Below are 54,943 nucleotides of genomic sequence, written 5' to 3'. Positions count from 1 at the left end.
CGCCAAAACAGGTCGCCAGCGTCACCAGCACCAGCTGCAGCTGATTCAACCCGCTGACCGCTTCCGACAACAGGCCGCCGGTGGTCAGGATCGCCACGGTGGCGGAACCCTGCGAAGCGCGCAGCGCCAGCGAAATGATAAACGCGGCGGGCACCAGCGGCAGGCCGATGGCCGTCAGCACTTCGGCCAGTGCCTTGCCGACGCCGGATTCCACCAGCACCTTGCCGAACACGCCGCCCGCGCCGGTCACCAGGATCACCACCGCGGCGGTCGGCAGCGCGGCGCCCATTACGTCACCGGTGTGTTGCAGGCTCCAGCCGCGGCGCAGCGCCAGGAAGTAGAAGGCCAGCAGCAGGGCTATCATCAGCGCCACCGCCGGCGACCCCAGCAGCGACAGCGCATCGCGCAGCGCCGAGCCTGCCGGCAACAGCGTGGCGGAGACGGTGCCGAGCATGATGATGGCGATCGGGATGACGATCAGCGCCGCCACCAGGCCAGCGCCGGGCGGGTTGATGCGATCGCTGAGCGGCGCTCGCCCTTCCGGCCGCGGCTCCGGCGCCGCCAGCTGCAGCTGTTCCAGCACCTCTATCGATAACGGATAGGTTTTGCGGTTGAGGTAGTTGGCGGCGAAATAGCCGATCGCGCCGACCGGAATACAGATCGCGAGGCCGATGATGGTCAGCCAACCGATGTCGGCGTTGAGCAGGCCGGCGGCGGCGACCGGGCCGGGGTGCGGCGGCAGCGCGACATGTACCGTCAACATCACGCCGGCCATCGGCAGGCCGAACTTCAGCGGCGACACTTTGGCGACCTTGGCGAAGCCGTAAATAATCGGCGCCAGAATGATAAAGCCGACATCGAAGAATACCGGAATGCCGAGGATAAATGCGGCGAGGGTCAGCGCGGCGACGGTATGTTTCGGCCCCAGCCCCTGGCTGAAACGTTGCGCCAGCGACTCGGCGCCGCCCGAGTGTTCGATCATGCGCCCGAGCATCGCCCCCAGACCGATGATGATGGTTACCGAGCCGAGCACGCCGCCCATCCCGGCGGTCATCACTTTCATCACTTCACCGGTCGGAATGCCGCTGGCCAACGCCACCAGCAGACTGACCACCAACAGCGCGACAAAGGGTTGCACCTTCGCCTTAATCACCATCAATAACAGCAGCACCACGCCGAGTACGGCAATCAGCAACAGCAGAGAGGTAGACATGAAAAAAGCCTTTCGTTGGGTAAGCGTTGGGCACCGCGATCGCCGCGTGGCGATACGGGTGCGTTTCATTGTTATAAAATCGTTTTCCTGGTGTCGGCGTGCGACGTTAGCGGTAAGGCTTCAGCCAGCCGAGCCCGGCGGCGGTGTCGCCGCGCGGCCGGTATTCGCAACCTATCCAGCCCAGATAGCCGAGCGCATCCAGCCTGTCGAACAGCCATGGGTAATTTAGTTCGCCCTCGTCCGGTTCGTGACGATCCGGCACTGAGGCTATCTGGATATGCGCGTAGCGCCCGGCCAGCGTCTCCAGCAGCCCGCTGATATTGCCGTCCACTAACTGCGCGTGGAAAAAGTCGAACTGAATGAACACGTTCGGTCTCTCGATCGCCGTCACCACCTCCGCCGCCTGATGTTGACTGGCGAACAGGTAGTCGGGCTTGACCGGTGGGCTGAGCGCTTCGATCAGCACCTTGACGCCGTGCGGGGCGAAGGCGTCGGCGGCATAGCGCGCATTGGCGATAAAGGTGTCGAGATAACGTTGCCGATCCGCGCCCGCGGGCACCACGCCGGCCATCAGGTGCACGCAGGGACAGGAAAGGGCGATGGCGTAGGCCAGCGCGCGATCGATATCAGCGCGCGCATCTTGCTCGCGGCCCGGCAGCGCCGCCAACCCCCATTCGCCGGCGGCGACATCGCCGGGCGCGGTATTGAACAGCACCTGTTGCAGGCCGTGCTCGCGCAGCTTTTCGGCCAACAGCTCAGCGGGATGCTCGTAAGGGAACAGGAATTCCACCGCGCTGAAGCCTTGTTCGGCAGCGGCAGCGAAGCGCTCGAGGAACGGCACTTCGTTAAACATCATCGATAAATTGGCGGCAAATTTAGGCATGGGTCAGCTCCGTAATTCGGCAATTTCATCATCGGTCAAATAGCGGATCGGACGATCGCCGAGGGTGAAGATCAGCCGCGCCGCATCTTCCATCTCTTCGGTATTGTCCGCCGCCGCTCGCAGGTCTTTACCGGTCACCACCGGCCCGTGGTTGGCCAGTAAAAAGGCGCGGTGGGCCGGCGCCAGGCGCGCCAGATCCTGCGCCAGCCTTTCGTCGCCAGGGCGATAGTAGGGCACCACCGGCACCTTGCCGACGCGCATCACCACATAGGGGGTGAACGGTTTGATGGCGTTGTCGACGTCCAGCCCTTGCAGGCAAGAGAGCGCCGTGAGGTAGGTGCAATGCAGGTGCACCACCGCTTTGCATTCCGGATTGTTCAGATACAGCGCTCGGTGAAAGCTGATCTCTTTCGACGGCTTGTCGCCGGACAGCCAGTCGCCGTTCAGGCTCACTTTAGACAGGCGATCGGCCTGCAGCTCGCCCAGGCAAGAGCCGGTCGGCGTCGCCAGCAGCGCGCCGTCCGGCAGCAACAGCGAGAGGTTGCCGGCGGAACCAGTGGCGTAACCGCGTTGAAAAAACGAGGCGCCGAGACGCACCATCTCTTCGCGCGCTTGCTGTTCGGTCGTCATGCTCATACTGGAAACTCCGTTTGCGCGCGCGAGAAGAAGGCTTCATCGCCAAAATTGCCTGATTTCAGCGCCAGGGAAATCGCCCGATCGCTGGCGCGCACCCAGGGAACGCCGGGAGAAATACCGGGGCCAATATGGAAGCCGCGAATGCCCAGCGCCTGCGTGACCACGCCGGAGGTTTCGCCGCCGGCGACGATAAAGCGGCTGAATCCCAACCGGTGCAGTTGCACCACCAATTCGGCGAACAGCGCTTCCACCGCCTCGCTGGCGGCGCCACCGTGCTGCCGTTGCGTTTGCTGCAGCGCTTCCGGCGGCGCAGTGGCGTAGATCAGCGGGGCAAGCGCCTCCCCGGCGTGATGCTGCGCCCAGTGCGCCAACTCGGCGGCGTAGGCGGCGCGTGCCTGTGGTTCGAGGCAACGGCCGATATCGATGGCCTGCGCCGAAGCGCGCTCGCGGTAGTGCGCCACCTGCCGGTTAGTCATCACAGAACACGAGCCCGACAGCACTGCTGCCTTTTCCCCCTGTGGCGCGCCGGCTGCCTCTGCCGAACGAGCGCCGCTTTGCGCCCATTGCCGCGCCAGACCGATCGCCAGGCCCGAACCGCCGGTCACCAGCTTCATCGTTTTCAACGCTTCACCCTGAATGAGCAGATGCCGCTCGTTGAGCGTATCCAGCACCGCGTAGCGCACGCCTTCCTGCGCCAATTGGCGCAGCTTCTCGCTGACCGCCTCGCCGCCGCGATCCATTTCCGCCGCCGTCACCAGCCCGCAGCGCCCGGCGGCCTGGGATTCCATCAGGCGCAGCAGGTTGCTGTCGGTCATCGGCGTGACCGGGTGATGACGCATGCCGGATTCAGACAGCAGCTGTTCCCCGACGAACAGGTGGCCCTGATAGACCGTGCGGCCGTTTACCGGCAACGCCGGTGAGACAACCGTGAAATTTTCCCCCAGCGCGGTGAGCAGGGCGTCGGTCACCGGGCCGATATTGCCCTGTGCGGTGCTGTCGAAAGTGGAGCAGTATTTGAAGTAGAACTGGCGGCAGCCCTGTTTTTGCAACCAGGCCAGGGCCTGCAACGACAGTTCGACCGCCTGTTCTGCCGGGCAGGAACGCGATTTCAGGCTGATGACCGCCGCCTGTGCGTTTACCTGCGTTTCGTCCTGCGGCACGCCGTTCAGCTGCACCGTCGGCAGGCCGTTTTGCACCAGAAAACTGGCGATGTCGGTCGCGCCGGTAAAGTCATCCGCGATTACGCCAAGCAGCATCAGAGCGCCTCCTTTTTTTGCGGCAGATCGATGCCGGCAAAGATTTTGATTACCGCACTGTCGTCTTCTTTACCGTAACCGGCGTTGCTGGCGGCGGTAAACATGGTGAAAGCGGTGGAGGCCAGCGGCAGCGGGAAGTGCAGCGCCCTGGCGGTATCCGCCACCAGCCCCAGATCCTTGACGAAGATATCCACCGCCGATTTGGGCGTATAGTCGCCGTCGACCACGTGGCGCATGCGATTTTCGAACATCCAGGAGTTGCCGGCGGCGTGGGTGACCACGTCGTACATCACGTCCAGCGGGATGCCGGCGCGGGCGGCCAACGCCATGGCTTCCGCTCCGGCGGCGATGTGCACGCCGGCCAACAGCTGGTGGATGATTTTTACCGTCGCGCCCAGACCGATGGTCTCGCCGATGCGATAAACCTTGCCGGCGATGGCGTCCAGCACGGGTTGCAGACGCTCGAAGGTGGCGTCGGCGCCGGCGGCCATCACCGTCATCTGGCCTTCCTCCGCCTTGGCCGCTCCGCCGGAAACCGGCGCGTCCAGCATCGGTAGCCCGTAGTCCAGCAGCCGTTGCTCGATCTGTTTGGCGTCATCGGCGGAAATGGTCGAAGAGACCATCACCGCAGTGCCTGGCTTGAGCTTTGGCGCCAGGCCTTGTTCGCCGAACAGGATCTGTTTCACTTGGACGGCGTTCACCACCAGCAGCAGCACGGCGTCCAACTCGGCCGCGAAGTCGCACGCGCTGGTAGACGCTTGTTGCGCGCCGGCCTGCTGCAGCGTCGCCAGCGCCTGCGGATTCAGGTCCGCCCCGTAGGTGGCCAATCCGGCGCGAAGGCACGAACGCGCCGCGCCCATGCCCATCGCGCCCAGTCCGATGATGCAGACGGCATAATTCCCTGGGTGTGTCATACTGCACTCCTGTTAATTTTAGTGATAATTTGTTTTGTTGTGTTAAATGTAAGCGCTTGACGACGGTTTATCCGCGATCGATATCACAATAATTAACAATGTGTGAAACGGATTTTTCGTCTAATTTCTGGCCTGAATCAACATTACTATTATGTTTTTAAATAAGTTTATTTTTACCTGGCCTAACTGCGTGCGCCGTCACGCCGCGAAAATTTAGGGCTATCGGCGAACGAAAATTGACGTAAAATCACAATTATTATCACCGCAGCAACGAGAGGGAACCGTGATACCTGTAGAACGCCATCAACAAATTCTTGCGCTGGTATCCGAACGCGGCGTCGTCAGCATTGCCGAGCTGACCGAACGGCTGGGGGTGTCGCACATGACGATCCGCCGTGATTTGCAAAAACTGGAGGAACAGGGCGCGGTGCAGTCGGTCTCGGGCGGCGTACAGGCGCCCGAGCGGGTGGCGAGCGAACCTTCGCACCAGGCCAAAGAGGGGATGTTCGGCCGGCAGAAAATCGCCATTGGCCGGCTGGCGGCGCGGCAAATTCCCGCCAACAGCTGTATCTATCTGGATGCCGGCACCACCACGCTGGCGCTGGCGAAACAGATCGGTGAACGTGACGATTTGACGGTAGTGACCAACGACTTTGTCATCGCCGGCTTCCTGATCGAACACAGCCAGTGCCGAATCATCCACACCGGCGGCACCGTGTGCCGGGAAAACCGCTCCTGCGTCGGCGAAGCGGCGGCGCAGGCGCTGCGCGGTCTGTTTATCGATCTGGCGTTCATCTCCGCCTCTTCGTGGAGCATGCGCGGCCTGTCGACGCCGAACGAAGACAAGGTGATGGTGAAGAAGGCCATCGTCGAGGCCAGCCGCCGCCGCATTCTGCTCAGCGATACGTCCAAATACGGCAAGGTCGCGACTTACCTGGCGCTGCCGATCGCCGCCTTTGACGCCGTCATTACCGACGAGGGGTTGCCCGCCGCCGCGCGGGAGGCCATTGAGCACGCGGGGATTGCATTGCTGACGGCGGGAGAAGAGGAATAAGAACGAAGCGGGATCAGGATGAAAGTTCGGTATCGATGCCACGAGCGGGCGCTTCACTTGCTTCAACGCCGCCGCGTTCACGCCATTCGCGGCGCCTTTGTTCCCACCACTCTTCGTGGAAAGCTTGCATCTCTTTCAGGCGCTGTTCCTTAACGTGCTGCAGGTAAGTGTGGGATGCTATGGGGGCTACGCGGGATTTCGATGACATAGAGGCCGTCCTTTATAAACTCTATTTTGTATAAATAATGCCCTTTGTGGGCGTATTTTTTCAACAATAAATCATAAATTTTAGCTAATGCTGGCCTTAACGGTGCGCTTAAGATGAGCCTGGCATGATACTGATAGGCAAACTTGAGAAGGGTTTCCCCGATGCCAACTACGAATAAGCGTTCGCGTTGGAAAAGGGTATAACGCATTGCGGTATAGGTATCGAAAGCTGAGCGCCGATGCCTGTTTGCGTCGCTCAACGCCTTAACATCATAAAACTCCAGAGAGAAAGCATTATTGAGGAGAGCAGTGTCCACATACACTGGGGCAAACCAATGGTGCATGTTTTGCCCAATTTTCTTGAAATCCAAATGATAGATGGCCGATTTACCATCACCTTTTCTGACAGCAATCTGATATCTGTATGTGTCTGCTATTCCAGTGTGTGACTCCCTCACATCAATCTCCATGATAAAATCCTTTTTACTATTATTTTTCCTATAGTTATCCCCTTTGTGACGAACTGATTATTAACCGCGACGGAGAGGCTCCTCCAGCCGCCGATGAGGCTTATGCGCAGCGCCGCGCAAAACTAAATACCGCTGAACCAGTTGTAGCCCTGATCTTCCCAATAGCCGCCCGGATTGACGTCGCTGACGAAGATCGCGGCGATATGTTTGGCGTTTTTGAACCCCAACTTGGTTGGCACGCGCAGCCGCAGCGGGTAGCCATAGTCCGCCGGCAGCGCCTTGCCGCCGAAATCCAGCGCCAGGATGGTCTGCGGGTGCAGCGCGGTGGCCATGTCGAGGCTGGAGTAGTAACGATCGGCGCATTTGAAGCCGACGTAACCGGCATTCAGATCCGCGCCGACGTGCTGCAGAAAGGTGCGCAGCGGCACGCCGCCCCATTGGCCAATGGCGCTCCAGCCCTCAATGCAGATCAGGCGCGTGATCTGGCTTTGCTGCGGCAGCCGCTGCAGCTGTTCCAGCGTCCAGGGTGCTTTTTTCTCCACTTTCCCCGCGACCTCAAGCCGATAGCCGGCGAGATCGATCTCGGGGACGTTATATTCCGGGTAAAACGCGTTGAAGGGGAAAGGGTGGGTAATCTGATCCGGCCGGTAAGTTTGCGCCAACCGCTGGCCGCTGAACAGCCAGGCCTGCACCCGGTCGTTCCAGCGCGACATGGCCCACAGCACCTTATCCACCCGATCGCCGTCTTGCAGGTTGCAACCGGTAAGCATGGCGATGCCGCCCAGCGTCAGGCCGGAACGCAGCATCAGGCGGCGCTGCAGATTGACCAGCTGCTTTTTTTGGTCCGGTTCCAGCGTCGGCGCGGTTGCCCGCTGTTTTTTCTCATTCATGTTTGCCACCCGTTATCATCGCCCACAGGGTTTTGGGCACGACAGCCACCATAAAGACGTGGATCACCACAAACAGGCCGATGCCGGCCATGGCGAAGAAATGCACGTAGCGCGCGAAGTCGAAGCCGCCAAACAGCGCGACCAATCCCTGCAGCTGAACCGGTTTCCAAATCGCCAGGCCGGACAGCACCAGTAATAGCCCCAGCGCCAGTACGCCGAGGTACATCAGTTTCTGAATGGCGTTATAGTGGCCATGCCGGTGGCGCAGGCGCAGCGTCAACGCCAGCCAGATATCCTGCCGCAGCGCGCCGATGCGAAGCGGCAACAGATCGCGGCGAAAATGACCGCTGAACAGGCTCCACAGCAGATAGCAGACGGCGTTGAGCGCCAATAGCCACATCACCGCCAAATGCCAACCAATCGCGCCGCCCAGCCAACCGCCCAGCGTCATCTGCGGCGGAAAGCGGAAATCGAACAGCGGCGAGGCGTTGTAGATTTCCCAACCGCTCATGAACATGCACACCATGGCGAACAGGTTGATCCAATGAGTGATGCGAACCGGCCTGCGATGCACCGGCGGCGACGCGTTGGTCTTCATGGCATTCCTCCGGTTACATCGGCGGCACGGTGCCGTCTTTGCCGGCGGAAATGCGGGTGGCGACGCGCTCGCCCTTTTCGTTGGCGGCGGAGAACAGCACGATGTGCACGCCCGGTTTCAGCAGGCTCAGATCGCCCGGATCCAGCGTCACGATCGGCACGTCTTCCGGCACGACAACGGTTTTCTGCTGGTTGCCGTAGGTGACGGTCAGGGTACGGCCGTTGGATTTCACCAGTTTGCCGACGGTGCCGTTAGTCATGGTGTCCACTTTGCCGTCGGCGGATTCCCAGGCAGAGTGCCCTTCGCCGGTGCCGCGCAGGCTGGCGGCGAACACGTGCACCTCCAGCGCTTTGAGCGTGCCGTCCGGCTGCGGCACGGCTGCGGTGCCGATGAAGCTGTCCGGTTTGATGTCGTCCAGCGTGGCTTTGGAGACGCTGAGCACTTTGGTCTGATCGTTCAGCTTGACGCTAAGGGTCTCGCCCTTGCGATCGGTCAGCTGCAGATTGCCGTCGGCAACCTGGCTGATGGTGCCGCGCAGCGGCGCAATCACCTTGCCCGGCGGTTGGGCGGCGGCGGCCAAGCCGCTGGACAGCAGCAAGGTGGATAACAGTAAACCGGCTATACGATGACGGGTAATCATAACGTTCTCCTGAAATGAGTTTGCCGGTTAAGCATGGTTGAGCCATTGGGTCAGCGCCATGGCCGTTTGATGACATTAATGTCATCAAGTTTGTCCGCCGAAGCTGCTAGTATTTTTGCAGACGTAACGAGGTGGCGAGCATGCGAATACTGGTAGTTGAAGACGATATCGGCACAGGGGATTACCTGAAGAAAGGGCTGGGGGAAGCGGGCTACGGCGTCGATTTGGCGCGCACCGGCACCGACGGGCTGTTTCGCGCGTTGGAGCAGGATTACGATGCGATCGTGCTCGACGTGATGCTGCCGGGGCTGGACGGCTGGCAGATCATCGAGGTATTGCGCAAGAAAAGCGACGTGCCGATCCTGTTTCTCACCGCCCGCGACGGCGTACAGGATCGCATCCACGGTCTGGAGCTGGGCGCGGACGACTATCTTATCAAACCGTTTTCCTTTACCGAGCTGGTGCTGCGTTTGCGCACCTTGCTGCGCCGCGGGCCGGCGCGCGAAGCCGATCATTACGCCATCGCCGATCTGCAGTTGGACGTGCTGCGCCGCCGGGCGGTGCGCCAGGATCAGGTGATCCCGTTGACCAATAAAGAATTCATGCTGCTGCATCTGCTGGTGCGGCGCGAAGGTGAAGTGCTGTCGCGCACGCAGATCGCCTCCCAGGTGTGGGACATGAATTTCGACAGCGACACTAATGTGGTTGATGTGGCGATCAAACGCCTGCGCGCCAAAATCGACCGGCCGTTCGACGTCAAGCTGATCCACAGCGTGCGCGGCATCGGCTATGTTTGCGAGCCGCGCTCGTGAACGCCCGCGCTTCACGTCGGCCGGTGTCGCTGACGCTGCGCACCGCCATGCTGTTCGCGCTGGTGGCCGCCTGCGTGGTGAGCGGGGCGGGCTGGTATCTGTTCGGCGCCATGCGTCAGGAAATGACGCTCCGCAGCGATCTGCAGGTGACCGGGCGCGTAGAGTATTTCCGCCATTTACTGGGGCAGCGCTTTCCTTTGGCGCGCCTGACGGCTAATAACGGCCTGTTCGAAAATATGCTGGGCAATGAACAGGATGTGTTGATTTTCCAAATTCCGGGGCAAAAACCGCTCATCAATGTGAATCCGGCCAGGGTGGCCCTGCCGCCGATCGCGCCGACGCTGCCCGAACAGGCGCAGACGCTGGCCGCCGTGCGCGGCGGGGAAACGGCGCAGGGGGTGCCGCTGCGCGCGGCGTCGGCAATGGTGCGCCTGGAAGACGGCAGTTTGCTGCAGATTTCCGCCGCGCACGTGATGGTCAACGAACAGAAAATGCTGGCGCGCTACCTGTGGCGCATTGTCGCGGCGGTCGTTGTGGCTTTCCTGCTGATTGCGCTGCTGGGCTATGGGGTCATGCGCCGCGGATTGCGGCCGCTATGGCGCATGGCGGCGCAGGCGTCGGAGATCGCGCCCAATACATTGTCGACGCGCCTCAGTGAACAGGGGGCGCCGAAGGAGTTACAGCAATTGACCCGGGCGTTTAATGCGATGCTCGATCGGTTGAATGAAGGCTATCAGCGGCTGACGCAGTTTTCCGCCGATCTGGCCCATGAGATCCGCACCCCGGTGGGCGCGTTGATGGGCCAGTGTCAGGTGGCGCTGTATCAACCCCGCAGCGTGGAGGAGTACGAAACCCTATTGTCGAACAATATGGATGAGCTGGAGCGTATTTCGCGCATGGTGGAAAACATCCTGTTTCTGGCGCGCGCCGGTGAGGCGCAGTCCGTGCTGAACTACAGTCGTCTGGATGTGGCGGTCGAGCTGCGGCGGGTGGCGGATTACTTCGAAGGGCTGGCGGAAGAACGCGGCATCGCGCTGAACTGCGAAGGGGAAGGCGAGCTGAAGGCGGACGCGATGTTGTTCCAGCGGGCGCTGAGCAATCTGGTGGCCAACGCGGTGCGCTATGCCGATGAAAACAGCCTGATCGTATTGCGGGCTGAACGGCGCGCCGATGCCTGGTGGGTGCAGGTCATCAATCAGGGGCCGCCGATCGCGCCGGCACAGCTGGAAAAACTGTTCGATCGTTTCTACCGCGCCGATCCCGCGCGCAGCGCCGGCAGCCATGCCAGCGGTCTCGGGCTGTCTATCGTACGCGCCATCATGACGCTGCACGGCGGTGAGGCGCGCGCCGAATGTACCGGGCGCGCGTCTGCCGCCAGCCTCATTTTCAGCCTGCGGTTCCCGTTAGCGCAATAACCGTTAAGCCGGATTAACGCGGCGGAATGGCAAAGCGGAAGCAGGCGCCGCTTTGCGGTTGTTCGATCAGCTGAATATCGCTGTCGTGCAGCTGCAGAATGCGCCGCACGATCATTAACCCCAGCCCGCCCGCAGGGCGCCGGGCGCCGCTCAGGACCGACGGCCGCACGAACAGATCGGCGCGCAACGTCTGCGGAATGCCGGGGCCGCTGTCGCTGACCTGCACCATCACCCGATCTTCCTGCCGCCACAGCCGCACGCCGATGTCGCCGCCGGGCGGCGTATGGCGAATGGCGTTGTCCAGCAGATTGGTCAACACCCGCTCAATCATGCTGAGATCGGCGAATACCGGCGGAATGCCGGGAGCAATATCGGCGTGCAGCCGCTGATTACGCGCCTCCGCCGCCAGCTCGAACTTTTGGAACACGTCCTGCAACAGCTCGCTGAGGGAGAAGGGCTCTTTCTGCGGTTTCACCACGCCGTACTCCAGCCGCGCCAGCTCGAACAGCTCCTGCGCCAGCTTGCCCACTTTGCGGCTCTGCGCCAGGGCGATCTCCAGATAGCGGCGCCGATCGGCGTCGCTCAGGGTGGCGGCCTTGACCGACAGCGTTTCCAGATAGCCGTGCAGCGAGGTGAGCGGGGTGCGCAGATCGTGCGAGACGTTGGCGATGAATTCGCGCCGCAGCCGATCCTGTTGCGCCAGCGTTTGCCACTGTTCGGCGAGACGCTGCGCCATGCGGTGAAAGGCCTGTTGCAGCTGGCTGACTTCGTCGCGCCCGGCCGGCGCCGCCGGCAGCGCCGCGTAGGCCTGCACCGCCTCGATGCCGCCGCTGTCCAGCGCATTGACCTGGCGAGTCAGGCGCCGGATGGGGCGAGTGACCCAGTAAAACGCGAAACCGCCGGCCAGCAGGCTGAACAGCACCATCACCCCGGAGGTCCACAGCGCCATCCTGGCCGCCGAGTTGAACTGGGCGTTGCTGGCCAGCGCCGTGTACTCCTCACCGAGCAAGACCACATACAGGTAACCTTCGATCCGGCCGTCGACCTTCAGCGGCGCAACGCTGAACACCTTGCGCCCGTCCGCGCTGCGCGGATCGTCGCCGTACACCGGCATCTGCGCGCCATCGAGCAGCGCCTGCAGCGGCGCCAGCGCGACCCGCTGCCGCTTCAGATGCCCGGCCGGCGCGGCGTTGCCGATAATCGTGCCCTGTTTGTCGAGCAGGTAAACCTCAACGCTGGGGTTCACCGCCATCAGTTGGTCGAACAGGGTATGCACCGCCTGCGGATCCGGCCCGTTCACCCCCAGCAGCGGATTGCTGTCGGCGATATGCTGCGCCAGGTTGCCGGACAGGCGCTGGATCACCGCCTGGCTGTACTGGGTATTGCTGCGCACCTGCATCCAGCCGGAAAAGGCGCAGCCGATGACGATCAGCAGCGCGAAGATAATCGTGAGGCGTTGCGCTAACGTAAGGTTTTTCATGGCTCACTCTTGCGGCGCGGCCGCGAATTTATAGCCCATGCCCCACACCGTGAGGATGCGCTCGGGTTCCGCCGGATTGCGCTCAATCTTGATGCGCAGCCGGTTGATATGGGTGTTGACGGTGTGCTCATACCCTTCGTGCTGATAGCCCCAGACCTGATTCAACAGGCTGAGGCGCGAGAATACCTGGCCCGGGTGGCGGGCGAAAAAGTACAGCAGGTCGAATTCGCGCGGCGTCAGCTCGATCGGCTGTTGGTGCAGGCGCACCTCGCGGGCGATAGGATCGATGGTCAGATCGTTGAAGCTGAGCGCGCCGGCGTCCAGGCGCAGGTTGCGGCTCATCGCCTCCTGACGGCGAAACAGCGCCTTGACCCGCGCCACCAGCTCCAGCATGGAAAAGGGTTTGGCCAGATAGTCGTCGGCGCCCAGCTCCAGCCCCAGCACGCGGTGCACCTCGCTGGAGCGCGCGCTGGTGATGATGATCGGCGTGTAGCGCGTCATGGTACGCGCCCGGCGGCAAATCTCCAATCCATCGACGCCCGGCAACATCAGATCGAGGATCAAGGCGTCCCAGCCGCCCTGTTCCAGCATCGCCATGCCCTGATTGCCGTCGGCGGCGTGGCTGATGGCGTAACCCTCGTCACGCAGATGCAGCTGCAGCAGCTCGGCGATGTCGCCGTCGTCTTCGACGATCAAAATTCGTTTTGGCTTGTCCATTCTCATTACCGCTGATTGCCCGATTCTCTCTGAAGTCTACACAACCGCCACCGGCGGAGTTATCACATTTTATTTAACTTTGCGTGAGGTCTTGGGGAACAAATCCGGGGAATACTGGGCTCATCGCATCGTTAGCTGGCAGGAATCGCTATGAGCTTCACCCTCACCCCGGAACAACGACAGACGGTACATCCTCTCTGGCTGCGGTTGACGCATTGGCTGAATGCGCTGGCGATGCTGATTATGGTCGCCAGCGGCTGGCGCATCTATAACGCCTCGCCGCTGTTCAACTTCAGTTTTCTCAACGAGCTGACGCTTGGCGGCTGGCTGGGCGGCGCGCTGCAGTGGCACTTCGCCGGCATGTGGCTGTTTGGCGTCAACGGGCTGTGCTACCTGCTGCTTAACCTCGCCAGCGGGCGTTTCAAACGCAAATATTGGCCGCTCAGCCCGAGGCAGTTTCTCGCCGATGTCGGCGCGGCGCTGCGCGGCCGGCTGCAGCACGCCGATTTGCGCCATTACAACATGGTGCAGCGCGTGGCCTATCTGTCGGTGATGCTCCTTGGCGTGCTGAGCGCGTTGTCCGGATTGGTGTTGTGGAAATCGGTGCAGTTTCCGCTGCTGCGCACGCTGCTCGGCGGCTATGAAGCGGCGCGCTATATCCACTTTTTCGCCATGTCGGCGCTGGTGACCTTCGTCGCGATCCATCTGGTGATGGTGGCGCTGGTGCCTCGCACGCTGCTGGCCATGCTGCGCGGACGTTAAGGAGTTCACGATGAAAAAGGATAAACAGATCATGACGATCGTTGAAGGGCAGGCGATCGTCAAAGAAGCGCAGCGCTTGTTGACCGCGTCGTCCCGCCGCCGCTTTCTGCGCAACGGTCTGACGCTGGGCGGCATTGCCATGCTCACCGGCTGCGATCTCAGCGGCAACGCCAACGTTGAACAGGCGCTGAGCCGCATCTCGCGTCTCAACGATCGGGTGCAGGGCTGGCTGTTCAACGGCGATCGCCTGGCACCGGTCTACCCGGAATCGATGATCACCCGGCCATTCCCGTTCAACGCCTTTTACGCCGAGGAGGACGCGCCCGACATCAACGGCGACGACTATCGGCTGGAGGTGGCGGGGCTGGTGCAGGACAAGCGCGCCTGGAGCCTGCCGCAGCTGCACCAAATGGCGCAGGTCAGCCAGGTGACGCGTCATATTTGCGTCGAGGGTTGGAGCGCCATCGGCAAGTGGGGCGGCGTGCCGTTCGCCACCTTTCTTAAGGTAATCGGCGCGGATCTGAGCGCCCGCTACGTCAGCTTCAAATGCGCCGACGACTACTACACCAGCATCGATATGGCCACCGCGCTGCATCCGCAGACGATTATCGCGCTGACCTACGACGGCCAGATCTTGCCGCGCAAGTACGGCTACCCGATGAAGCTGCGCATGCCAACCAAGCTGGGCTACAAGAATCCGAAGCACATTCAGGTGATCGAGGTCACCAACCGCTTCCCGGGCGGTTACTGGGAAGACCAGGGCTACAACTGGTTTGGCGGCAGCTGAGGCGGCCGCCGGCCATTCTCCGGCACTCCGGTGCCTTTGACATGACGGAAGGAAATACCATGAAAAAGTTATTCGCAATGATGATGTGCAGCGCGCTGATGCTGGGTGTGGCCGGCGCCAACGCCGCCGATGGCATGAGCAAAGACGCGATGAAAAAGGACGGCATGAGCCAGATGTCGCACGACGGCATGGCGAAAGACGGCATGAAGAAAGAGTGCATGGGCAAGGACTGCATGAAGAAAGACAAGATGGGCCAAGACGCCATGAAAAAGGATGGCATGGCGAAAGACGGTATGGCCAAAGACGGCATGAAGAAAGATGAGATGAAGAAGGATGCGATGGGGCACTAAGCCGCCGCACCCCGTGGCCGCAAGCGGCAGATCCGCTGCGGCTGCGGGCAACATAAGGAGAGAGGATGATACTGGCGAGTTGGTTACGGCGCTTTCAGCGCTCGAACGGGGACGTTATCTTTATGCGCGCGGCGTTGGTGGTGATTTTCGCCGCCTTCGGTTACGCCAAGTGGTTTGATTACGAGGCGCAGGGGCTGGTGCCACTGATTGGCAACAGCCCGCTGCTGAGCTGGATGCACCAGGCGTTCGGCATTAGCGGCGCCAGTTATGCGCTGGGCGTCGCCGAGTGGAGCTTCGGTTTGCTGCTGCTGGCGGGATTCTGGTCGCGGCGGTTGGGGTTGCTGGGGGCGATCGGATCGACGGTGACCTACCTGACCACGCTGACGCTGATCTTTTCCACGCCGGGCGCCTGGGAGCCCTCCGCCGGCGGTTTTCCCGCCATGGCCGGCGCCACCAGCTTTTTAATCAAGGATCTGGTGTTGTTGGCCGGCTCCCTGGTGCTGCTGAAAGCCGACTTGCCGGCCGAGCAGGCATAAAAAAGGGCGTAGCCTGGCTACGCCCTCTGGTTATTGATTGACCGTCACATATCCGGGAAGGTCAGGGTGCCCCCCGGCGCTTCGCGATGAATGTGCAGGAAGTTCAGGTGCTTCTCGTACTGGTCGAGGATATCGCCAATCACCTGTTCCTTGCTGTAGTCCATCAGGTCATTGCCCTGGGTGCCTTCCATCAGGAAGGTTTCCAGCCGGTAGTAGTGCGACTTGCCGGAGCGGGCGCGGTAGGTGAAGCCCGGCACCGAGTAGCGCATCGGCCAGATCTGATAGATGAAGTTCTGTTCCTCGCCCAGGTGCACCAGCAGCTCCAGGTGGTTCAGGCGTTCGTCTTCGGTCGGCGGCACTTCGCTGAACTCCACTTTCGCGCCGCGCAACTCCAGCTCGCGCGCCACGTCCTGCATCGCCGGGCGGCAAACCTTATCCAGCATTTTCTGCGTGTACTGCGTGCCCGGGTAGTTCATCACCCGCGACAGGCGCTGTTTCCAGTTGAGCACGTCGTGGCTGGAGACCGGCACCGGCGCCAGGGTGCTGAGCGCGCTGGCCTTGCGGTAGTCCTCCACCCGCAGCGATTTGTACAGCCCGGCCATCACGAAGAAGATCACGAAGCTGAACGGCAGACCCATGATCACCGTGGTTTTCTGCAGCGCCGGCACACCGTCGGTCATCAGCATGCCGATGGTCAGCAGGCCGATGGCCACCGACCAGAAAATCCGCAGCCAGTTCGGCGCATCATTATTGATGTCGGCCAGGCGCGAGGTGAAGTTACCCAGCACCAGCGAGCCGGAGTCCGCCGAGGTGACGTAGAACAGCAGGCCGGTGATGGTGGCGACCGAGGCGCTGAAGGTGAAGCCGGGGTATTGCGCCAGCAGGCTGTAGAAGCCGCGCTCCGGGAACTGCATCACTTCCTGAGCAAACTCGGCGTTGCCGTGGATGATCTGGTACAGCGCGCTGTTGCCGAAGATAGACAGCCACAGCAGGGTGAACACGAACGGTATGATCAGCGTGCCGACCACGAACTGGCGAATGGTGCGCCCGCGCGAGATGCGCGCCAGGAACAGGCCGACGAACGGCGACCACGCCACCCACCAGGCCCAGAAGAACAGCGTCCAATTGTTCATCCACTCCACCGGCCGATCGAAGGCGAAGCTGTTGAGCGTCATGCCCATAAAGCGATTGACGTAATCGCCGACGTTGAGCACCAGCGCGTTGAGCAGGAACTCGGTGTCGCCGAAGAACAGCACGAACAGGATCAGGCCCAGCGCCAGCAGCACGTTCAGCTCGGACAGGATGCGGATGCCCTTGTTGACGCCCGAAGTCACAGAGATGGTGGCCATGATCACCGACAGCAGGATCAGCGAGCCCTGCACCGTCAGGTTTTCCGGGATCTCGAACAACACCTTGAGGCCGTAGTTGAGCTGCACCACGCCGATGCCCAGCGTGGTGGCGATGCCGAAGATGGTGCCTAGCACCGCGGCGATGTCCACGCTGTGGCCGATCGGGCCGTTGATGCGCTTACCGAAGATCGGGTACAGCGCCGAGCGGATGGTCAGCGGCAGATTGTAGCGATAGCTGAAGTAGCCGAGGGCGATGCCCATCAGCGCATACATCGACCAGCCGGTCAGGCCGTAGTGGAACAGCGTCCAGACCATGGCCTGGCGCGCGGCCTCCAGCGTTTGCGCGTCGCCTTCCGGCGGCATCATGTACTGGGTCACCGGCTCGGCGACCGAAAAGAACATCAGGTCGATGCCGATGCCGGCGGCGAACAGCATCGCCGCCCAGCTCATCAGGCTGAACTCCGGCTTGGACTGCTCCGGCCCGAGCTTGATGGAACCGAAGCGCGAGGCGGCGATAAACACCACGAACACGATGTACAGCGTCGCCGCCAGCAGGTAGTACCAACCGAAGGTGGTCGACACCCAATTCAGCGTGCGGGTGATCCACTGCCCGGAGAAGTCGGTGAAAAAGATGGTCATCAGCGAGAAGGCCAGGATCAGCCCCGCCGAGGTGAAGAAAACCACAGGATTGAGGCGGTCCTGCTGCGGTTTGGAGGAGGTTTCGCGTGTTGTCATCGTCATCCTCTGAACTGAGTAAAATCGTGCCGCTCCGCATTTCGGGGCGCGTTGGCGCCGCCGGAAAACGGGCGAATGAAGGCGGCGACCATCCCCACCGGAATGGCCTGAGTAACGCCGCTTTCGCCTGTTGCCAAAGCACCGGAGCGCTTCGCGGCGGGAACCGCTTACAGCCACTGATTTTGGTCAGATTCGTTAATTACCTCACAAAAATCAGCCAGTTCCACAACCAGATAGTACAAATTTTTAACCAGGCGGCAATAAAATATATGCAATTTTTATTGAACGTTCAATCAAAAAAAAGTTTAATAGTCCGCATGATGACCTGAATCACGGGCGAAACGGCAGTGAAATTTGCCCGCTGAGATAAGGCCGAAGTCGGTTTTGTGAGAGTCGAAATATGCCAAAGGTAGGAATGCAGCCAATCAGAAGGCAGCAGTTGATTGATGCCACGCTCGCCGCGGTAAACGAAGTGGGAATGCATGACGCCACCATCGCGCAGATCGCGCGGCGGGCTGGCGTTTCCAACGGCATCATCAGCCATTATTTCAAGGACAAGAACGGCCTGCTGGAAGCCACGATGCGCTATCTGATCAGCCACCTGGGCGAGGCGGTGAAGCTGCGGTTGCAGGCGCTGACCGATAACAGCCCGGCGGCGCGGCTGCAGGCGATCGTCGCCGGCAACTTCGACGACAGCCAGATCAACAGCGCGGCGATGAAGACCTGGCTGGCCTTTTGGGCCAGCAGCCTGCACCAGCCGCAGCTCAACCGACTGCAACAGGTGAACGGCCGCCGGCTTTATTCCAACCTGTGCGCCGAGTTTCGCCGCGTCATGCCGCAGCCGCAGGCGCGGTTGGCGGCCAAGGGGCTGGCGGCGCTGATCGATGGGCTGTGGCTGCGCAGCGCGCTGCGCGGCTCCGCGTTCAATCAGGCGCAGGCGCTGGCGCTCACGACCGAATACATCACGTTCCAACTCCGGGGGCAAACGCCGCCCGGAGGATAACTCAAGGAGATCCTATGTCCCGTTTTGGCTTGCAGAAGCTCTATATTCATGGCGCCTATGTAGACAGCACCGCTGGAAAAACCTTCAACGCCATTAATCCGGCGAACGGCGAAGTTCTGGCTGAAGTCCAGTCCGCCGGCGCTGAAGACGTCGATCGTGCGGTGGCCAGCGCGGCCAGCGGGCAGAAGGTGTGGGCGGCGATGACGGCGATGGCGCGTTCGCGCATCCTGCGTCGCGCGGTGGATATTCTGCGCGAGCGCAACGATGAGCTGGCGGCGCTGGAAACGCTGGATACCGGTAAAGCGATGTCGGAAACCACCGCGGTGGACATCGTCACCGGCGCCGACGTGCTGGAGTACTACGCCGGCCTGATCCCGGCCATTGAAGGCGAGCAGATCCCGCTGCGCGATACCTCGTTCGTCTACACCCGCCGCGAACCGCTGGGCGTGGTGGCCGGCATCGGCGCCTGGAACTACCCGATTCAGATTGCGCTGTGGAAGTCCGCGCCGGCGCTGGCGGCGGGCAATGCGATGATTTTCAAACCGAGTGAAGTCACGTCGCTGACGGCGCTGAAGCTGGCGGAAATCTACACCGAAGCCGGCCTGCCGGACGGCGTGTTCAACGTGGTGACCGGCAGCGGGGCGGAAGTGGGGCAATATCTGACCGACCATCCGGGCATTGCCAAAGTCTCTTTCACCGGCGGGGTGAAAACCGGCAAGAAGGTGATGGCCAACGCGTCGGGTTCGACGCTGAAGGAAGTCACCATGGAGCTGGGCGGCAAGTCGCCGCTGATTATCTTCGACGACGCCGATCTGGATCGCGCCGCCGATATCGCCATGATGGCCAACTTCTACAGTTCCGGCCAGGTGTGCACCAACGGCACCCGCGTCTTTGTGCCGGCGGCGCTGCAGGCGCAGTTTGAGGCGAAAATTCTCGAGCGCGTGAAGCGCATTCGCCTCGGCGATCCGACCGATCCGCAAACCAACTTCGGGCCGCTGGTCAGCTTTGCGCACATGGAATCGGTGCTGCGCTTTATCGAGAGCGGCAAAAACAGCGGCGCGCGCCTGCTGTGCGGCGGCGAACGCGTCACCCACGGCGAATTCGGCAAGGGCGCTTACGTGGCGCCGACGGTATTCAGCGACTGCCGCGACGACATGGAAATCGTGCGCGAAGAGATCTTCGGGCCGGTGATGAGCATTCTCAGCTACCAGAGCGAAGAGGAAGTGGTGCGCCGTGCCAACGACACCACCTTCGGCCTGGCCGCGGGCGTGGTGACCCACGATCTGGCCCGCGCGCACCGCGTGATCCACCAGCTGGAAGCCGGCATTTGCTGGATCAACACCTGGGGCGAGTCGGCGGCGGAAATGCCGGTCGGCGGTTACAAGCAGTCCGGCGTCGGCCGCGAAAACGGCCTGACCACGCTGGAGCACTACACCCAGATCAAATCGGTGCAGGTTGAGCTGGGCGAATACGCCTCGGTATTTTAACTATCCCCGTCGTCTTTCGAGCCGCAGCCGGGTTGGCTGCGGCCGACACTCCCCGAGAGCCAAATACACCGCCTGTTGCGGATCCGCGTTTCGCGTTTTCGTCTCATGCAGGCCAATAAAGTAAGGAGATAATGAATGGAATTTGACTACATCATTATCGGTGCCGGTTCCGCCGGCAACGTGTTAGCCACCCGATTGACTGAAGACGCCGACGTCAGCGTCCTGCTGCTGGAAGCCGGCGGCCCGGATTACCGGATGGATTTCCGTACCCAGATGCCGGCCGCGCTGGCGTTTCCGCTGCAGGGCCGCCGCTATAACTGGGCGTATGAAACCGATCCTGAGCCGCACATGAACAACCGCCGGATGGAATGCGGCCGCGGCAAAGGTCTGGGCGGTTCGTCCCTGATCAACGGCATGTGTTACATTCGCGGCAACGCGATGGATTTCGACAACTGGGCCAAGGCGCCGGGTCTGGAAGACTGGACCTATCTGGACTGTCTGCCGTATTTCCGCAAGGCGGAAACGCGCGATATCGGCCCGAACGATTACCACGGCGGTGATGGCCCGGTGAGCGTCACCACGCCGAAGGCCGGTAACAACGAACTGTTCCACGCCATGGTGGAAGCCGGCGTGCAGGCGGGCTATCCGCGCACCGACGATCTGAACGGTTACCAGCAGGAAGGCTTCGGCCCGATGGATCGCACCGTGACGCCGAAGGGGCGCCGCGCCAGCACCGCCCGCGGTTATCTGGATCAGGCGCGTTCCCGGCCGAACCTGAAGATCGTCACCCATGCGCTGACCGACCATATCGTGTTCGACGGCAAGCGCGCAGTGGGCGTCAACTATCTGCAGGGCGACAGCAATCAGCTGACCCATGCCAAAGCGCGCCGCGAAGTGCTGCTGTGCGCCGGCGCCATCGCCTCGCCGCAAATTCTGCAGCGTTCGGGCGTCGGCCCGGCGGCGCTGCTGAAAAGTCTGGACATCAACGTGGTGCACGATCTGCCGGGGGTAGGGGAAAACCTGCAGGACCACCTGGAGATGTACCTGCAGTACGCCTGCAAGAAACCGGTGTCGCTGTACCCGGCGTTGCAATGGTTCAATCAGCCGAAGATCGGCGCGGAATGGCTGTTCAACGGCACCGGCGTCGGCGCCAGCAACCAGTTCGAGGCCGGTGGTTTCATCCGCAGCCGCGCAGAGTTTGCCTGGCCGAACATTCAGTATCACTTCCTGCCGGTGGCGATTAACTATAACGGCAGCAACGCGGTGAAAGAGCACGGCTTCCAGGCCCACGTCGGCTCGATGCGTTCGCCGAGCCGCGGCCGGGTGCAGGTGAAGTCGAAGGATCCGCGCCAGCACCCGAGCATTCTGTTCAACTACATGTCGACCGAACAGGATTGGCAGGAGTTCCGCGACGCTATCCGCATCACGCGCGAAATCATGGCGCAGCCGGCCCTGGACGAATACCGCGGCCGCGAGATCAGCCCAGGGCCGGAGGTGCAGACCGACGAGCAGCTGGACGCCTTCGTGCGTGAGCACGCCGAAACCGCCTTCCACCCGTCCTGCTCGTGCAAGATGGGCGAAGACGAGATGGCGGTGGTCGACGGCCAGGGCCGGGTGCACGGCATGGAAGGATTGCGGGTGGTGGATGCGTCAATCATGCCGCTGATCATCACCGGTAACCTGAACGCCACCACCATCATGATCGCCGAGAAGTTAGCCGACCGCATTCGCCAGCGCGCGCCGCTGCCGCGCAGCACTGCCGACTACTACGTCGCCGGCGATGCGCCGGTGCGCAAGCAGTAACCGACACGCCCTCTCGCCGTTGAGGGGGAGGGCCGCCGTAGCAAGCAACCCCTCTCCATATGCTCTTCCCCAAGGCGAGGGGGCAACTCTCTTTTATCCCTTATCCCATCATGCCGCCGGCAGCGAGATCGCCTGATCGAAACTGGTGGGCGTCGCCATGCGCCACATGCGAGCGTAGAACTCGCTTTTGATCTCCGGCTGCAGCAGCGCGCCCGGCTCCAGGTAATAATAGATATCGGCGTATACCTTGATCTCGGTCGGCGTGATGCGGCGCAGCATATGGTGCGAGGTCAGCTGCTCCGGGCGGCTGACGCCGGCCGCCGCCAGCATGTCCGCCAGCGCTTTCACCGTATTCTGATGGAAGTGGTAGACGCGTTCCGCCTTGTTCGGCACCACCAGCGCCTTTTGCCGCAGCGGATCTTGCGTCGCTACGCCGGTCGGGCAGTGGTTGGTGTGGCAGCTTTGCGACTGGATGCAGCCTACGGCGAACATAAAGCCGCGCGCCGAATTCACCCAGTCGGCGCCGAGCACCAGCACGCTGGCGATGTCAAAGGCGCTGATGATCTTGCCGCTGGCGCCAATCTTGATTTGGTCGCGCAGGCCGCAGCCCACCAGCGTGTTATGCACGAACAGCAGCCCTTCGCGCAGCGGCATGCCCATATAGTTGGAGAGTTCGAGCGGCGCGGCGCCAGTGCCGCCCTCCTTGCCGTCCACCACGATGAAATCCGGCAGGATGCGGGTGTGCAGCATCGCCTTGACGATGGCGACGAACTCCCACGGGTGGCCGATGCACAGCTTGAAACCGACCGGTTTGCCGCCTGACAGCTCGCGCAGCTGTTGGATAAATTGCATCATTTCCAGCGGGGTGGTGAAGGCGCTGTGCGAGGCCGGCGAGATGCAATCCACGCCTTCCGGCACGCCGCGGGTGGCGGCGATTTCCGCATCTACCTTCTTCGCCGGCAGAATGCCGCCGTGGCCGGGTTTAGCGCCCTGGCTGAGCTTGATTTCAATCATTTTCACCTGCGGGCTTTGCGCCTGTTCGGCAAAGCGGCGCGGATCGAAATGGCCGTCGGCGGTGCGGCAGCCGAAATAGCCGCTGCCCAGCTCCCACACCAGATCGCCGTTGTTTTCGCGGTGATAGCGGCTGATGCTGCCCTCACCGGTGTCGTGGTAGAAGTTACCCTTGGCCGCGCCGAGGTTGAGCGCGCGGATGGCGTTGGCGGAGAGTGCGCCGAAGCTCATGGCCGAAATGTTGAAGATCGACGCGGAGTAGGGCTGGCGGCAGTCGGCGCCGCCGATGGTGATACGGAAACTGGTTGGGTCGGCGGCTTCCACCGGCCGCATGGAGTGGCCGATGCACTCATAGCCGGTTTGGTAGACGTCCAGCAGGGTGCCGAACGGTTTGTCACCCATCTCGTTTTTCGCCCGGCGATACACCAGCGTGCGCTGGGTGCGCGAAAACGGGATCTCTTCATTATCCTGCTCGAGGAAATACTGGCGCAGTTCCGGACGGATGAACTCGAAGAAGAAGCGCAGGCGGCCGATGATCGGGTAGTTGCGGCAGATGGCGTGGCGCTGCTGCGTGAGATCGTAGATACCCAGTACCATCAGGCAACCGCAGGCCAGGGCCGGCAGCCAGAACCAGGGATGGTTGTGCATCATGATCAAGAAAACCAGGGTGAGCAAGATGCTCAGCACAAAGCAGGTATAGCGGCTGAATAAGGACGACTTCATAACATCTCCTGATGTTTATTTTAATCCACACGACATGACTCACGGATAATCCGTGTGCAAATCGTAACCAACAGGAGAGGATGTTGTGTGTCTGTTGCTGCTTTGTCGCCGGTTGTTACATTAATTTAACCTGGCGGAAGGGAGGGGTTGCCGCGCGGCGTACCGCGCAACAAGCCAAGATGTTTATTTGCCGGCGACGAAGATGGTGCTCATGCTGCGCAGCCGCAGCTTTTTCATCGCGCTGTATTTTTGCGAGAAGATGGTTTTCGGGTGCGTGCCGCGCTTTTCCGCAATGTGCAGCAGGCTGTCGCCGCGCAGCAGATTGAAGATCACGTCGCTTTCCGCCGGGCTAAGCTCGCGGGTTTTCTGCACTCTGATGCCGCCCGGTTCTTTGCTTTCCAGCAGCCGCTGGATTTTTTCCTGCAGCGAATAAAGCGGAATGCGGGTAGAGACCAATTCAACGGAAATCCCCAGGATCGACAGCAGTTTCACGACGCGCTCGTCGTCATAGAACACCAGCAGGCGCGTCTTGCTGTTGTATTGCTGGTGCAGGGACACCAGGCTTTCGATCACGTTGACGCTCTGTTCCAGGTTTTGCGAGGTGAAAATCAGCGCGATATCGTGCTTGGTGATCTTCTCTGCTTTAGCGCCGCCGTGCATGAAATCAGAAAACAGGCGGATATCGTAGGCGCCGTAATGTTTCTTCAGCAGCACCGACAGGCCAACATAGCTGTACTTACACTCACTAATCACAAGAACGTTGTTTTTAGACATAGGGCAAACACCAATACCGAGTTAAAAGTATTCAGCTGTAAGAAGCGAGTTCAAATCCTTGATGCTGGATTCCTTCCACAGCTTTCCCTGCAGTGCGTAATATGGCATTTCATCCAGCCATTTCTTGTGTTCGGGAGTTTCAACTCCTTCGATAATTACCTTGTAATGATTAAGGTAAAAGAAGCGCAGTAACGCGCGCATCAAGCCCTCGCCGCCGGACTTTTTCATAAAGTCCCAGAGCAGAAAACGATCGAGCTTAACGAAGCGGAACTGGCTGTTGTACAACGCGGAAAAACCCGCATAGCCAGAACCAAAATCATCGAGCCAAAATGAATAACTATTCAATGACGGATCGCCGTGCACGCGATCTTTCACCAGCCGGGTTGAATTCTCGCTGATCTCAAAATGAATACAGCGCAGGGCATTAATTCTTTCGGCAAAGTGACTATTCGCCAGCGATTGCAGGGAATAATCGTCAACATTCAAAGTGGCTATCACTTGGTTTTCATGAAACCAGTGTTTGTATTTATCGATCAGATTGATCTGATCCATCAAAATCTCAATCCGGGTGGCGCTGTCGGCGTGACGAAAGAACTGTTCAGGAGAAAAATGGGCATATTCGCTATTAAACGTAAAGCGAGACAGACATTCAACGGCCAGCAATTGTCCCGATTTCGCGAACATTGGCTGAAAAACATAATTAATGCCGTTATTTTTCTCTCTGAAAGAACCGCTCATTTCCCAATCCTTGGATTGATATTTAACTTGTTGATTTTAAATGATTAAAAAGAAAGTTACTCCAGGTTTATTGGTAAATTTCTTATTTAAAGCGTCAGGATGGCCGAAACGTGTCGACAGACCATTAAACGCGTAATTCGTGCCAAAGTCCAAACGTCGCAATCTGTTACTAAATGTAAATATTCGGGATAATATTCTGATTTTCAGGCCTTAACGCAAAATCTTGAACTCTGCAGCTTTCCCAAACACAGATTATTCCTATTCATATGAATCGTCAACATCGATCGATAGGTATCCGCCGATAGTTTATTCCTATCAAGAGGGGGCTTATGAATGTTTTAAACGATTTAACATTAAGAATATGCTTAGTCTATATTTCGTCCGGCAATGAGTTCATCGAGGCAACGCTCCTTTTCAGCAAGGGAGTGCTATCGCTGAGTGTATGCTCAGTGGCGGCAATATATATATAAGCCCGCCACTGAATCGATTATTTTATTGTTCTATGGAGCTGGAAATGAAAAAAGTATTATTGCCTTTGGCTGCCCTGGTATTGTCTGCAACTGCTTCCAACGCAATGGCAGCAAACGGCAACGTTAAATTCACCGGTGAAATTGTACAGTCCACCTGTAAAGTTGTTGATAAAGACCAGAATAAAGAAGTTTACCTGGGTAAATATCCTACCACCGCTTTCCCAACTGCCGGTTCTACCAGCGGTGCTAAAGCTTTCGATATCAGCCTGGAGAAATGTGAAGCGGGTAACTACACCCTGCGTTTCGACGGTAACACCCCAGCCGGCCACCCAGAGCTGTTGGCTGTAACTGGCGGCGCGACTGGCGTTGGCGTTGAAATTCTGGATAACAACGGTTCTACTCTGCCAATCTCTCAGGAAGTGGCTACCCCAGCTACCGTAACTGTTGCTGCTGATGGCGATAACCCAGGCGCTGCGACTTTCAACCTGCGCGCTCGTTACAAATCCTTCCAGGATCTGGTAACTGCCGGTCAGGCAAACTCTAACGCTACCTTCACCATCGAATACAAATAATTCGCTGGCAGGATAGATAGAGTTATTGGCCAAGGATGGCTAAATTTTGAGAGTTGAGACATTCCGATGAAAAAAATTCTGACTGGTATTTTATTCGCATTCTCTGTTAATGCCTTTGCCGGCATTCAGGTTGATGCGACGCGTGTCATCTATAACAGTGCAAGTAAATCCGCATCGCTCTCAATCAGCAATGACAGCGACGATACCTACATGGTGCAAACCTGGCTGGATACTGGCGATGCAAGCCAGATGCCTAAGAATTTGCCGATCGTGGTGACGCCACCCATTTTGAAGCTGGCTGCCAAGAAAGACGCCATTTTGCGTTTTATCTATTCCGGCAGCGGTTTGCCGCAGGACAGAGAATCTCTGCTCTGGGTCAACGTACAGGAAATTCCGCCAACGCCTAAGCAAGATAACGTGCTGCAGGTGGCGATCCGTACTCGTATCAAACTGTTCTATCGCCCGGATTCGTTGAAAACCAACCTGCAACAGCAGGCGGAAGCGCTGAAGTGGAAGCGCCAGGGCGGCAATTTAGTCGTGACTAACGATGGCCCGCTGTTCGTCACGCTGGGCGTCTTGAACCTGAAGAGCGGCGGCAAGAGCTGGAAAGTGAACGCCGACATGGTCAAGCCACACGACAGCCTGCGTATTTCCCTGCCTCAGGGGGCGCAATCAGCCAACAATATGTCGTTTACCTATATCAACGACTATGGCGGTCACACCGAGATTAAAAACGTCGCACTGAATTGATTTGAAGCACTTCAAGGAATGAAAGAAATGGCACACAAAAGAATAACAACCCTCGCGCCAAAACGTTTGGTGAAGCTGATTAATGGTGTAATTTATTTTTCTGCTGTGCCTTTTTCATTCTCACATATGGCCATGGCGGAGGAGCAGTTCAACACCTCCTTCATCCATGGCGATGACAATATCGCCCAGGTGGCGTCGTTGGCCAGCGGGGATGACATTCTGCCGGGTAAATATCCGTTTGATATCTATCTCAACGGGCAGCGTATCGATCACCGCGAAATCGAATTCAAGAAAGAATCCAAAGACTCTCCGGTAGCGCCGTGCCTGACGGCCGCGGACTATCAGGATTATGGCGTAAAGCTGCCCGGCGATCTGACCACCGCCGGTGCCGCGCAATGCTACGCATTGCCACAACAGATCTCCGGCGCCAAGCTGAGCTATGACGCCGCCGTACAGCGTATGGATCTGGAAGTGCCGCAGGTGTTTCTGATCCCGCGCCCGCAAGGTGCCATTTCGCCGAAAGTTTACGATCGCGGCATCAATGCCGGCTTTGTTAACTATAACTTTAGCGGCACTCATAACCGCTACGGCAACAACCAGAACGACAAGACTTCCGACTATTACTTCCTGAGCCTTAACAATGGCCTCAATATTGGCGATTGGCGCCTGCGCAACAACTCGACGTTGAACCAACAGTCGGGCGCCGGTACGCATTGGAAGAACATTTCCAGCTGGGCGGAAACGGACATCGTTTCTCTGCGCAGCCGTCTGGTGATCGGCCAGACCAACACCAATAACAATGTGTTCGACAGCATTCAGTTCCGCGGTGTGCAGATGTCCAGCGCCGACGACATGCTGCCGGAAAGCCAGCGCGGCTATGCGCCGGTGGTGCGCGGTGTGGCGACGACCAACGCGCGCGTTGAAGTGCGTCAGAACGGCTATACCATTTACAGCACCAACGTGCCGCCAGGGCCGTTTGCACTGACGGACATTTTCCCAAGCACCCTGAGCGGTAACCTGGACGTGACGGTTATCGAAGCCAACGGTTCGAGAACCTCTTTCGTCGTGCCGTTCTCCTCGGTGCCGAACATGCTGCGCGAAGGGATTTGGAACTATCAGCTGACCGCCGGTAAATACCACGACGGCACCAGCCGCTATCAGCCCAAGTTTGTCCAAGGCACCTTGTCGCATGGTATGGCGTATGACATCACGCCTTACGGTGGCGTGCTGGTGGCGGAAAACTACCGTTCAGCGGTCGTGGGCCTCGGTAAAAACCTGGGGAACTGGGGGGCTGTCTCTTTTGATATGTCCTATTCCGACACCAACCTGGTGAACGGCGATGACAAGCAGGGGGAGAGTTTCCGTTTCCTGTATTCCAAGTCGCTCAACGATTGGGGGACGGAATTCCGCATTGCCGGTTACCGTTACTCGACCTCCGGTTATTATGATTTCTCCGATGCGGTTGCCGAGCGCGAACGCTATGAGAACGGTTATTACCGTAACGATTACTACGATCAAAACGATCGCAACCTGGGCGTGCCGGACTGGGCGGAATCTCGCCGCCGCAGCTATTACACCAGCCGTTTCAACAACAAACGCCAGCGCGTTGAGCTGTCTGTCAACCAGCGCATCGCCGGTAATTCGACGCTGTACGCCAACCTCAGCAACCAGTCTTACTGGGGCGGATCCGGCGAAGACCGCACCGTACAAACCGGTTTTAACAGCAGCTATAAAAATATCAGCTATGGCGTCTTTTATCAGGACAGCCGCAGCAACTACGGCTATAAAGACCGCAGCGTCAACCTGACCGTATCGATTCCGTTCAGCTTCTTCAGCAAGGATTCGTCGGACATGACCGCCAGCTTCAACGCCGGCCACAGCAAGCAGAGCGGCAACACCTACAGCGCCGGCCTGAGCGGCACCGCGCTGGATGACAACCGCTTGAACTATGCGGTGCAAAGCGGCCATGATCGTTATTCGGGCCAAACCAGCTCGGCCAACGTCGGTTATCAGGGCAGCATGGGGACCATCAATGCCGGTTATAGCTACAGCAAAGATTATCAGCAGTCTTCGTTGGGCGTGGCGGGCGGTATCGTCGCACACTCCGGCGGCGTGACGTTGACCCAGCCGCTGCAGAATACGTTTGTGCTGGTGGAAGCCAAAGACGCCAAGGGCGTTCGTATCGAAAACCAACCCGGCGTCGCCATCGACCGCTTCGGTTACGCGGTGATGACCTCTGCGTCGCCATACCGCCATAACCGCGTGGCGTTGCGCACCGAAGATATCGGCAACGGCCTGGATATCCCGATGGCGGCAAGAGACGTGGTGCCGACTTACGGCGCAATCACCCGCGTGAAGTTTGAAACGCACACGGGCCAAAGCCTGTTGGTACACAGCAAGATGGCCGACGGCAGCGTACCGCCGATTGGCGCCAACGTCTTCAGTGCGGACGGCAAGAACAACGGTACTGTCGGTACCAACGGCGATATTTATATCTCAGGTGCCTCCGCAGGGGATCGTCTGCTGGTGAAATGGGGCAACGACGCGGGCGAAAGCTGCTCACTGGTGGTGCCGGAATTGAAAGCGGCGACCGAACAGTTGATGGGTTATCAGGAACTTTCGCTGACCTGCGGAAAACCGTAAAAGGAAAGGATATGTCTTCTTTGTTAAAGCATAAGAATCTCGGGTTGGCGGCTGGGCTGCTGGTCACGCTGGGCGCGTTTTCGCAGAGCAGCTATGCGCTGTCGTGTAAGCAGAACGGCAGCATTCGCCAGGATATCGTGCTGGATAAAGCCATCAAGGTGTCGACCGCCAATACCGCGCCGGGCGCGTTGCTGTGGCGTTCGCAGACCTTTACCTCGACCTTCCAATGTACGGATGACTGGAACAACCCGAAAGGGGAAAATGCCTACCTGTACTGGGATCCGCAGTCCCGGATGAGTCAGATCCATAATTCGATCGAAGTGGGTGTCACTTATCAGGGGATCGATGTCAAGCCGACTAAAGGCGCACGTCAGGACGTCGGTCCCGGCACGGAATGCCGTCGTTCGGGCAACCGCTGTTTGTCTCCGGCCAGATCGCTGACGGTAACCGTGTCTTACGCCATCTATATTAAAGCAACCGGCAAGGCGCCGCCGGCCGGCGGCAAGATCAACGACAACAACTCGTACTCGGTATTTCAGGTTGATGGCGTCGGCGGCTTGAACGGCACGCCGAACAGCAACTTTAACGCCTACATTTCCGGGCTGGGCAATATTCAGTTTATTTCCTGCAACCCGAAAATCACCGTGGTGGCCAACAACGGCTCGACGGTGAATTTCGGCACTATCCCGCGTCAGAATGCGGTGGTGGGCAAAATCGAGAAACAGGTGCCATTCTCGGTTGCCGCCAATATGTCCGATCCGACGACCGGACAGGACTGCCAGGGGGAGACGCTGCAGGCCAGCTTCAGCAGTACTTATCCGCTGCAGGATAACAGCGTGATCCTGCCGACCAGCGACAGCGGCTTCGGTATTTTGATCTCGCAGGCGGCGACGCCAAATACGCCGATCATGATGAACAGCCCGGTCGATCTGGGCCTGGTCAACGGCACCATCGTTGAAAAGAACTTTATGGCCAGCCTGAAATGGTTGAGCACCAACCCGAAAGTGGGGCCGTTCAGCGCATCGGCGAATATTGACGTCACCTTCAAATAATTCGGTGCCTGGTCAATAAAAGAAAGGGTTCAGTTCTCGCGAACTGAACCCTTTTTTGTGCCTTATACCGCGCTGATTAACGCAGCCCCATCCAGCTGGTGCAAACGCCTTCCGGCGGTTTGCCGGCGTACCAACGGGGCAGCGTGGGGGCATCATGGCGCGGTTCGGCCTGCATTTCTATCGGCTGCGCCGGCCATTCTGCGACGTCCCAGCGGGTGGTGCGGCGATACACTGCCGGGGTTTTGCCGAACTGTTTCTTGAAGGCGCGCGAGAACGAAGGCTGAGAGTCGAAATGGTATTGCAGGGCGATATCCAGGATCGGGCGTGGGGTGGAGCGCAACGCCTGCGCCGCCTGCGACAGGCGCCGCTCGCGGATATAGCTGCCGAGCGCGTGGCCGGTGGTGCTGCGGAACATGCGCTGCAGGTGCCATTTGGAGTAGCCCGACTTGGCGGCGACGTTATCCAGCAGCAGCGGCTGATCCAGATGAGTTTCAATCCAGTCTAGTAAATCGTGAATGATATTGACGCGATCCATGGTTTTAGTTCTCCCGCAAAAACGACATTCAGGTCACAGTGACTTAGCTTAATTATCCAAGAATATGCTTTGATAATAGGCGTGACTACGCCGTTACGCAAGGGTAAGCCGGGGATAAAAAGGTGGCCAAAAATGCTCTTTGAACGGCAGGGGAATAAAAGAAAGGCCGCATAAAGCGGCCTTTTCAGTAGGAAGTGACGGAAAATCAGTTAGTTTCCGGTTTCACTTCAATGTAGTTCAGACCCAGCACGCTGCTGGTGTAACCGCGGATCTTGTTGGTCATCTCGATATCGCCGTTCAGCTTGTGGCCGTAGGACGGGATGATCTCTTTCAGCTTGCTCTGCCATTCCGGCGTCGCCACTTTGTCTTTGAACACGGTTTCCATCAGGTGCAGCATGATTGGCGCAGCGGTGGAAGCGCCCGGCGAAGCGCCCAGCAGAGCGGCGATGCTGCCGTCTTCAGAGCTGACGACTTCGGTGCCGAACTGCAGCACGCCGCCTTTATCCGCGTCTTTCTTGATGATCTGTACGCGCTGGCCTGCGGTCCACAGCTTCCAGTCTTCCTGCTTGGCGTCCGGGAAGTACTCTTTCAATGCGGCGAAGCGATCGTCGTCGTTCATCATCAGCTGGCCGACCAGATATTTCACCAGATCGAAGTTATCCAGACCGACGTGGGTCATCGGCATCAGGTTCGAGGTGCTCAGCGAGTGCAGCAGATCAAACAGCGAACCGTTCTTCAGGAACTTGCTGGAGAAGGTGGCGAACGGCCCGAACAGCAGCACGCGCTTGCCGTCCAGCATGCGGGTATCCAGGTGCGGCACGGACATCGGCGGCGAACCTACGCTGGCCAGGCCATACACTTTGGCCAGGTGCTGGTTGGCGATCTCCGGGTTGGTGGTGACCAGGAACTGGCCGCCGACCGGGAAGCCGCCGTAACCGTCGGCCTCAGGGATGCCGGATTTCTGCAGCAGGGTCAGGGACGCGCCGCCTGCACCGATGAACACGAACTTGGCGTTAACGGTGGTTTCTTTACCGTCGCGGTTCAGATCGGCAACGGTTACGCTCCAGGTCTGGTCGGCGTTGCGCTTGATGTCGCGCACTTCGTGGCTCAGGTTCAGCTTGAACTTGTCGCTGGCGCTCAGTGCGTCAACCAACTGGTGGGTGATCACGCCGAAGTTAACGTCGGTGCCCAACGGCATGCGGGTCGCGGCGATTTTCTGCGCCGGATCGCGGCCGTTCATCACCAGTGGCGCCCACTGTTTGATTTGCGCAGGGTCTTCGGAGTATTCCATGCCGCGGAACAGGGTGCTGTGCTGCAGCGCCGCGTAGCGTTTACGCAGGAAGTTGACGTTGTCGTCGCCCCACACGAAGCTCATGTGCGGCACGCTGTTAATGAAGGATTTCGGATCTTTCAGGACATTGTTTTTCACCTGATAAGACCAGAACTGACGGGAGATTTCGAAAGACTCGTTGACCTTCACCGCCTTGCTGATGTCGATGGTGCCATCGGCTTTTTCCGGCGTGTAGTTCATTTCGCTGAAGGCGGAGTGGCCGGTACCGGCGTTGTTCCAGCCATTGGAGCTCTCTTCCGCCACGCCGTTCATGCGCTCGTACATGTCGATGGTCCAGGTCGGCTCCAGCTCATGCAGATAGGTACCCAAGGTGGCGCTCATGATGCCGCCGCCGATCAACACCACGTCGACGGTTTTATTCTTCTCTTCAGCCGCCGCCTGTTGCGTAACGCCAAACAGGCTGAGACTGAAAATCAGGACGAGTAATTTTCTCATTGAATTAAATCTCTTGTGTGTAAATTCTACTCATTGCAGGTGAAAGAATTTAGCGGGAGTTACCCTGGAAATAATGAAGCCGACCGCCCGGCGTGAGCCGATAGGCAGCAATAATGCCTTTTTGTTAATAGGGTTTTTAACGAAAAGTGAACTATTGCAGGCCGTCCGGATGCAAATTGATCGGTTCACGTTACTGGCGGGGTATTATTGTTTGCGAGAATGTTAAAAACTACTTTTGTAACTAAAAAAAATGAATATAAGCAAAAATAGGCCGGTTGCTGTCGCAGTAATAAACAAAGAGGGAAGAAAGGTCGTATAACCGCGTTATTTCCGGGGGTTAATTGTCGCGCAATTAAACGTTATTTCGTTATCACACAATAATTGCGGTTAAATTGCAAATACCTATCGGTAACCAATAATAAATGGCCGCCGTTGCGGGCGGCCATCGTGCAGAAGGCGGTTATTTGATGCCCATCGCATCGCGCATGGTGAAGAACAGATCGGTCTGATCGGTCAATCCCACCACGTTGGCGGCGTGCGGGCCGTAGGCCGCGACGCGCAATTGGGTGCCGGTGTGCCCCTGCGACTCTTCTTCCGAGTTGCCGTAGCTGAGGGTCATCGGCGCGCCGTCTTTGGTGGTCAGCATCTGGGTCAGGCCCGGCGCTTTGGCGTCGGCGGCGACGATCTGGCTGGCGTGCGCATGGTCGGCGGTGACGATCACCAGCGTGTTGCCGTCGGCGCGGGCGAAGGCCAGCGCTTTTTGCACCGCTTCGTCCAGATCGACGGTTTCACCAATCTGCCCGCACGGGTTAGCGGCGTGATCCTGCTTATCGATCGACGCGCCCTCTACCTGCAGGAAGAAGCCGTTCGGGTTATCTTTCAACAGCGCGATCGCTTTTTCGGTCATCGCCGCCAGCGTTGGCGTGGCCGCGGTGCGCGCCGGGTTGTTTTCGCAGGTTACCGCCGGCTTGTCGAGGTTGCCGTGATAGCTGGCTTTCGGCCCCAGCCAGCGCACCGGCATGTTGCCGTCGGCGAACAGACCCAGCAGAGGTTTTTGCTGGTTGGCCAGCGTAACGGCCTGCAGCTCATCCGCGTTGCTCACCCACTGGTAACCCTGCGCTGCCGCCTGATCTTTCAGCGATTTTCCTTGCCATTCGCCGCTTTTCGCCAGCTGGTTGAAGGACTTTGCGCCGCCGCCCAGCGTGACGTCGGCGCGGGTTTTCAGCAACTGCTCGGTGATGGAGCCGCGGCCACCGTTTTCCAGCGCGTTAGCGGCGCATTTCTCGCTGGTTTCCTCCGGGCCGTAGCATTTGCGCGAGGTGACGTGCGACACCAGCGCCGCCGGCGTAGCGTCTTGCAACTCGGCGGTGGAGACGTTGCCGGTGGCCTTGCCGGCCGCCTTGGCGATCTCCAGCAGCGTCGGCTGATCTTTGCCGTTCACGTCCACGCCGAGCGCGCCGTTATAGGTTTTCACCCCGGTGGCCCAGGCGGTGGCGGAGGCGGCGGAATCGGTCACGTAATCCGGCTTGTGGGTTTTCTTGTCCAGCGAGTAGTGGGTGTATTGCCCGGTCAGCGGCAGAGCGTCGATGCCCTTGAAGTAACCGCCTGCGCCTTCAGCGTAGTTGCGCGCGGCGGTGATCTCGGAATCCCCCATGCCGTCGCCGATCAGCAGAATCACGTTTTTCGCCGTTTTGTCCGACAGCGACGCCTTCAGCGCGGCGGTCTGATCGCCGGCCAGACGACGGGCGCCGCCCGGTTCGGCGAGGTTGCCGCGCGCGGCGCGCTCGGTCAGGCCATCGGCATTGGCCGAGGTTTCCGCCGCGATGGCGGAGGAACAGAGCAGGGCGGACAGCACGGCGCCGGCGATCAGAGATACAGCAGGTTGCATGGGGTAAGCTCCTTGTCGTAATACAACAATGTAAATAACATCAAATTGTTACGAAAGGAGAGTAGAGCAGAGGGATGACAATTTTATGACAATGAAAGACGGGACGGCCCGGCGGCCATCCCGTTTGACGATCAGGCCGCGCGCGCCGGGATAGCCAGCCCGCGCTGCACCGCCGGCCGCGCCAAACCGCGCTCCAGCCACTGCGCGACGCGCGGGAAACTGTCGAACGCCACCAGCTCGCGCGCCTCATAGAAGCCGATCAGGTTACGCACCCAGCCCAGCAGCGAGATATCGGCGATGGTGTAGTCCGCGCCCATGATCCAGTCGCGGCCTTCAAGGCGCGTTTCCAATACGCCGAGCAGGCGTTTCGATTCATTCTTGTAACGCTCCAGCGGCCGCTTGTCTTCATATTCGCGCCCGGCGAATTTGTGGAAGAAACCGAGCTGGCCGAACATTGGGCCGACGGCGGCCATCTGGAAGAACACCCACTGAATGGTCTCATAACGCTGCGCCGGATCCTGCGGCAGGAAACGGCCGCTCTTTTCCGCCAGGTAGAGCAGAATGGCGCCGGATTCGAACAGCGGCAGCGGCCGGCCGCCGGGGCCGTCGGGATCGATGATCGCCGGGATCTTGCCGTTCGGGTTCAGCGCCAGGAATTCCGGCGTCCAGGTCTCGTTGTTGCCGATGTCGATCAGGTGCGCTTCATAAGGCAGGCCGATCTCTTCCAGCATGATGGACACTTTGACGCCGTTCGGCGTCGGCAGAGAGTAGAGCTGCAGCCGTTCCGGGTGCTGAGCCGGCCAGCGTTTGACGATCGGGAATTGGGTGGAATCGAGCATGGAAACTCCTCGGGTTGGCGGGGTCGTTTAAGCGTACCCCTTGAGTATTGCAGTAAAACTACCCCGCCGCCGGGTTACACCGTGAGGTCAAAATGTGCGGCCAGCGCTTTTTTACCGGCGGGGGTCAGCTGTAGTTCGCGACTGTCGAGCCGGCGGACGATCCAGCCGCGTTGGATAAAGGCGGCTAACAGCGCGGCGCCCAGCGCGCCACCGAGGTGAGAGCGGCGTTCGCTCCAGTCCAGGCAGCCGCAGGCGAAGCGGCGGCGGGTGGGAGCGGGGGAGCAATCGACGCCCAGCCGCGCCAGCGCGGCCTGACCGATGTCGCTTAACCGGTAGTCTTCTTCGCCGGTCAGCCAGTTCAGCGCATGCAGCCGATCGTGCAGCTTCACCGCCACCTCGCCCGCCATATGGTCGTAACAGGTGCGAGCATATTGCAGCGAGGTGGGCGTGCTGCTTTTCACCGACGGGCGCGGCGCGCCCGCCAGCGCCATCAGCCCCTCCAGCGCTGCGGCCACCGGTTGCCCGGCCAGCCGAAAATAGCGATAGCGCCCCTGTTTGACGCAGGCAATCAGCCGCTGCTCCAGCAGCTTCGCCAGATGTGCGCTGGCGGTAGACGGGGCGACCTCGACCGCCGCGCTGAGCTCGGTGGCGGTGTAGGCGCGCCCGTCCATCAACAGGCACAGCATGCGCGCCCGGGTGCGGTCGGCGATGGCGGCGCTCAGCGCCGCTAAACGATCTTCTATCTCGATGTTATGCATACTTCGAGGTTAGACGAAGTATGACGGCGCGTCCATCGCTAGCCTGTGGCTATCGCATTCTGGTGCTGTGCGCCCGTGTCCGCTGGATATTGATGAGCGGGCGCTGAAATCGGTGCAGTGGCGCCGTTCGCTCAATGCGCGCGTGCCGGAATTTTACCGTTGAGAGGAGACGAGGATGATTGCCGTGATGTTTGAACTGCAGGCTGCCGACGGGCAGCGCGATACCTATCTGACGTTGGCGGCGGGGCTGAAGCCGCTGCTGGCGCAGATCGACGGATTCATTTCCATCGAGCGCTTTCAAAGCCTGGCCGATCCTGCGCGCCTGCTGTCGCTCTCCTTCTGGCGCGACGAAACGGCGGTGCAGCAGTGGCGCAATCTCGAGCAGCACCGGGCGGCGCAGGCGCGCGGCCGTGGCGAGGTGCTGGCGCAGTATCGCCTGCGGGTGGCGGAGGTGGTGCGGGACTACGGGCTGGAGAGTCGCGACCAGGCGCCGCAGGATAGCCGTTGTTATCACCGTACCTGAGAAAAAGCCCGCCGCCGGCGGGCTTTCACCGGCTATTTCGCCTCGCTGCCCACCTTCATCGCCCCGGCGTAGCTGGCGCCCATCCCCCAGGCGGCGCCGTGGTCGCGAGCGATCTGCAATACGCCCCCCGCCGTGGCTTTACGGCTCCAGTCCTGCTGCCATTCCAGCATCAACGCTACCCAGTTGATGGGCGTGGCGCCCGCCTGAACCAGACGCTGCATGGCGTTGTTTTGGCTGTCTGGCGTAATGTCGCCGGTGACGTCCGACAGGATATAAACCTCATACCCCTCGCCCAGGGCGGACAGCGCCGGCAACATCACGCAACTGGCGGTCCACAGCCCGCCGATGATGATTTTCTTGCGGCCGGATTGTTTGATCAGATCCACCACGCGCCGATCCTGCCAGACGTTGATGGCGGTGCGGTCGTACACCTGCAGGTCCGGGCGTGCCTGCGTCACCTGCTGGAATACCGGCCCGGCGAAGCTTTTGGCGTTGGCCGAGGCCAGAATGGTCGGCACGTTGAACACCTTGGCGGCCTTGGCGATGCCGGCGGCGTTATTCACCAGATTGGTTTGATCGATAGAGGAAATGGTCATGCCGAACATGTCCTGCAGATCGACCAACAGCAACAGGCTGTTGTCGGCGGTCAGCGGCTGCACATAACCCGCCTGGCGGCTATCGGCGGCGGGGGATTGCGCCAGCGCGGCGACGGGGGCGGTGGCGGTGGCGGCGCTCAGGCCGAGCATCAGGGCGAACAGGGTCTTTTTCATTATTAACTCCATTATTATCAGTAGATTAAATTCACTTACCACTCAGGGAAGCGGTTGGATAAAGTCTACTTAGGTTGTTGGGGTTAATAATCTGTGTTTTATTGAATTTATAATTAACTATCAGGACATAATATGGACGTGCTACTGACGATGCGCGCCTTTCGCCGCGTGGTTGAGCGCAACAGTTTCTATAAGGCGGCGGAGGATCTGGCGATCACCCCGGCGGCGTTGAGCAAGCAGATTAAGCAGTTGGAAAGCCGGCTGGGGACGCTGTTGCTCGTGCGCACCACCCGCAGCATGAGCCTGACCGAAGCCGGGCAGATCTATTACCAGGAAGCCTGTCGGTTGCTCGGCGAGTTCGACGCGCTGGAACAGACGGTTGCCGCCAGCGCGCAGCAGGTCTCCGGCACGCTGCGGGTCAATGCGCCGCTCTCATTCGGCCTGACGGTGCTGTCGCCGCTGTTGCCGCTGTTTATGCAACGTTACCCGCAGTTGCAGGTGGAACTGACGCTGGACGACAGGGTATTGGACGTAGTGGCGGCTGGTTTCGATATTTCCTTGCGCATTCGCCGACGGCTGCCGGACTCTTCCCTCAGCGCCCGGGCGCTGGGTGAAGTGCACCAGCGAATTTGCGCCGCGCCCGGCTATTTGGCGCAGCACGGCATGCCGCAAACGCCGAATGAATTACAGCGACACAGCTGTCTGGCCTATTCCCTGGCGGAAAGGCCGGGGCAGTGGCAGTTCACCGCCGGCGAGGAGAGCCTGAGCGTGGCGTTCACTCCCCGGTTGATCGCCAACAACAGCCTGATGCTGCGGGATATGTTGGTGGCGGGATTGGGCATCGGTTCGCTGCCGTCGTTCGTGGCGGATCCCGAGATCGCCGCCGGCAGGCTGGTGCGGCTGTTCCCTGAACAGATTGCCGACGTGCATCAGGTCTTCGCGGTTTACCCGACGCGCCGGCATGTGCAGCAGAAAGTGAGTTTATTCACCGAGTTTGTGCGAGAACAGGGATTGATGACGGCGAATTGACAACGGCGTACGGTTGTCATATTCATTAGCTATGAAAAAATCCTACCGCTCATTCGCGCTAATTATTATCACCCTTCTCCAAAGGGTGGGGTAGCGCGTGTGTCGCCAATAAAAACCCGCCGGCAGGCGGGTTTTTTTATCCCCCCTCCGGCAATGACCGGAGAACGTTATGTAAACCCATCCTGCAACCCGTTTACACTGAGCGAAACGGAGTTTGAGCGCCTGGCACAGTACTTTTTTCCCGGCGGAAGAAGAAGGGATGGCCGTCTTGCGTTATGGCGAACGGGACTGAAAACCGGCGCCATGACGGCGCCGGCAACAGGGTTACGCTTTGGCGTTAAACGCAGCGTGGAATGCGACTTCCGCGCACGGCAGCGCGCCCTGGAAGGCGATGGCGCGGAAGTAGTCTTGCGGCACGCCCGGCAGGGTCAGCGCGTCCTGCGCCTGGAAGCCGAAACGGCCGTAATAGTTTGGCTCGCCCAGCACTACGCAGCCTGCGGCGCCGCGTTCCTGCAGCTCGGCCAGCAGTTGGCGAATAAGCCGGCTGCCGATCCCCCGGTTCTGACAGGCCGGTAGCACCGATACCGGCGCCAGCCCGTACCAACCGACGGCGCCGTTGCTGAGCACGACCGGTGAGACGGACGCGTGCCCGAGCGGTGTGCCATTGTGCTCGGCGACCAGCGACAGGGTGAGGGCTCCTGCCGCGCGTAGCGCATTGACGATAAACTGCTCGGTGTGGCTGCTGTGTTCGGCGTGCAGGAATGCGGCGGCGGTCAGGGTGGCGATGGCGCCGACGTCGGCCGGCGTTTCGTGGCGTAACGTGATGTTCATGGTTGTATCCTGATTCAATAAGGCTGAGCCGACCGGGCTGGCTGCCCGGCCGGTATCGATGATTAACGGTTATCCAGCTGCGCACGCACGGCCTTGAGCCCGGCGAAGGTGACGCGATAAGGGCGCCCCTGGCGAGAGAGGATCAGGCGTTTGGTTTTGAGCTTGGTGAAAACGGCCAGCGAGCAGTCGGCCAGGCCGAGCCCTTCGCGGGTGTAGCATTCGACGTGGGTGACGCGACCGGCGTCGTTGCGGGTGAAGGCGATATAGCCGCCTTTGGCCAACACGTGCAGCACGCGTTGTTCCGCTTTGGAAATGTTCATGTTGGGAGATCCTGTAATAACCCCAGATACGCGCATCCCCGCGCAAACGCGCGTCGGATACGTCAGAGTCCCTCGCCATGCGGCAAGGAAGCGACTATCGGGTGGTTACAATCTCCAACATACAGGCCTCGGGCAGTGAAAAACGCCAGGGCGGCGTTTCAGCGCAGTTAATGTAGCCAATGGCCGGTTGGCTGTCAATTTGCCGGCGACGCGGGCCGCCGGCGCAAGGCCAATCAGAAAGGCTTGGTCGGCAGGTATTTGCCGTCCAGGGTGATCACCGCGCGTTCGCCGCCGTCCGGATCGGCGACCTTCTTGATATCCAGCTTGAAGTTGATGGCGCTGATGATGCCGTCGCCAAACTGCTCGTGCACCAGCGCTTTCAGCGTGGAGCCGTAGACCTGCAGCATTTCATAGAAACGATAAATGGTCGGGTCGGTCGGCACGCCGCCGGGAATGCTGCCGCGCAGCGGGATGGTTTGCAGCAGCTGCACCGCTTCTTCATCCAGCCCCAGCTTGGCCGCCACGGTGCGCGCTGCCGGTTCCGGCAGCGCATGCTGCCCCAGCAGAGCGGCGGTGACAAACGCCAGGCTGAAGCCGGTGCCCTCGGCCAGCGCTTCGAACGTCAGATTAAGGCGGATCTTGGCGGCCATGATGGTGTCGGTGAGCGCTTCGCGCGGGGCGGCGTTATGCAGAGAGTGTGTCATATTGGCTCCTTTTGTTGGCTTAAAAACGGGCGATCGCCGGGGTGGCGGTCACCTCGGAATGGGTGGCGAGCGGCACGAAGCGGCGGGTTTCGCCGTCCAGCGCCTCGATAGCGCCGCTGGCGATGTCATAGACCCAGCCGTGCAGCGTCAGGCGGCCCTGATCCAGCGCCAGGGCGACGGAAGGGTGCGTTTTGATGTTGTTGAGCTGGGCGATGACGTTCTCGCGCACCATCGACGCGACCCGGGCCTCGTCGGAGACATGCGGATAAGCCTGATTGACCGCCTTGGCGGAATCGGCGTAACGCAGCCAGCCGGCGACCGTCGGCAGGTGATCCAGACATTGACAGGTGGCGATGGCGGTCATCGCGCCGCAGTCGGAATGGCCGCAGATCACGATATCTTCCACGCCCAGCGCGGCGACCGCGTACTCGACCGAGGCGGTCACCCCGCCGGGTTCGGGGCCGAAAGAAGGCACGATGTTACCGGCATTGCGGATCACGAACAGATCGCCCGGCTCGCGCTGGGTGACCAGCTCCGGCACCAGGCGGCTGTCGGAACACGAGATAAACAGGGTGCGCGGATTTTGGCGGGTCGCCAGCCGCTGAAACAGCGCCGTGCGTTCAACAAAGGCTTCGCGCTGGAACTTCAGGAAACCCTCAATCACCTCTTTCATTGTTTTTCTCCCTGGGGGGTAAGCGATGACGGCATGATGAACGCTTCTGGCTATAGGGTCTAAGACCCATTTATAATGATGGCTATAGGTATTACTAATAGTTGGGGCGCTATGCTGTTGCGACATATCCGTTATTTTCTGGCCGTGGCCGAACAGGGCAATTTCACCCGCGCCGCTGAAGCGCTGCACGTCTCGCAACCGACCTTGTCGCAGCAGATCAAACAGCTGGAGGATGCGCTGGGAGCGCCGCTGTTCGATCGCAGCGGCAGAAGGGTGCAGCTGACCGACGCCGGTGAGGCCTGGATGCGCTATGCGCGGCTGGCGCTGCAGGATCTGGACGCCGGCGCGCGGGCGATCCATGACGTGGCGACGCTGGCGCGCGGCCATCTGCGGCTGGCGATGACGCCGACGTTCACCGCCTATCTGGTGGGGCCGGCGATCGATGCGTTCTACCGCCGCTATCCGGGGATTACGCTGAGCATTGAGGAGATGGCGCAAGAGCGGATCGAGGCGTTGCTGGCGCAGGATAGGTTGGATCTGGGGATTGCCTTCGAGATGGCGCAGTCGGCGGAGGTGGAAGCCACGCCGTTGTTCAGCGAGACGCTGGAACTGATGGTCGGCGCCGATCATCCCCTGGCTGCGCGGCGTCGGCCGCTGACGCTGGCGGAGTGGCGACATCTGCCGCTGGCCTTGCTGAGCGGCGATTTTGCCACGCGCCAGTTTATCGATCGCTACTGCACGCAGCTCGGTTTCCGGCCGCTGGTGGCGGTGGAGGCCAATGCGCTGGGTGCCATCGTCGAGATCGTGCGGCGGGGGCAGCTCGCCACGCTGTTGCCGGCCGCCATTGCGCGTGAGAACCGGCAGTTGAAAAAGGTGGCGCTGGCCAACGCCATGCCGGCCCGGCAGGCGGTGTTGCTGCAGCGCCAAGGCGCTTACCGCAGCGCCGCAGCGCAGGCGTTTATTGCCGTATTGCAGCAACAGGGCGTTACGCCAACGCCCCCCAGCGCTGCATCATCCCCAGCAGATGCACCAGTCCGAAACCGAGGCAAATCAGCGAGCTGACGACGATGAAGCGTTGGCTGCGGCCGGTATCGCGCAGGGCGAAAGGGCCGGCGACGCCGCGCAGCAGGTAGATAAAGGTGATGATAAACAGCGCGGGCCGCAGAAGCGGCAGCGGCGCGATCAGGCCCGCACCGGATAGCGCATACAGCGCCCAAATAAACAGCACCAGCGCGATACCGGCGGTGACGACGGCCGGGAACTTTTTACCCGCTTCCGCCGCCTTAATGAAGCGATCGCCGGCGCCGCACAGCCGATAGCCGCGCGGCCCGGCGGCGATCACCCAAATATGCAGCAGGGCGGCGATGGCGCTCAGCGCGGCGCCGATCAGCAGCGCGGTGTTATAGAGGTGTGGCATGGTTCAGCATCCTTGTCCTAAATCAGTCTGGTATCAAGCGTAGACCAGAATGGGTAAGTCAGGCCCGGGGGAGCTCAACGGCCGACATTTGCAGCGCGTTTTCAGGCACCACGCGGGCCTGCGCATCGATAAATGCCAGCTGCACCGGCAGCCCGCTGTGTTTATCCACCAGTTGAACGTGGGGGGTGTCATGCAGAATATGCCGGTGGCCCCATGCCATCAGCGCAACCAGGATGGGCCCCAGGCTGCGTCCCTTGTCCGTCAAGACATATTCATGTCGCTCACGCTCGCCCGGCTCCCGGTAAGCGCGTTTGGCCAACAGTTCTTGTTCTACCATGGCATTCAGACGGTTGCTCAACGCCTGGCGCGAAGCGCCGATATTCTCGCGCAGCTCTTCAAAACGGCGAACGCCGTAGAATGATTCGCGCAGGATCAGCAACGTCCAGCGATCGCCAAGCAGGTCCGCGGCCTGCGCCAGCCCGCACAGGGCAAGAGAAACGGTAGGGAGATCGGGAGATTTTGACATGGGCATTTTCCTTCGCTAGTCTAAGTCTTGCTTTTAGACTTATCTATATTCAAGGAGAGTATAATGCCATTTGTTAATGTGCAAACGGTGAAAGGCATGCTGGATGAACGGCAAAAAAGCGAATTGCTGTCCCGCATTACCGATCTGTTGGTGGAGATAGAAGGGCGAGGCGATCCGGCGTTCAGGCAGTCGGTTTGGGTCAGAATCGATGAACATGCGCCCGAACAATGGAGCCTGGGCGGCGTGCAGCCGACGGCGGCGATGATTGCCGCGAAGTTCCCGCCGCGTTAATTCAACTATGCTGCCTGCGAAAAGGATAGGATGCCGCAGGCGCTCAAAATGTCACCGAAACTTCCCGCGATCTCTGCACCCCGTTGTGGCATAATGCGCGCCAAATCACATTCCCTATGTATAAAGAGCGAGCGCTGTGTTAAGCACTAACAACATCACCATGCAGTTCGGCAGCAAGCCGTTGTTTGAAAACATCTCTGTCAAATTCGGCGGCGGCAACCGTTACGGCCTGATCGGCGCCAACGGCTGCGGCAAGTCCACCTTTATGAAAATCCTCGGCGGCGATCTGGCGCCGAGCGGCGGCAACGTGTTCCTCGATCCGAACGAGCGCCTGGGTAAACTGCGTCAGGATCAGTTCGCCTTCGAGCAGTACAGCGTGCTGGACACCGTGATCATGGGCCACACCGAACTGTGGGCGGTGAAGGAAGAGCGCGACCGCATCTACGCCATGGCGGAGATGAGCGAAGAAGACGGCTATAAAGTGGCCGATCTGGAAGTGGCCTACGGCGAAATGGACGGCTACAGCGCCGAAGCGCGCGCCGGCGAACTGTTGCTCGGCGTGGGTATTCCGGTGGAGCAGCACTACGGCCCGATGAGCGAAATCGCGCCGGGCTGGAAGCTGCGCGTGTTGCTGGCGCAGGCGCTGTTCTCCGATCCGGAAATCCTGCTGCTCGACGAACCGACCAACAACCTGGACATCGACACCATTCGCTGGCTGGAAAACGTGCTCAACGAGCGCAACAGCACCATGATCATCATTTCGCACGACCGTCACTTCCTGAACATGGTCTGCACCCACATGGCGGATCTGGACTACGGCGAACTGCGCGTTTATCCGGGCAACTACGACGAATACATGACCGCCGCCACCCAGGCGCGCGAGCGTCTGCTGGCGGACAACGCCAAGAAGAAGGCGCAGATCAGCGAGCTGCAATCGTTCGTCAGCCGCTTCAGCGCCAACGCCTCCAAATCCAAGCAGGCCACTTCCCGCGCCCGCCAGATCGACAAGATCCAACTGGAAGAGGTGAAAGCCTCCAGCCGCCAGAACCCGTTCATCCGCTTCGAGCAGGACAAGAAGCTGTTCCGTAACGCGCTGGAAGTGGAAGCGCTCACCAAGGGCTTCGACGAAGGCCCGCTGTTCAGCAAGCTGAACCTGATGGTGGAAGTGGGCGAGAAGGTCGCGGTGCTGGGCGCCAACGGCATCGGTAAAACCACCCTGCTGAAAACGCTGGTGGGCGACGCGCAGCCGGACAGCGGCACCGTCAAGTGGTCAGAAAACGCCCGTATCGGTTACTACGCGCAGGATCACGAATACGAGTTCGACGACACCCTGAGCGTGTTCGACTGGATGAGCCAGTGGAAGCAGGAAAAAGACGACGAGCAGGCGGTGCGCAGCGTGCTGGGCCGTCTGCTGTTCAGCCAGGACGACATCAAGAAAAAAGTGAAGGTGCTGTCCGGTGGTGAGAAGGGCCGCATGCTGTTCGGCAAGCTGATGATGCAGCGCCCGAATATTCTGGTGATGGACGAACCGACCAACCACCTGGATATGGAATCCATCGAATCGCTGAACATGGCGCTGGAGATGTACGAAGGCACGCTGATCTTCGTCTCCCACGACCGTGAGTTCGTCAGCTCGCTGGCGACGCGCATTCTGGAAATCACCCCGAACAAGGTGATCGACTTTACCGGCAACTACGAAGACTATCTGCGCAGCCAGGGTATCGTGTAACCCTCGCGGCAACGCATCAGGGCGGGAATTATCCCGCCCTTTTTTTTATCCGTCATTCCCCGCCGCACACCTCGCAGTGCAGATCCTTCGGCAGTTTCATCTCGCGGAACTGCATGCTCATTGCATCGAACATCAACAGCTTGCCGCGCAGCGGCTGACCGTAGTCGGCCAGCAGCTTGATGGCTTCCATCGCCTGCAGAGTGCCGATAGTGCCGACCAGCGGCGCCATCACGCCCGCCTCGACGCAGGTGAGGGCGCTGTCGCCGAACAGCCGGCTCAGGCAGCGGTAGCAGGGCTCGCCCGGCTGATAGGTGAACACGCTGAGCTGGCCTTCCATGCGGATCGCCGCGCCGGAAACCAGCGGTTTGCGCTGTGCGTGGCACAGGCGGTTCAGCGCGTCGCGCGCCGCCACGTTGTCGGTGCAGTCCAGCACCAGATCGCAGGCGGCGATCTCTGCTGCGACCGCGTCATCTTCCAGACGACCGTCGATGGCATCGATGCGGATATGCGGATTGATGGCGCTCAGTTCCTGCCTGGCGGAGGCGACTTTGCTCTGGCCGATGCGATCGTCGCGGTGCAGGATCTGGCGCTGCAGGTTGGAGAGCGAGACGGTGTCGAAATCCACCAGCACCAGATGGCCGACGCCGGCCGCCGCCAGATATGGCGCGGCGGCGCAGCCCAGCCCGCCCAGTCCGGCGATCAGCACGCGGGCGGCCTTCAGTTTCTCCTGGCCGTCGAAGTCAAAGCCGCGCAGCACGATCTGGCGGTTGTAGCGCAGCGCTTCGGCGTCGGTCAATTCCGGCAGCATGTTCAGCTCCTCAGCAGGGCGTTGAACGGCTCGATCTCCACCGTTTCACCCGCCGCCACCGAACCGCGTTCGCGCTCCAGCACGATGAAACAGTTGCCCTGGCTGTAGGAGCTGAAGACGTGCGAGCCCTGGTGGCCGGTGGTGCTCACCTCCAGTTCGCCCGCGGCGTTGCTGCTGAACACGCCGCGCTGAAAATCGAGGCGGCCCGGCGATTTCTTCAGCGGCGTCAGCGCGCGGGCGCGCAGGCGCGGCGGCAGGCGCCAGTCGCTGTGGCCGGCCAGCTTCGCCAGCAGCGGTTGCACCAGCTGGTAGAAGGTCAGGGCGGCGGAAACCGGGTTGCCCGGCAGGCCGCAGAACCAGGTGTGTCCCAGTTTGCCGAAGGCGAACGGTTTGCCGGGTTTGATCGCCAGCTTCCAGAAGCTGACCTGGCCCAGTTCGTCGAGCATCTGTTTGGTGTAGTCGGCCTCGCCGACCGAGACGCCGCCGCTGCTGATCACTACGTCGGCCTGGCTGTCCGCTTGTTCGAAGGCGGCGCGCAGCGCATCGCGATCGTCGCGGATAATGCCGAGATCGAGCACTTCACAGCCCATCTGCTCCAGCATCAGGCGCACCGCGAAGCGGTTGGTGTCGTAGATCTGGCCTGCCTGCAGCGGCTGGCCGACCGGCTGCAGTTCGTCGCCGGTGGAGAACACCGCGACCTTCAGCTTACGCATCACCTGCACTTCGGCGACGCCGAGCGAAGCCAGCAGCGGCAGCTGCGCGGCGCCCAGCTTCACGCCGGCCGGCAACACGCTGGCGCCTTGGCGAATGTCTTCACCCGCTAAACGGATATTCTGGCCGGCTTCTACCGGGGCGGTAAAACGCACGCCCTGGTCGCTCACTTCGGCCTGCTCTTGCATGACAACCGCTTCCGCCCCGGCCGGGATCGGCGCGCCGGTCATGATGCGCACGCAGCTGTTGGCCGGCCATTGGCCGTCGAACGGCGCGCCGGCGAAGGCTTTCCCGGCGACCGGCAACGGCGCATTGGCCGCCAGATCGGCGAGGCGTACCGCATAGCCGTCCATCGCCGAGTTGGCGAACGGCGGCACGTCGAGCGGTGAGACCACCGGTGCGGCGGTGATGCGGCCGGCGGCGGCGGTCAGCGCGACGGATTCGGTCTGTTGCAGCGGGGCGATCTGCCCGAGCATTTTTTCCAGCGCTTGCTCCAGGGAGATGAGATCGGAAGTATGGCAATGATCCATAAGGGGAACTCCGTAATCAGGGTGCGCAATGATAGCGACAAAGTGCGGCTATTATGGCAGAGAACGCCGGGGGGGAGAACGGGGTATGCCCGCCATCTTTCGCACTGCGCCGGAAGCGTGAACGGGTATAAACTGCGTAAAACAGAGGAGGATCATGATGCATAAACAGGTTATCGAGTTCTGGTTCGACGAGATCGAACCGGTGATGTGGTTCAAAAAGGACGATGATTTCGATCGTCTGCTGCATAGCCGCTTCGGCGAAATCTGGCGGGCGGCGGCGGCGGGGGAACTGGCGCACTGGCGCGACACCATCGAAGGGCGCCTGGCGGAGGTGATCGTGCTCGATCAGTTCAGCCGTAACCTGTTTCGCGGCACGCCGCAGTCGTTCGCCTGCGACGGCATGGCGCTGGTCCTGGCGCAGGAGGCGATCCGCAGCGGCGAGTGCGAACGGCTGAGCCGTGAGCAGCGCGGTTTCCTTTATCTGCCGTTCATGCATTCGGAATCACCGCTGATCCACCAGCAGGCGCTGGTGTTATATACCGAGCTTAATAACGGCGACCAGCTGGAGTTCGAGCTACGGCATAAGGCGATCATCGATCGTTTCGGCCGCTACCCGCATCGCAACGCAATATTGGGGCGCATCAGCACGCCGGAAGAAGAGGCCTTTTTACGGCAGCCCGGCTCGGGTTTTTAATCGTCGGATCATCTGCGCCCGGCCGGGGAAAAAACAGCAGGTCGGGCGCCACAATAAGCGTGACTCAGCGCGAACGTTTATTTCATTACGCCATGCCGCTATTTCCTCTCGCGAAATTACCAATAATCCCAGCCGCACTGTCAGCGGTTTGCCGCTTTTTATAACCTGCTGTTTTTATTCCAATAAGCTATTTCAAGGTGCGAAATGGTCTAAGCGCGCTACGCTAAAAGCGGGACGTGGACGTTATGCTGTACTTCCACTGTAGGACTAAATAGAGTCGAAAAAGACTGAATAATAATGATACCGCGCTCAGCTTATTCGCTGCGCAACGGCGGGATTAACACAGGGTGTCAGGCAAATGAGCAAACCAGTGATTGCCATTCATGGCGGCGCGGGCGCAATTACCCGGGCGGCGCTGAGTGCGGAAAAAGAACGGCAGTATATCCAGGCGCTGTCCGAGATCGTGGCCGCCGGGCAGGCGGTACTGGCGCAGGGCGGCAGCGCGCTGGACGCGGTGACCGAAGCGGTGCGGCTGCTGGAGGAATGCCCGCTGTTCAACGCCGGCAAAGGCTCGGTGTTTACCCATCAGGGCACCCACGAACTGGACGCCTGCGTGATGGACGGCCGCACCTGCGACGCCGGCGCTGTCGCCGGCGTCAGCCATATCCGCAACCCGGTGCTGGCGGCGCGTGCGGTGCTGGAAAACAGTGAGCACGTGCTGTTTGCCGCCGAAGGCGCCGAGAAGTTTGCCGCCGCCCACGGCCTGGAAATGGTTACTCCCGACTTCTTCTTTACCCAGGAACGCTTTGATCAGTTGCACCGTGCCCAGGCGGAGCAGGGGCGGGTCTTGCTCGATCACGACGGCGCGGCGCAGGCCGGCGAACCGCTCGATCCCGATCGCAAATTCGGCACCGTCGGCGCGGTGGCGCTGGATGCGCTGGGCAACCTCGCCGCCGCCACTTCCACCGGTGGCATGACCAACAAGCAGGCCGGGCGGGTAGGCGACACGCCGATCATCGGCGCCGGTTGCTATGCCAACAACGCCACGGTGGCGGTCTCCAGCACCGGCACCGGCGAAATCTTCATGCGCGGCGTGGCGGCCTATGACGTCTCCGCCCTGATCGAATACGGCGGCCTCAGCCTGCAAGAGGCCAGCGATCGGGTGGTGATGGAGAAGCTGCCGGCGCTGGGCGGCAGCGGCGGCATGATCGCCGTCGATCGCCACGGCAATATCGCGCTGCCGTTCAACAGCGAGGGGATGTACCGCGGTTTTGGCTATGTCGGCGATGCGCCGTCCGTCGGGATTTATCGCTAAGCGTTCACCGGGAGGGTGTATGACCGACGTTTCATTTCGGCCCGTTGGCGATGGGTTGTCATTGCCGCCGCAGCGTGTGCTGTCGGTGCGCGATCTGAGCATCAGTTTTCCTCAATCGGAAGGTGCCGTGGAAGCGGTGCGCAACCTGTCGTTCGAGCTCGATCGCAGCGAGACGCTGGCGATCGTCGGCGAGTCCGGCTCCGGCAAATCGGTGACTTCACTGGGGCTGATGCGGCTGGTGGAGCAGGGCGGCGGGCGCATCGTCGGCGGCGCCATGACGCTGCGCCGGCGCGACGGCGCGCTGCTCGATCTGGCGCGCGCCTCGCAGAGCACGCTGCGCACGGTGCGCGGCGCCGACATGGCGATGATCTTCCAGGAACCGATGACCTCGCTCAACCCGGTGTTTCCGGTCGGCGAGCAGATCGCCGAATCGCTGCGTTTGCATCAGGGCATGGATCACCGCAGCGCGCGCCAGGAGGCGCTGCGCATGCTCGATCTGGTGCGTATTCCGGAGGCTAAAGAGGTGTTGGGGCGCTACCCGCACCAGCTTTCCGGCGGCATGCGCCAGCGGGTGATGATCGCCATGGCGCTCTCCTGCAAGCCGGCGCTGTTGATCGCCGATGAGCCCACCACCGCCCTCGACGTCACCATTCAGGCGCAGATCCTGCAGCTGATCCGCGTGCTGCAACAGGAGATGCAGATGGGGGTGATCTTCATCACTCACGACATGGGCGTGGTGGCGGAGATCGCTGACCGGGTGCTGGTGATGCGCCGCGGTGAGCAGGTGGAGCAAAATCGGGTGCGCGAGCTGTTTGCCACGCCGCAGCAGGCCTATACCCGGGCGCTGTTGGCGGCGGTGCCGAAGCTGGGGGCGATGGCCGATCGGCCGCTGCCAGCAAAGTTTCCGCTGCCGGGTGGCGAGGGCGATGAAGCACCGCAGGATAACGTGCCGTTAAACGCCGCGCCGATCCTGCGGGTGGAGCATCTGGTCACGCGTTTTGATCTGCGCGGCGGGCTGTTCAATCGGGTCACTCGCCGGGTGCACGCGGTGGAAAACGTCAGTTTCGATCTTTACCCCGGCGAGACGCTGGGGCTGGTGGGCGAGTCCGGCTGCGGCAAGTCCACCACCGGGCGCTCTTTGCTGAAGCTGGTGGACAGCCAGAGCGGCACCATCACCTTCGCCGGGCGGCGAATCGATCGGTTGAAGGGAGCGGCGCTGCAGCACCTGCGGCGCGATATTCAGTTCATTTTTCAAGATCCTTACGCCTCGCTCGATCCGCGCCTGACGGTCGGTTTCTCCATCATGGAGCCGCTGCTGGTGCACAACGTGATGCGCGGCCGTGAGGCGGAACGGCGGGTGGCCTGGCTGCTGGAACGCGTCGGCCTGTTGCCGGAACATGCGCGCCGCTACCCGCACGAATTTTCCGGCGGCCAGCGCCAGCGCATCTGCATCGCGCGCGCGCTGGCGCTGAACCCGAAAGTGGTGATCGCCGATGAGGCGGTCTCGGCGCTGGACGTGTCGATTCAGGCGCAGATCGTCAATCTGTTGCTCGATCTGCAGCGCGAATTCGGCATCGCTTTCTTGTTCATTTCGCACGACATGGCGGTGGTGGAGCGGATCAGCCACCGGGTGGCGGTGATGTACCTCGGGCAGATCGTCGAGATCGGCCCGCGGCAGGCGGTGTTCGACAATCCGCAGCATCCCTACACCCGCAAGCTGATGGCGGCGGTGCCGGTGGCCGATCCCGCTCACGCCCACAAACGGCAGCCGCTGCCGGCCGATGAGATCCCCAGCCCGGTGCGCGCGCTGGGCGATGAACCCGTTACCGCACCGCTGGTGCAGGTTGGCGCCGGGCACTTTGTCGCCCGCCACCCGATCGCCGGTGCTTTTTAAAGACCTCAGGAGAGACAAGCGACATGAAGCACACATTCAAACGCAATGCGCTGTTGGCCGCCGTACTGCTGGCGGCGGGAACCGGCCCGGTCTGGGCGGCGAAGGACGCGGTGATCGCCGTGGCCTCCAACTTCACCACCCTCGATCCTTACGACGCCAACGACACGCTGTCGCAGGCGGTGGCCAAGTCTTTCTATCAGGGGCTGTTCGGCTTTGATAAGGACATGAAGCTGGTGAACGTGCTTGCGGACAGCTATGAGGTCAGCAAAGACGGCCTGACCTACACCGTCAAACTGCGCCAGGGCATTAAATTCCACGACGGCACCGCGTTCAACGCCGAGGCGGTGAAAGTCAACCTCGACCGCGCCAGCAACCCGGACAGCCACCTCAAGCGCTACAACCTGTTCAAGATGATCGACAAAACCGAGGCGGTGGACGCCAATACGGTGAAGATCGTGCTGAAGGCGCCGTTCTCGGCGTTCGTCAACAATCTGGCGCACCCGGCGGCGGCGATCATCTCGCCGGCGGCGCTGAAACAATACGGCAAGGAGATCGGTTTCCACCCGGTCGGCACCGGGCCGTATCAGTTCGTGACCTGGAACCAGACCGATTTCGTCAAGGTGAAGAAGTTCGACGGCTACTGGCAGCCGGGGCTGCCGAAGCTCGACAGCATCACCTGGCGCCCGGTGGTGGATAACAACACCCGCGCGGCGATGCTGCAGACCGGCGAGGCGACCTTCGCCTTCCCGATCCCTTACGAGCAGGCCAAGGTGCTGGAAGGCAACGCCAAGCTGGACGTGGTGGCCGCGCCGTCGATCCTGCAGCGTTACATCAGCATGAACGTCACCCAAAAGCCGTTCGACAACCCGAAGGTGCGCCAGGCGCTGAACTACGCCATCAACAAGGACGCGCTGATCAAGGTGGCGTTCGCCGGTTACGCGGTGCCGGCGGAAGGGCCGGTGCCGCCGGCGATCGATTTCGCCGCCCGCTATAAGCCGTGGCCGTACGATCCGGCCAAGGCGCGCGAGCTGCTGAAAGAGGCCGGCTACCCGAACGGCTTCACCACCACGCTGTGGTCTTCCCACAACCACAGCACCGCGCAGAAAGTGCTGCAGTTCACCCAACAGCAGCTGGCGCAGGTGGGGGTGAAAGTGACGGTGACGGCGATGGATGCCGGGCAGCGCGCGGCGCAGGTGGAGAGCGTCGGGGTGAAAGACACCGGCGTGCGGCTGTTCTACACCGGCTGGTCGGCCTCGACCGGGGAAGCGGACTGGGCGCTGTCGCCGCTGTTCTCCACTCAGGCGGCGCCGCCGAAGCAGTTCAACACCGCGTTCTACAGCAATCCGCAGGTGGACAAGGATCTGACCGACGCGCTGGCGACCACCGATCGCGCCGAGAAGCAGAAACTGTATCAGGACGCGCAGGATCGCATCTGGGCCGACGCGCCCTGGATCTTCCTGGCGACCGAACGTCTGTTGTCGGCCAACAGCAAACAGCTGAGCGGTTTCTACGTGATGCCGGATACCTCGTTCAACTTTGATAACGCCGATCTGAAATAAGGCGCCCATCCCCGCCCGTGGCCACGCGGCTGCGGGCGGGGGAAGGAATGAGATGCTCAATTATTTTCTGAAACGACTGCTGGGCCTGATCCCGACGCTGCTGATCGTGGCGGTGCTGGTGTTCCTGTTCGTCCACCTGCTGCCGGGCGATCCGGCGCGGCTGGCGGCGGGGCCGGAGGCCGACGAGGCGGTGGTACAGCTGGTGCGCAAGGATTTGGGGCTGGATAAGCCGCTGCCGCAGCAGTTCGCGCACTTTTTCGTCAACGCGCTGCGGGGCGACTTCGGCACCTCGATGGTGTCCAAGCGCCCGGTGAGCGAAGAGATCGCCTCGCGCTTTCTGCCGACCTTCTGGCTGACCGTCACCAGCATGCTGTGGGCGGTGGCGTTCGGCCTGGCGATCGGCGTGGTGTCGGCGGTGTGGCGCAATCGCTGGCCGGATCGCCTCGGCATGACGCTGGCGGTGTCGGGGATCTCGTTTCCGGCCTTTGCGCTCGGCATGCTGCTGATGCAGGTGTTCTCGGTCGAGCTGGGGTGGCTGCCGACGGTGGGCGCCGACAGCTGGCGGCACTACATTCTGCCTTCGGTAACCCTGGGGGCGGCGGTGGCGGCGGTGATGGCGCGCTTCACCCGCGCTTCGTTCGTCGAGGTGCTGCAGGAGGACTACATGCGCACCGCCCGCGCCAAGGGCGTGCGGGAAAGCGTGGTGGTGATGAAACACGGCCTGCGTAACGCGATGATCCCGGTGGTGACCATGATGGGGCTGCAGTTCGGCTTCCTGCTCGGCGGTTCGATCGTGGTGGAGAAGGTGTTCAACTGGCCGGGGCTGGGGCGCTTGCTGGTGGACTCGGTGGAGATGCGCGATTACCCGGTGATCCAGGCCGAGGTGCTGCTGTTCTCGCTGGAGTTCATCCTGATCAACCTGCTGGTGGATATGCTGTACGCGGCGATCAACCCGGCGATTCGTTACCAATGAGGATGCGGCATGATTAAGCATTGGCGGCGCAACGCTGCACTGAAGGCGATGCCGCTTATTGACCCCAACGCGGTACGCACGCCGTGGGGTGAGTTTTGGCGGCGTTTTCGCCGCCAGCGGGCGGCGCTGGTCGCCGGTCTGTTGGTGCTGCTGCTGATCGCGGCGGCGCTGCTGGCGCCTTATCTGGCGCCGTTCGATGCGGAAAACTATTTCGATTACGATCGGCTGAACGAGGGGCCTTCGCTGATGCACTGGCTGGGTGTGGATTCCCTCGGGCGCGATATCTTCAGCCGCATCCTGATGGGCACGCGCATTTCGCTGGCGGCCGGGGTGTTCTCGGTGCTGGCGGGCGGGGCGATCGGCACCCTGCTGGGGCTGCTGGCCGGCTACTATGAGGGCTGGTGGGATCGCCTCACCATGCGCGTCTGCGACGTGCTGTTCGCGTTTCCCGGCATTCTGCTGGCGATCGGCGTGGTGGCGATCATGGGCAGCGGCATGGCCAACGTGATCGTCGCGGTGGCGATCTTCAGCATTCCGGCCTTTGCTCGCCTGGTGCGCGGCAACACGCTGGTGCTGAAGCACCTGACCTATATCGAGTCGGCGCGCAGCATCGGCGCCTCGGACTGGACCATCATTCTGCGGCATATTCTGCCGGGCACGTTGTCGTCGATCGTAGTCTATTTCACCCTGCGCATCGGCACCTCGATCATCACCGCCGCCAGCCTGTCGTTTTTGGGTCTGGGCGCCCAGCCGCCGACGCCGGAGTGGGGGGCGATGCTCAACGAAGCGCGCGCCGATATGGTGATCGCGCCGCACGTGGCGATCTTCCCCAGCCTGGCGATATTCATCACCGTGCTGGCGTTCAACCTGTTGGGGGACGGATTGCGCGACGCGCTGGATCCGAAGCTGAAGGGGTGAGGGTATCGCTGAATTGGCATACCCCTGTTTTACGAGTATAATTGATGAAAATTTGACCCGTGTATGTTACAGGGATGAGGAATGGATATGGCAAATAACAATGTGACGAAAAAGACAGTCAACGTAACCATCGATCGCGATCTTTTCCAGCGCGCAAAATCCCTGGGCGTCAATGTGTCATCCGTATTGACG

General features: G+C 60.7%; 56 protein-coding genes (2 of these 56 only partly in view). 27 read left to right on the top strand and 29 right to left on the bottom strand.

Annotated features, from left to right (window positions below):
- The 5 genes from ACJ8OK_RS06835 to ltnD all read right to left on the bottom strand — a co-directional run.
- Positions 1 to 1,213: the 5' portion of a GntP family transporter gene (locus ACJ8OK_RS06835; protein WP_033633751.1), read on the bottom strand. It extends 158 nt beyond the left edge of the window; only the first 1,213 of its 1,371 coding nucleotides appear in the window; the start codon lies at positions 1,211 to 1,213; the stop codon falls past the left edge of the window.
- Between the two features lie 106 nt (positions 1,214 to 1,319).
- Entirely contained in the window at positions 1,320 to 2,096 is a 777-nt protein-coding gene (gene otnI / locus ACJ8OK_RS06830; RefSeq protein WP_082996938.1) for a 2-oxo-tetronate isomerase, read from the bottom strand.
- Positions 2,097 to 2,099: 3 nt separating this feature from the next.
- Positions 2,100 to 2,732: a 3-oxo-tetronate 4-phosphate decarboxylase gene (gene otnC, locus ACJ8OK_RS06825; RefSeq protein WP_015377162.1), complete on the bottom strand. Its 633-nt coding sequence runs from the start codon at positions 2,730 to 2,732 to the stop codon at positions 2,100 to 2,102.
- Positions 2,729 to 3,988: a 3-oxo-tetronate kinase gene (gene otnK / locus ACJ8OK_RS06820; RefSeq protein WP_082996937.1), complete on the bottom strand. Its 1,260-nt coding sequence runs from the start codon at positions 3,986 to 3,988 to the stop codon at positions 2,729 to 2,731. The genes otnC and otnK overlap by 4 nt, the downstream gene beginning before the upstream one ends.
- Positions 3,988 to 4,902 carry an L-threonate dehydrogenase gene (ltnD, locus tag ACJ8OK_RS06815; RefSeq protein WP_082996936.1) on the bottom strand — a complete coding sequence of 305 codons (915 nt, stop codon included), beginning with the start codon at positions 4,900 to 4,902 and terminating at the stop codon, positions 3,988 to 3,990. Before ltnD ends, otnK begins: the two co-directional genes overlap by 1 nt.
- Before the next feature lie 283 nt (positions 4,903 to 5,185).
- Here ltnD and ygbI point away from each other — a divergent pair, with 283 nt between their 5' ends.
- Positions 5,186 to 5,956, top strand: a complete 771-nt coding sequence (gene ygbI, locus ACJ8OK_RS06810; protein ID WP_060558992.1) for a DNA-binding transcriptional repressor YgbI — start codon at positions 5,186 to 5,188, stop codon at positions 5,954 to 5,956.
- Positions 5,957 to 6,105: 149 nt separating this feature from the next.
- Here the strand turns inward: ygbI and ACJ8OK_RS06805 are convergent, their stop codons facing one another.
- From ACJ8OK_RS06805 to ACJ8OK_RS06790, 4 genes are all read right to left on the bottom strand, one after another.
- The gene (locus tag ACJ8OK_RS06805) at positions 6,106 to 6,633 is read right to left on the bottom strand and encodes a hypothetical protein (protein ID WP_082996935.1); all 528 of its coding nucleotides are present in this window, start codon (positions 6,631 to 6,633) and stop codon (positions 6,106 to 6,108) included.
- A gap of 122 nt (positions 6,634 to 6,755) precedes the next feature.
- Positions 6,756 to 7,523, bottom strand: a complete 768-nt coding sequence (locus ACJ8OK_RS06800; RefSeq protein ID WP_118892292.1) for a molybdopterin-dependent oxidoreductase — start codon at positions 7,521 to 7,523, stop codon at positions 6,756 to 6,758.
- Entirely contained in the window at positions 7,516 to 8,121 is a 606-nt protein-coding gene (locus ACJ8OK_RS06795; RefSeq protein ID WP_088381393.1) for a cytochrome b/b6 domain-containing protein, read from the bottom strand. The genes ACJ8OK_RS06800 and ACJ8OK_RS06795 overlap by 8 nt, the downstream gene beginning before the upstream one ends.
- A 13-nt stretch (positions 8,122 to 8,134) precedes the next feature.
- Complete coding sequence (locus tag ACJ8OK_RS06790) at positions 8,135 to 8,761, bottom strand: hypothetical protein (protein WP_004939163.1); 627 nt, start codon at positions 8,759 to 8,761, stop codon at positions 8,135 to 8,137.
- Positions 8,762 to 8,901: 140 nt separating this feature from the next.
- On the opposite strand from ACJ8OK_RS06790, the gene ACJ8OK_RS06785 reads away from it, so the two are divergent.
- Together ACJ8OK_RS06785 and ACJ8OK_RS06780 are read left to right on the top strand one after the other, a co-directional pair.
- A complete protein-coding gene (locus ACJ8OK_RS06785; protein ID WP_021504273.1) occupies positions 8,902 to 9,573 on the top strand; it encodes a heavy metal response regulator transcription factor in 672 nt (223 codons plus the stop codon).
- The gene (locus tag ACJ8OK_RS06780) at positions 9,570 to 10,988 is read left to right on the top strand and encodes a heavy metal sensor histidine kinase (protein WP_118892291.1); all 1,419 of its coding nucleotides are present in this window, start codon (positions 9,570 to 9,572) and stop codon (positions 10,986 to 10,988) included. The genes ACJ8OK_RS06785 and ACJ8OK_RS06780 overlap by 4 nt, the downstream gene beginning before the upstream one ends.
- 13 nt (positions 10,989 to 11,001) lie before the next feature.
- Here the strand turns inward: ACJ8OK_RS06780 and ACJ8OK_RS06775 are convergent, their stop codons facing one another.
- Positions 11,002 to 12,468 carry a sensor histidine kinase gene (locus ACJ8OK_RS06775; protein WP_060559003.1) on the bottom strand — a complete coding sequence of 489 codons (1,467 nt, stop codon included), beginning with the start codon at positions 12,466 to 12,468 and terminating at the stop codon, positions 11,002 to 11,004.
- 3 nt (positions 12,469 to 12,471) lie between these two features.
- Positions 12,472 to 13,185 (bottom strand): response regulator transcription factor, encoded by a 714-nt coding sequence (locus ACJ8OK_RS06770; protein ID WP_004939128.1) that lies wholly within the window; start codon positions 13,183 to 13,185, stop codon positions 12,472 to 12,474.
- Positions 13,186 to 13,335: 150 nt separating this feature from the next.
- Between ACJ8OK_RS06770 and ACJ8OK_RS06765 the strand changes: the two genes are divergently transcribed.
- The 4 genes from ACJ8OK_RS06765 (at position 13,336) to ACJ8OK_RS06750 (ending at position 15,620) form a co-directional block, all read left to right on the top strand.
- Positions 13,336 to 13,947: a cytochrome b/b6 domain-containing protein gene (locus tag ACJ8OK_RS06765; RefSeq protein WP_048322568.1), complete on the top strand. Its 612-nt coding sequence runs from the start codon at positions 13,336 to 13,338 to the stop codon at positions 13,945 to 13,947.
- A 10-nt stretch (positions 13,948 to 13,957) separates the two neighbouring features.
- Positions 13,958 to 14,734: a molybdopterin-dependent oxidoreductase gene (locus ACJ8OK_RS06760; RefSeq protein WP_103686858.1), complete on the top strand. Its 777-nt coding sequence runs from the start codon at positions 13,958 to 13,960 to the stop codon at positions 14,732 to 14,734.
- Between the two features lie 59 nt (positions 14,735 to 14,793).
- Positions 14,794 to 15,084: a pentapeptide MXKDX repeat protein gene (locus ACJ8OK_RS06755; RefSeq protein WP_060559007.1), complete on the top strand. Its 291-nt coding sequence runs from the start codon at positions 14,794 to 14,796 to the stop codon at positions 15,082 to 15,084.
- A 65-nt stretch (positions 15,085 to 15,149) separates the two neighbouring features.
- Positions 15,150 to 15,620 (top strand): YkgB family protein, encoded by a 471-nt coding sequence (locus ACJ8OK_RS06750; protein ID WP_060559009.1) that lies wholly within the window; start codon positions 15,150 to 15,152, stop codon positions 15,618 to 15,620.
- 44 nt (positions 15,621 to 15,664) lie between these two features.
- On the opposite strand, the gene ACJ8OK_RS06745 is transcribed toward ACJ8OK_RS06750, so the two are convergent.
- Entirely contained in the window at positions 15,665 to 17,704 is a 2,040-nt protein-coding gene (locus ACJ8OK_RS06745) for a choline transporter (protein ID WP_004939112.1), read from the bottom strand.
- Between ACJ8OK_RS06745 and ACJ8OK_RS06740 the strand changes: the two genes are divergently transcribed.
- From ACJ8OK_RS06740 to betA, 4 genes are all read left to right on the top strand, one after another.
- The gene (locus ACJ8OK_RS06740) at positions 17,695 to 18,033 is read left to right on the top strand and encodes a hypothetical protein (RefSeq protein ID WP_139792491.1); all 339 of its coding nucleotides are present in this window, start codon (positions 17,695 to 17,697) and stop codon (positions 18,031 to 18,033) included. The genes ACJ8OK_RS06745 and ACJ8OK_RS06740 overlap by 10 nt on opposite strands.
- Before the next feature lie 71 nt (positions 18,034 to 18,104).
- On the top strand, positions 18,105 to 18,707 hold the full coding sequence (gene betI / locus ACJ8OK_RS06735; RefSeq protein ID WP_004939107.1) for a transcriptional regulator BetI: 603 nt from the start codon (positions 18,105 to 18,107) through the stop codon (positions 18,705 to 18,707).
- Between the two features lie 14 nt (positions 18,708 to 18,721).
- The gene (gene betB, locus ACJ8OK_RS06730) at positions 18,722 to 20,194 is read left to right on the top strand and encodes a betaine-aldehyde dehydrogenase (RefSeq protein WP_016928486.1); all 1,473 of its coding nucleotides are present in this window, start codon (positions 18,722 to 18,724) and stop codon (positions 20,192 to 20,194) included.
- Between the two features lie 135 nt (positions 20,195 to 20,329).
- Complete coding sequence (gene betA / locus ACJ8OK_RS06725; protein WP_033633737.1) at positions 20,330 to 21,997, top strand: choline dehydrogenase; 1,668 nt, start codon at positions 20,330 to 20,332, stop codon at positions 21,995 to 21,997.
- A 108-nt stretch (positions 21,998 to 22,105) separates the two neighbouring features.
- On the opposite strand, the gene ACJ8OK_RS06720 is transcribed toward betA, so the two are convergent.
- The 3 genes from ACJ8OK_RS06720 to ACJ8OK_RS06710 all read right to left on the bottom strand — a co-directional run bounded on the left by ACJ8OK_RS06720 (position 22,106) and on the right by ACJ8OK_RS06710 (position 25,243).
- Positions 22,106 to 23,731: an FMN-binding glutamate synthase family protein gene (locus ACJ8OK_RS06720; protein ID WP_015377182.1), complete on the bottom strand. Its 1,626-nt coding sequence runs from the start codon at positions 23,729 to 23,731 to the stop codon at positions 22,106 to 22,108.
- A gap of 183 nt (positions 23,732 to 23,914) precedes the next feature.
- Entirely contained in the window at positions 23,915 to 24,505 is a 591-nt protein-coding gene (locus tag ACJ8OK_RS06715) for a LuxR family transcriptional regulator (RefSeq protein WP_004939094.1), read from the bottom strand.
- Between the two features lie 21 nt (positions 24,506 to 24,526).
- Entirely contained in the window at positions 24,527 to 25,243 is a 717-nt protein-coding gene (locus tag ACJ8OK_RS06710) for an EAL domain-containing protein (RefSeq protein ID WP_004939091.1), read from the bottom strand.
- Between the two features lie 514 nt (positions 25,244 to 25,757).
- On the opposite strand from ACJ8OK_RS06710, the gene ACJ8OK_RS06705 reads away from it, so the two are divergent.
- The 4 genes from ACJ8OK_RS06705 (at position 25,758) to ACJ8OK_RS06690 (ending at position 30,730) form a co-directional block, all read left to right on the top strand.
- Positions 25,758 to 26,285, top strand: coding sequence for a fimbrial protein (locus tag ACJ8OK_RS06705; RefSeq protein ID WP_004939088.1), 528 nt, complete (start codon positions 25,758 to 25,760; stop codon positions 26,283 to 26,285).
- A gap of 66 nt (positions 26,286 to 26,351) precedes the next feature.
- Positions 26,352 to 27,035 (top strand): fimbrial biogenesis chaperone, encoded by a 684-nt coding sequence (locus ACJ8OK_RS06700; protein ID WP_004939085.1) that lies wholly within the window; start codon positions 26,352 to 26,354, stop codon positions 27,033 to 27,035.
- A gap of 27 nt (positions 27,036 to 27,062) precedes the next feature.
- A complete protein-coding gene (locus ACJ8OK_RS06695; protein ID WP_033633736.1) occupies positions 27,063 to 29,678 on the top strand; it encodes a fimbria/pilus outer membrane usher protein in 2,616 nt (871 codons plus the stop codon).
- Positions 29,679 to 29,689: 11 nt separating this feature from the next.
- On the top strand, positions 29,690 to 30,730 hold the full coding sequence (locus ACJ8OK_RS06690; RefSeq protein WP_033633735.1) for a fimbrial protein: 1,041 nt from the start codon (positions 29,690 to 29,692) through the stop codon (positions 30,728 to 30,730).
- A gap of 76 nt (positions 30,731 to 30,806) precedes the next feature.
- On the opposite strand, the gene ACJ8OK_RS06685 is transcribed toward ACJ8OK_RS06690, so the two are convergent.
- The 5 genes from ACJ8OK_RS06685 to ACJ8OK_RS06665 all read right to left on the bottom strand — a co-directional run bounded on the left by ACJ8OK_RS06685 (position 30,807) and on the right by ACJ8OK_RS06665 (position 36,536).
- Entirely contained in the window at positions 30,807 to 31,265 is a 459-nt protein-coding gene (locus ACJ8OK_RS06685) for a helix-turn-helix domain-containing protein (RefSeq protein ID WP_004939075.1), read from the bottom strand.
- A 205-nt stretch (positions 31,266 to 31,470) separates the two neighbouring features.
- Positions 31,471 to 33,051 carry a malate:quinone oxidoreductase gene (locus tag ACJ8OK_RS06680; RefSeq protein WP_015377186.1) on the bottom strand — a complete coding sequence of 527 codons (1,581 nt, stop codon included), beginning with the start codon at positions 33,049 to 33,051 and terminating at the stop codon, positions 31,471 to 31,473.
- Positions 33,052 to 33,511: 460 nt separating this feature from the next.
- Positions 33,512 to 34,939, bottom strand: coding sequence for an alkaline phosphatase (gene phoA, locus ACJ8OK_RS06675; protein WP_033633733.1), 1,428 nt, complete (start codon positions 34,937 to 34,939; stop codon positions 33,512 to 33,514).
- Between the two features lie 131 nt (positions 34,940 to 35,070).
- Positions 35,071 to 35,778, bottom strand: coding sequence for a glutathione S-transferase N-terminal domain-containing protein (locus ACJ8OK_RS06670; RefSeq protein ID WP_004939065.1), 708 nt, complete (start codon positions 35,776 to 35,778; stop codon positions 35,071 to 35,073).
- 74 nt (positions 35,779 to 35,852) lie between these two features.
- Positions 35,853 to 36,536, bottom strand: a complete 684-nt coding sequence (locus ACJ8OK_RS06665) for an ArsR/SmtB family transcription factor (RefSeq protein WP_164122757.1) — start codon at positions 36,534 to 36,536, stop codon at positions 35,853 to 35,855.
- A 175-nt stretch (positions 36,537 to 36,711) separates the two neighbouring features.
- On the opposite strand from ACJ8OK_RS06665, the gene ACJ8OK_RS06660 reads away from it, so the two are divergent.
- Positions 36,712 to 37,059, top strand: a complete 348-nt coding sequence (locus tag ACJ8OK_RS06660) for an antibiotic biosynthesis monooxygenase family protein (protein ID WP_442530469.1) — start codon at positions 36,712 to 36,714, stop codon at positions 37,057 to 37,059.
- A 32-nt stretch (positions 37,060 to 37,091) separates the two neighbouring features.
- On the opposite strand, the gene ACJ8OK_RS06655 is transcribed toward ACJ8OK_RS06660, so the two are convergent.
- Positions 37,092 to 37,829, bottom strand: coding sequence for an isochorismatase family protein (locus ACJ8OK_RS06655; protein WP_033633729.1), 738 nt, complete (start codon positions 37,827 to 37,829; stop codon positions 37,092 to 37,094).
- A 132-nt stretch (positions 37,830 to 37,961) separates the two neighbouring features.
- On the opposite strand from ACJ8OK_RS06655, the gene ACJ8OK_RS06650 reads away from it, so the two are divergent.
- Positions 37,962 to 38,858, top strand: coding sequence for a LysR family transcriptional regulator (locus tag ACJ8OK_RS06650; RefSeq protein ID WP_033633728.1), 897 nt, complete (start codon positions 37,962 to 37,964; stop codon positions 38,856 to 38,858).
- A 324-nt stretch (positions 38,859 to 39,182) separates the two neighbouring features.
- Here the strand turns inward: ACJ8OK_RS06650 and ACJ8OK_RS06645 are convergent, their stop codons facing one another.
- The 4 genes from ACJ8OK_RS06645 to ACJ8OK_RS06630 form a co-directional block, all read right to left on the bottom strand.
- Positions 39,183 to 39,689, bottom strand: a complete 507-nt coding sequence (locus ACJ8OK_RS06645; protein WP_442530468.1) for a GNAT family N-acetyltransferase — start codon at positions 39,687 to 39,689, stop codon at positions 39,183 to 39,185.
- Positions 39,690 to 39,751: 62 nt separating this feature from the next.
- Positions 39,752 to 40,009, bottom strand: coding sequence for a YjhX family toxin (locus tag ACJ8OK_RS06640; RefSeq protein ID WP_004939031.1), 258 nt, complete (start codon positions 40,007 to 40,009; stop codon positions 39,752 to 39,754).
- A gap of 233 nt (positions 40,010 to 40,242) precedes the next feature.
- Positions 40,243 to 40,713 carry a cyanase gene (gene cynS, locus ACJ8OK_RS06635; protein WP_033633725.1) on the bottom strand — a complete coding sequence of 157 codons (471 nt, stop codon included), beginning with the start codon at positions 40,711 to 40,713 and terminating at the stop codon, positions 40,243 to 40,245.
- 19 nt (positions 40,714 to 40,732) lie between these two features.
- Positions 40,733 to 41,386 carry a carbonic anhydrase gene (locus tag ACJ8OK_RS06630; protein WP_033633724.1) on the bottom strand — a complete coding sequence of 218 codons (654 nt, stop codon included), beginning with the start codon at positions 41,384 to 41,386 and terminating at the stop codon, positions 40,733 to 40,735.
- A 111-nt stretch (positions 41,387 to 41,497) separates the two neighbouring features.
- Here ACJ8OK_RS06630 and cynR point away from each other — a divergent pair, with 111 nt between their 5' ends.
- The gene (gene cynR, locus ACJ8OK_RS06625) at positions 41,498 to 42,448 is read left to right on the top strand and encodes a transcriptional regulator CynR (RefSeq protein ID WP_166729738.1); all 951 of its coding nucleotides are present in this window, start codon (positions 41,498 to 41,500) and stop codon (positions 42,446 to 42,448) included.
- Here cynR and ACJ8OK_RS06620 read toward each other — a convergent pair.
- Together ACJ8OK_RS06620 and ACJ8OK_RS06615 are read right to left on the bottom strand one after the other, a co-directional pair.
- Positions 42,372 to 42,803 carry a hypothetical protein gene (locus tag ACJ8OK_RS06620; protein WP_033633722.1) on the bottom strand — a complete coding sequence of 144 codons (432 nt, stop codon included), beginning with the start codon at positions 42,801 to 42,803 and terminating at the stop codon, positions 42,372 to 42,374. The two genes, cynR and ACJ8OK_RS06620, sit on opposite strands and share 77 nt — an antisense overlap.
- A 58-nt stretch (positions 42,804 to 42,861) precedes the next feature.
- Complete coding sequence (locus ACJ8OK_RS06615) at positions 42,862 to 43,329, bottom strand: winged helix-turn-helix transcriptional regulator (protein WP_048322589.1); 468 nt, start codon at positions 43,327 to 43,329, stop codon at positions 42,862 to 42,864.
- Between the two features lie 63 nt (positions 43,330 to 43,392).
- On the opposite strand from ACJ8OK_RS06615, the gene ACJ8OK_RS06610 reads away from it, so the two are divergent.
- Both ACJ8OK_RS06610 and ACJ8OK_RS06605 read left to right on the top strand, forming a co-directional pair.
- Entirely contained in the window at positions 43,393 to 43,620 is a 228-nt protein-coding gene (locus ACJ8OK_RS06610) for a tautomerase family protein (protein ID WP_004939015.1), read from the top strand.
- 136 nt (positions 43,621 to 43,756) lie between these two features.
- Positions 43,757 to 45,349: an ABC-F family ATPase gene (locus ACJ8OK_RS06605; protein WP_048322591.1), complete on the top strand. Its 1,593-nt coding sequence runs from the start codon at positions 43,757 to 43,759 to the stop codon at positions 45,347 to 45,349.
- A 52-nt stretch (positions 45,350 to 45,401) separates the two neighbouring features.
- Here ACJ8OK_RS06605 and moeB read toward each other — a convergent pair whose 3' ends face one another.
- Positions 45,402 to 46,157, bottom strand: coding sequence for a molybdopterin-synthase adenylyltransferase MoeB (moeB, locus tag ACJ8OK_RS06600; RefSeq protein WP_338910138.1), 756 nt, complete (start codon positions 46,155 to 46,157; stop codon positions 45,402 to 45,404).
- Positions 46,158 to 46,159: 2 nt separating this feature from the next.
- A complete protein-coding gene (gene moeA, locus ACJ8OK_RS06595) occupies positions 46,160 to 47,398 on the bottom strand; it encodes a molybdopterin molybdotransferase MoeA (RefSeq protein WP_048322594.1) in 1,239 nt (412 codons plus the stop codon).
- Between the two features lie 157 nt (positions 47,399 to 47,555).
- Between moeA and ACJ8OK_RS06590 the strand changes: the two genes are divergently transcribed.
- From ACJ8OK_RS06590 to ACJ8OK_RS06560, 7 genes are all read left to right on the top strand, one after another.
- On the top strand, positions 47,556 to 48,092 hold the full coding sequence (locus tag ACJ8OK_RS06590; RefSeq protein WP_004938999.1) for a DUF924 family protein: 537 nt from the start codon (positions 47,556 to 47,558) through the stop codon (positions 48,090 to 48,092).
- A gap of 358 nt (positions 48,093 to 48,450) precedes the next feature.
- Entirely contained in the window at positions 48,451 to 49,407 is a 957-nt protein-coding gene (locus ACJ8OK_RS06585; protein ID WP_004938998.1) for an isoaspartyl peptidase/L-asparaginase family protein, read from the top strand.
- A 19-nt stretch (positions 49,408 to 49,426) separates the two neighbouring features.
- Positions 49,427 to 51,301, top strand: coding sequence for a dipeptide ABC transporter ATP-binding protein (locus ACJ8OK_RS06580; protein WP_274850687.1), 1,875 nt, complete (start codon positions 49,427 to 49,429; stop codon positions 51,299 to 51,301).
- Between the two features lie 23 nt (positions 51,302 to 51,324).
- Positions 51,325 to 52,860 (top strand): glutathione ABC transporter substrate-binding protein GsiB, encoded by a 1,536-nt coding sequence (gene gsiB, locus ACJ8OK_RS06575; protein ID WP_004938996.1) that lies wholly within the window; start codon positions 51,325 to 51,327, stop codon positions 52,858 to 52,860.
- Positions 52,861 to 52,912: 52 nt separating this feature from the next.
- Positions 52,913 to 53,833, top strand: a complete 921-nt coding sequence (gene gsiC, locus ACJ8OK_RS06570; protein ID WP_060559032.1) for a glutathione ABC transporter permease GsiC — start codon at positions 52,913 to 52,915, stop codon at positions 53,831 to 53,833.
- Between the two features lie 9 nt (positions 53,834 to 53,842).
- Entirely contained in the window at positions 53,843 to 54,751 is a 909-nt protein-coding gene (gene gsiD, locus ACJ8OK_RS06565) for a glutathione ABC transporter permease GsiD (protein WP_019454428.1), read from the top strand.
- A gap of 81 nt (positions 54,752 to 54,832) precedes the next feature.
- Positions 54,833 to 54,943, top strand: the 5' end (the start) of a protein-coding gene (locus ACJ8OK_RS06560; protein WP_078061989.1) for a type II toxin-antitoxin system CcdA family antitoxin. The gene runs 132 nt beyond the window's last position; only the first 111 of its 243 coding nucleotides appear in the window; its start codon is at positions 54,833 to 54,835; its stop codon lies off the right edge, out of view.

The organism is Serratia sp. CY71090 (assembly GCF_052166845.1).
In the GTDB taxonomy this organism is placed as follows: domain Bacteria; phylum Pseudomonadota; class Gammaproteobacteria; order Enterobacterales; family Enterobacteriaceae; genus Serratia; species Serratia nematodiphila.
The sequence above is the reverse complement of the archived record's forward strand: the minus strand, read 5'-3'. Positions and strand labels throughout refer to the sequence as shown.

Bases quoted from the DNA above. Each gene is read 5' to 3' on its own strand.
- otnI (WP_082996938.1), bottom strand. From the start codon at position 2,096: ATGCCTAAATTTGCCGCCAATTTATCGATGATGTTTAACGAAGTGCCG.
- otnC (WP_015377162.1), bottom strand. From the start codon at position 2,732: ATGAGCATGACGACCGAACAGCAAGCGCGCGAAGAGATGGTGCGTCTC.
- otnK (WP_082996937.1), bottom strand. From the start codon at position 3,988: ATGCTGCTTGGCGTAATCGCGGATGACTTTACCGGCGCGACCGACATC.
- ltnD (WP_082996936.1), bottom strand. From the start codon at position 4,902: ATGACACACCCAGGGAATTATGCCGTCTGCATCATCGGACTGGGCGCG.
- ACJ8OK_RS06805 (WP_082996935.1), bottom strand. From the start codon at position 6,633: ATGGAGATTGATGTGAGGGAGTCACACACTGGAATAGCAGACACATAC.
- ACJ8OK_RS06800 (WP_118892292.1), bottom strand. From the start codon at position 7,523: ATGAATGAGAAAAAACAGCGGGCAACCGCGCCGACGCTGGAACCGGAC.
- ACJ8OK_RS06795 (WP_088381393.1), bottom strand. From the start codon at position 8,121: ATGAAGACCAACGCGTCGCCGCCGGTGCATCGCAGGCCGGTTCGCATC.
- ACJ8OK_RS06790 (WP_004939163.1), bottom strand. From the start codon at position 8,761: ATGATTACCCGTCATCGTATAGCCGGTTTACTGTTATCCACCTTGCTG.
- ACJ8OK_RS06785 (WP_021504273.1), top strand. From the start codon at position 8,902: ATGCGAATACTGGTAGTTGAAGACGATATCGGCACAGGGGATTACCTG.
- ACJ8OK_RS06775 (WP_060559003.1), bottom strand. From the start codon at position 12,468: ATGAAAAACCTTACGTTAGCGCAACGCCTCACGATTATCTTCGCGCTG.
- ACJ8OK_RS06770 (WP_004939128.1), bottom strand. From the start codon at position 13,185: ATGGACAAGCCAAAACGAATTTTGATCGTCGAAGACGACGGCGACATC.
- ACJ8OK_RS06765 (WP_048322568.1), top strand. From the start codon at position 13,336: ATGAGCTTCACCCTCACCCCGGAACAACGACAGACGGTACATCCTCTC.
- ACJ8OK_RS06760 (WP_103686858.1), top strand. From the start codon at position 13,958: ATGAAAAAGGATAAACAGATCATGACGATCGTTGAAGGGCAGGCGATC.
- ACJ8OK_RS06755 (WP_060559007.1), top strand. From the start codon at position 14,794: ATGAAAAAGTTATTCGCAATGATGATGTGCAGCGCGCTGATGCTGGGT.
- ACJ8OK_RS06750 (WP_060559009.1), top strand. From the start codon at position 15,150: ATGATACTGGCGAGTTGGTTACGGCGCTTTCAGCGCTCGAACGGGGAC.
- ACJ8OK_RS06745 (WP_004939112.1), bottom strand. From the start codon at position 17,704: ATGACAACACGCGAAACCTCCTCCAAACCGCAGCAGGACCGCCTCAAT.
- betI (WP_004939107.1), top strand. From the start codon at position 18,105: ATGCCAAAGGTAGGAATGCAGCCAATCAGAAGGCAGCAGTTGATTGAT.
- betB (WP_016928486.1), top strand. From the start codon at position 18,722: ATGTCCCGTTTTGGCTTGCAGAAGCTCTATATTCATGGCGCCTATGTA.
- betA (WP_033633737.1), top strand. From the start codon at position 20,330: ATGGAATTTGACTACATCATTATCGGTGCCGGTTCCGCCGGCAACGTG.
- ACJ8OK_RS06720 (WP_015377182.1), bottom strand. From the start codon at position 23,731: ATGAAGTCGTCCTTATTCAGCCGCTATACCTGCTTTGTGCTGAGCATC.
- ACJ8OK_RS06715 (WP_004939094.1), bottom strand. From the start codon at position 24,505: ATGTCTAAAAACAACGTTCTTGTGATTAGTGAGTGTAAGTACAGCTAT.
- ACJ8OK_RS06710 (WP_004939091.1), bottom strand. From the start codon at position 25,243: ATGAGCGGTTCTTTCAGAGAGAAAAATAACGGCATTAATTATGTTTTT.
- ACJ8OK_RS06705 (WP_004939088.1), top strand. From the start codon at position 25,758: ATGAAAAAAGTATTATTGCCTTTGGCTGCCCTGGTATTGTCTGCAACT.
- ACJ8OK_RS06700 (WP_004939085.1), top strand. From the start codon at position 26,352: ATGAAAAAAATTCTGACTGGTATTTTATTCGCATTCTCTGTTAATGCC.
- ACJ8OK_RS06695 (WP_033633736.1), top strand. From the start codon at position 27,063: ATGGCACACAAAAGAATAACAACCCTCGCGCCAAAACGTTTGGTGAAG.
- ACJ8OK_RS06690 (WP_033633735.1), top strand. From the start codon at position 29,690: ATGTCTTCTTTGTTAAAGCATAAGAATCTCGGGTTGGCGGCTGGGCTG.
- ACJ8OK_RS06685 (WP_004939075.1), bottom strand. From the start codon at position 31,265: ATGGATCGCGTCAATATCATTCACGATTTACTAGACTGGATTGAAACT.
- ACJ8OK_RS06680 (WP_015377186.1), bottom strand. From the start codon at position 33,051: ATGAGAAAATTACTCGTCCTGATTTTCAGTCTCAGCCTGTTTGGCGTT.
- phoA (WP_033633733.1), bottom strand. From the start codon at position 34,939: ATGCAACCTGCTGTATCTCTGATCGCCGGCGCCGTGCTGTCCGCCCTG.
- ACJ8OK_RS06670 (WP_004939065.1), bottom strand. From the start codon at position 35,778: ATGCTCGATTCCACCCAATTCCCGATCGTCAAACGCTGGCCGGCTCAG.
- ACJ8OK_RS06665 (WP_164122757.1), bottom strand. From the start codon at position 36,536: ATGCATAACATCGAGATAGAAGATCGTTTAGCGGCGCTGAGCGCCGCC.
- ACJ8OK_RS06660 (WP_442530469.1), top strand. From the start codon at position 36,712: ATGATTGCCGTGATGTTTGAACTGCAGGCTGCCGACGGGCAGCGCGAT.
- ACJ8OK_RS06655 (WP_033633729.1), bottom strand. From the start codon at position 37,829: ATGAAAAAGACCCTGTTCGCCCTGATGCTCGGCCTGAGCGCCGCCACC.
- ACJ8OK_RS06650 (WP_033633728.1), top strand. From the start codon at position 37,962: ATGGACGTGCTACTGACGATGCGCGCCTTTCGCCGCGTGGTTGAGCGC.
- ACJ8OK_RS06645 (WP_442530468.1), bottom strand. From the start codon at position 39,689: ATGAACATCACGTTACGCCACGAAACGCCGGCCGACGTCGGCGCCATC.
- ACJ8OK_RS06640 (WP_004939031.1), bottom strand. From the start codon at position 40,009: ATGAACATTTCCAAAGCGGAACAACGCGTGCTGCACGTGTTGGCCAAA.
- cynS (WP_033633725.1), bottom strand. From the start codon at position 40,713: ATGACACACTCTCTGCATAACGCCGCCCCGCGCGAAGCGCTCACCGAC.
- ACJ8OK_RS06630 (WP_033633724.1), bottom strand. From the start codon at position 41,386: ATGAAAGAGGTGATTGAGGGTTTCCTGAAGTTCCAGCGCGAAGCCTTT.
- cynR (WP_166729738.1), top strand. From the start codon at position 41,498: ATGCTGTTGCGACATATCCGTTATTTTCTGGCCGTGGCCGAACAGGGC.
- ACJ8OK_RS06620 (WP_033633722.1), bottom strand. From the start codon at position 42,803: ATGCCACACCTCTATAACACCGCGCTGCTGATCGGCGCCGCGCTGAGC.
- ACJ8OK_RS06615 (WP_048322589.1), bottom strand. From the start codon at position 43,329: ATGTCAAAATCTCCCGATCTCCCTACCGTTTCTCTTGCCCTGTGCGGG.
- ACJ8OK_RS06610 (WP_004939015.1), top strand. From the start codon at position 43,393: ATGCCATTTGTTAATGTGCAAACGGTGAAAGGCATGCTGGATGAACGG.
- moeB (WP_338910138.1), bottom strand. From the start codon at position 46,157: ATGCTGCCGGAATTGACCGACGCCGAAGCGCTGCGCTACAACCGCCAG.
- moeA (WP_048322594.1), bottom strand. From the start codon at position 47,398: ATGGATCATTGCCATACTTCCGATCTCATCTCCCTGGAGCAAGCGCTG.
- ACJ8OK_RS06590 (WP_004938999.1), top strand. From the start codon at position 47,556: ATGCATAAACAGGTTATCGAGTTCTGGTTCGACGAGATCGAACCGGTG.
- ACJ8OK_RS06585 (WP_004938998.1), top strand. From the start codon at position 48,451: ATGAGCAAACCAGTGATTGCCATTCATGGCGGCGCGGGCGCAATTACC.
- ACJ8OK_RS06580 (WP_274850687.1), top strand. From the start codon at position 49,427: ATGACCGACGTTTCATTTCGGCCCGTTGGCGATGGGTTGTCATTGCCG.
- gsiB (WP_004938996.1), top strand. From the start codon at position 51,325: ATGAAGCACACATTCAAACGCAATGCGCTGTTGGCCGCCGTACTGCTG.
- gsiC (WP_060559032.1), top strand. From the start codon at position 52,913: ATGCTCAATTATTTTCTGAAACGACTGCTGGGCCTGATCCCGACGCTG.
- gsiD (WP_019454428.1), top strand. From the start codon at position 53,843: ATGATTAAGCATTGGCGGCGCAACGCTGCACTGAAGGCGATGCCGCTT.